This window comes from Seohaeicola zhoushanensis (assembly GCF_014656415.1).
In the GTDB taxonomy this organism is placed as follows: Bacteria; Pseudomonadota; Alphaproteobacteria; order Rhodobacterales; family Rhodobacteraceae; genus Seohaeicola_A; species Seohaeicola_A zhoushanensis.
Window position 1 is genome coordinate 1 of record NZ_BNCJ01000010.1, and the last position, 55,664, is coordinate 55,664.

Annotated in this window: 52 protein-coding genes, 1 tRNA gene and 1 pseudogene (1 of these 54 running past the window's edge); 30 read left to right on the top strand and 24 right to left on the bottom strand. The window is 66.5% G+C overall.

Features of this window, described 5'->3' with window-relative positions:
• Positions 1 to 471: 471 nt before the first annotated feature.
• Positions 472 to 1,128, top strand: coding sequence for a L,D-transpeptidase (locus tag IE266_RS15980; RefSeq protein ID WP_189681115.1), 657 nt, complete (start codon positions 472 to 474; stop codon positions 1,126 to 1,128).
• A 746-nt stretch (positions 1,129 to 1,874) separates the two neighbouring features.
• On the opposite strand, the gene IE266_RS15985 is transcribed toward IE266_RS15980, so the two are convergent.
• A tRNA-Ser gene (locus tag IE266_RS15985) sits at positions 1,875 to 1,962 on the bottom strand.
• Positions 1,963 to 2,204: 242 nt separating this feature from the next.
• Here IE266_RS15985 and IE266_RS15990 point away from each other — a divergent pair.
• The 11 genes from IE266_RS15990 (at position 2,205) to IE266_RS16040 (ending at position 12,301) form a co-directional block, all read left to right on the top strand.
• The gene (locus tag IE266_RS15990) at positions 2,205 to 3,383 is read left to right on the top strand and encodes an SPOR domain-containing protein (RefSeq protein WP_189681116.1); all 1,179 of its coding nucleotides are present in this window, start codon (positions 2,205 to 2,207) and stop codon (positions 3,381 to 3,383) included.
• Between the two features lie 16 nt (positions 3,384 to 3,399).
• Positions 3,400 to 4,563 carry a D-alanyl-D-alanine carboxypeptidase family protein gene (locus IE266_RS15995; protein WP_189681117.1) on the top strand — a complete coding sequence of 388 codons (1,164 nt, stop codon included), beginning with the start codon at positions 3,400 to 3,402 and terminating at the stop codon, positions 4,561 to 4,563.
• Positions 4,560 to 5,201, top strand: coding sequence for a dTMP kinase (gene tmk / locus IE266_RS16000; protein ID WP_189681118.1), 642 nt, complete (start codon positions 4,560 to 4,562; stop codon positions 5,199 to 5,201). Before IE266_RS15995 ends, tmk begins: the two co-directional genes overlap by 4 nt.
• Positions 5,198 to 6,319: a DNA polymerase III subunit delta' gene (locus tag IE266_RS16005; RefSeq protein WP_189681119.1), complete on the top strand. Its 1,122-nt coding sequence runs from the start codon at positions 5,198 to 5,200 to the stop codon at positions 6,317 to 6,319. Before tmk ends, IE266_RS16005 begins: the two co-directional genes overlap by 4 nt.
• A 23-nt stretch (positions 6,320 to 6,342) precedes the next feature.
• Positions 6,343 to 7,146, top strand: coding sequence for a TatD family hydrolase (locus IE266_RS16010; protein WP_189681120.1), 804 nt, complete (start codon positions 6,343 to 6,345; stop codon positions 7,144 to 7,146).
• On the top strand, positions 7,146 to 7,943 hold the full coding sequence (locus tag IE266_RS16015) for an MBL fold metallo-hydrolase (RefSeq protein WP_189681275.1): 798 nt from the start codon (positions 7,146 to 7,148) through the stop codon (positions 7,941 to 7,943). Before IE266_RS16010 ends, IE266_RS16015 begins: the two co-directional genes overlap by 1 nt.
• 55 nt (positions 7,944 to 7,998) lie before the next feature.
• Positions 7,999 to 8,934, top strand: coding sequence for an AEC family transporter (locus tag IE266_RS16020; protein WP_189681121.1), 936 nt, complete (start codon positions 7,999 to 8,001; stop codon positions 8,932 to 8,934).
• A 176-nt stretch (positions 8,935 to 9,110) separates the two neighbouring features.
• The gene (locus tag IE266_RS16025; protein WP_189681122.1) at positions 9,111 to 10,589 is read left to right on the top strand and encodes an FAD-binding oxidoreductase; all 1,479 of its coding nucleotides are present in this window, start codon (positions 9,111 to 9,113) and stop codon (positions 10,587 to 10,589) included.
• Positions 10,586 to 10,990 (top strand): hypothetical protein, encoded by a 405-nt coding sequence (locus IE266_RS16030; protein WP_189681123.1) that lies wholly within the window; start codon positions 10,586 to 10,588, stop codon positions 10,988 to 10,990. The genes IE266_RS16025 and IE266_RS16030 overlap by 4 nt, the downstream gene beginning before the upstream one ends.
• On the top strand, positions 10,987 to 12,033 hold the full coding sequence (locus IE266_RS16035) for a hypothetical protein (RefSeq protein ID WP_189681124.1): 1,047 nt from the start codon (positions 10,987 to 10,989) through the stop codon (positions 12,031 to 12,033). The genes IE266_RS16030 and IE266_RS16035 overlap by 4 nt, the downstream gene beginning before the upstream one ends.
• A 4-nt stretch (positions 12,034 to 12,037) precedes the next feature.
• A complete protein-coding gene (locus IE266_RS16040) occupies positions 12,038 to 12,301 on the top strand; it encodes a hypothetical protein (protein WP_229864184.1) in 264 nt (87 codons plus the stop codon).
• On the opposite strand, the gene IE266_RS16045 is transcribed toward IE266_RS16040, so the two are convergent.
• Complete coding sequence (locus tag IE266_RS16045; protein WP_189681126.1) at positions 12,298 to 12,840, bottom strand: pseudouridine synthase; 543 nt, start codon at positions 12,838 to 12,840, stop codon at positions 12,298 to 12,300. The two genes, IE266_RS16040 and IE266_RS16045, sit on opposite strands and share 4 nt — an antisense overlap.
• Positions 12,841 to 13,070: 230 nt before the next feature.
• Here IE266_RS16045 and IE266_RS16050 point away from each other — a divergent pair, with 230 nt between their 5' ends.
• Positions 13,071 to 13,655, top strand: coding sequence for an HNH endonuclease (locus tag IE266_RS16050; protein ID WP_189681127.1), 585 nt, complete (start codon positions 13,071 to 13,073; stop codon positions 13,653 to 13,655).
• An 84-nt stretch (positions 13,656 to 13,739) separates the two neighbouring features.
• Here the strand turns inward: IE266_RS16050 and IE266_RS16055 are convergent, their stop codons facing one another.
• From IE266_RS16055 to rocF, 3 genes and pseudogenes are all read right to left on the bottom strand, one after another.
• Entirely contained in the window at positions 13,740 to 15,302 is a 1,563-nt protein-coding gene (locus IE266_RS16055; protein ID WP_189681128.1) for a caspase family protein, read from the bottom strand.
• Positions 15,303 to 15,453: 151 nt separating this feature from the next.
• Positions 15,454 to 16,417: pseudogene (locus tag IE266_RS16060) on the bottom strand (ornithine cyclodeaminase).
• Positions 16,418 to 16,428: 11 nt separating this feature from the next.
• The gene (gene rocF / locus IE266_RS16065) at positions 16,429 to 17,355 is read right to left on the bottom strand and encodes an arginase (protein WP_189681129.1); all 927 of its coding nucleotides are present in this window, start codon (positions 17,353 to 17,355) and stop codon (positions 16,429 to 16,431) included.
• Positions 17,356 to 17,460: 105 nt separating this feature from the next.
• Here rocF and IE266_RS16070 point away from each other — a divergent pair, with 105 nt between their 5' ends.
• A complete protein-coding gene (locus IE266_RS16070; protein ID WP_189681130.1) occupies positions 17,461 to 17,892 on the top strand; it encodes an Lrp/AsnC family transcriptional regulator in 432 nt (143 codons plus the stop codon).
• A 2-nt stretch (positions 17,893 to 17,894) separates the two neighbouring features.
• Here the strand turns inward: IE266_RS16070 and hutC are convergent, their stop codons facing one another.
• Positions 17,895 to 18,593 carry a histidine utilization transcriptional repressor HutC gene (gene hutC, locus IE266_RS16075; RefSeq protein ID WP_189681131.1) on the bottom strand — a complete coding sequence of 233 codons (699 nt, stop codon included), beginning with the start codon at positions 18,591 to 18,593 and terminating at the stop codon, positions 17,895 to 17,897.
• Positions 18,590 to 19,945 (bottom strand): formimidoylglutamate deiminase, encoded by a 1,356-nt coding sequence (locus IE266_RS16080; protein WP_189681132.1) that lies wholly within the window; start codon positions 19,943 to 19,945, stop codon positions 18,590 to 18,592. The genes hutC and IE266_RS16080 overlap by 4 nt, the downstream gene beginning before the upstream one ends.
• A gap of 66 nt (positions 19,946 to 20,011) precedes the next feature.
• Here IE266_RS16080 and hutI point away from each other — a divergent pair, with 66 nt between their 5' ends.
• The 6 genes from hutI to IE266_RS16110 all read left to right on the top strand — a co-directional run bounded on the left by hutI (position 20,012) and on the right by IE266_RS16110 (position 27,495).
• Positions 20,012 to 21,202 (top strand): imidazolonepropionase, encoded by a 1,191-nt coding sequence (gene hutI, locus IE266_RS16085; RefSeq protein ID WP_229864186.1) that lies wholly within the window; start codon positions 20,012 to 20,014, stop codon positions 21,200 to 21,202.
• Complete coding sequence (hutH, locus tag IE266_RS16090; protein WP_189681134.1) at positions 21,199 to 22,731, top strand: histidine ammonia-lyase; 1,533 nt, start codon at positions 21,199 to 21,201, stop codon at positions 22,729 to 22,731. The genes hutI and hutH overlap by 4 nt, the downstream gene beginning before the upstream one ends.
• On the top strand, positions 22,728 to 23,528 hold the full coding sequence (hutG, locus tag IE266_RS16095; RefSeq protein ID WP_189681135.1) for an N-formylglutamate deformylase: 801 nt from the start codon (positions 22,728 to 22,730) through the stop codon (positions 23,526 to 23,528). The genes hutH and hutG overlap by 4 nt, the downstream gene beginning before the upstream one ends.
• Positions 23,525 to 25,210, top strand: a complete 1,686-nt coding sequence (gene hutU, locus IE266_RS16100) for a urocanate hydratase (protein WP_189681136.1) — start codon at positions 23,525 to 23,527, stop codon at positions 25,208 to 25,210. The genes hutG and hutU overlap by 4 nt, the downstream gene beginning before the upstream one ends.
• Positions 25,211 to 25,295: 85 nt before the next feature.
• Positions 25,296 to 26,483 carry a trans-sulfuration enzyme family protein gene (locus tag IE266_RS16105; protein WP_189681137.1) on the top strand — a complete coding sequence of 396 codons (1,188 nt, stop codon included), beginning with the start codon at positions 25,296 to 25,298 and terminating at the stop codon, positions 26,481 to 26,483.
• Positions 26,484 to 26,487: 4 nt separating this feature from the next.
• Positions 26,488 to 27,495 (top strand): ATP-binding protein, encoded by a 1,008-nt coding sequence (locus IE266_RS16110; protein WP_189681138.1) that lies wholly within the window; start codon positions 26,488 to 26,490, stop codon positions 27,493 to 27,495.
• Here IE266_RS16110 and IE266_RS16115 read toward each other — a convergent pair.
• Positions 27,492 to 28,403 (bottom strand): LysR family transcriptional regulator, encoded by a 912-nt coding sequence (locus IE266_RS16115; RefSeq protein WP_189681139.1) that lies wholly within the window; start codon positions 28,401 to 28,403, stop codon positions 27,492 to 27,494. The genes IE266_RS16110 and IE266_RS16115 overlap by 4 nt on opposite strands.
• Before the next feature lie 96 nt (positions 28,404 to 28,499).
• Here IE266_RS16115 and IE266_RS16120 point away from each other — a divergent pair, with 96 nt between their 5' ends.
• From IE266_RS16120 to IE266_RS16150, 7 genes are all read left to right on the top strand, one after another.
• Positions 28,500 to 29,732, top strand: a complete 1,233-nt coding sequence (locus IE266_RS16120; protein WP_189681140.1) for an acyl-CoA dehydrogenase — start codon at positions 28,500 to 28,502, stop codon at positions 29,730 to 29,732.
• A gap of 244 nt (positions 29,733 to 29,976) precedes the next feature.
• A complete protein-coding gene (locus tag IE266_RS16125; RefSeq protein ID WP_189681141.1) occupies positions 29,977 to 31,680 on the top strand; it encodes a class I adenylate-forming enzyme family protein in 1,704 nt (567 codons plus the stop codon).
• Complete coding sequence (locus IE266_RS16130; protein WP_189681142.1) at positions 31,677 to 32,975, top strand: 3-hydroxyacyl-CoA dehydrogenase; 1,299 nt, start codon at positions 31,677 to 31,679, stop codon at positions 32,973 to 32,975. The genes IE266_RS16125 and IE266_RS16130 overlap by 4 nt, the downstream gene beginning before the upstream one ends.
• A 3-nt stretch (positions 32,976 to 32,978) precedes the next feature.
• A complete protein-coding gene (locus tag IE266_RS16135; RefSeq protein WP_189681143.1) occupies positions 32,979 to 33,758 on the top strand; it encodes an enoyl-CoA hydratase-related protein in 780 nt (259 codons plus the stop codon).
• A gap of 21 nt (positions 33,759 to 33,779) precedes the next feature.
• The gene (locus IE266_RS16140) at positions 33,780 to 35,084 is read left to right on the top strand and encodes an acyl-CoA dehydrogenase family protein (protein WP_229864188.1); all 1,305 of its coding nucleotides are present in this window, start codon (positions 33,780 to 33,782) and stop codon (positions 35,082 to 35,084) included.
• Positions 35,084 to 35,857 carry an SDR family NAD(P)-dependent oxidoreductase gene (locus IE266_RS16145; protein WP_189681144.1) on the top strand — a complete coding sequence of 258 codons (774 nt, stop codon included), beginning with the start codon at positions 35,084 to 35,086 and terminating at the stop codon, positions 35,855 to 35,857. The genes IE266_RS16140 and IE266_RS16145 overlap by 1 nt, the downstream gene beginning before the upstream one ends.
• 10 nt (positions 35,858 to 35,867) lie before the next feature.
• Positions 35,868 to 36,635, top strand: a complete 768-nt coding sequence (locus IE266_RS16150) for an SDR family oxidoreductase (RefSeq protein WP_189681145.1) — start codon at positions 35,868 to 35,870, stop codon at positions 36,633 to 36,635.
• A 70-nt stretch (positions 36,636 to 36,705) separates the two neighbouring features.
• Here IE266_RS16150 and IE266_RS16155 read toward each other — a convergent pair whose 3' ends face one another.
• From IE266_RS16155 to IE266_RS16175, 5 genes are all read right to left on the bottom strand, one after another.
• Entirely contained in the window at positions 36,706 to 37,752 is a 1,047-nt protein-coding gene (locus IE266_RS16155; RefSeq protein ID WP_189681146.1) for an amidohydrolase family protein, read from the bottom strand.
• The gene (locus IE266_RS16160; protein ID WP_189681147.1) at positions 37,749 to 38,627 is read right to left on the bottom strand and encodes an acyl-CoA thioesterase; all 879 of its coding nucleotides are present in this window, start codon (positions 38,625 to 38,627) and stop codon (positions 37,749 to 37,751) included. The genes IE266_RS16155 and IE266_RS16160 overlap by 4 nt, the downstream gene beginning before the upstream one ends.
• Positions 38,620 to 40,587 carry an acetoacetate--CoA ligase gene (locus IE266_RS16165; RefSeq protein WP_189681148.1) on the bottom strand — a complete coding sequence of 656 codons (1,968 nt, stop codon included), beginning with the start codon at positions 40,585 to 40,587 and terminating at the stop codon, positions 38,620 to 38,622. The genes IE266_RS16160 and IE266_RS16165 overlap by 8 nt, the downstream gene beginning before the upstream one ends.
• Positions 40,584 to 41,819 (bottom strand): serine hydrolase domain-containing protein, encoded by a 1,236-nt coding sequence (locus IE266_RS16170; RefSeq protein ID WP_229864223.1) that lies wholly within the window; start codon positions 41,817 to 41,819, stop codon positions 40,584 to 40,586. Before IE266_RS16170 ends, IE266_RS16165 begins: the two co-directional genes overlap by 4 nt.
• Positions 41,820 to 41,950: 131 nt before the next feature.
• Positions 41,951 to 42,682: an enoyl-CoA hydratase/isomerase family protein gene (locus tag IE266_RS16175; RefSeq protein WP_189681149.1), complete on the bottom strand. Its 732-nt coding sequence runs from the start codon at positions 42,680 to 42,682 to the stop codon at positions 41,951 to 41,953.
• Between the two features lie 141 nt (positions 42,683 to 42,823).
• Here IE266_RS16175 and IE266_RS16180 point away from each other — a divergent pair, with 141 nt between their 5' ends.
• The 3 genes from IE266_RS16180 to IE266_RS16190 are packed head-to-tail and all read left to right on the top strand — an operon-like array spanning position 42,824 to position 44,753.
• Positions 42,824 to 43,429, top strand: coding sequence for a glutathione S-transferase family protein (locus tag IE266_RS16180; protein ID WP_189681150.1), 606 nt, complete (start codon positions 42,824 to 42,826; stop codon positions 43,427 to 43,429).
• Complete coding sequence (locus IE266_RS16185; protein ID WP_189681151.1) at positions 43,426 to 44,160, top strand: SDR family NAD(P)-dependent oxidoreductase; 735 nt, start codon at positions 43,426 to 43,428, stop codon at positions 44,158 to 44,160. Before IE266_RS16180 ends, IE266_RS16185 begins: the two co-directional genes overlap by 4 nt.
• Positions 44,160 to 44,753, top strand: coding sequence for a 2-hydroxychromene-2-carboxylate isomerase (locus IE266_RS16190; RefSeq protein WP_229864190.1), 594 nt, complete (start codon positions 44,160 to 44,162; stop codon positions 44,751 to 44,753). The genes IE266_RS16185 and IE266_RS16190 overlap by 1 nt, the downstream gene beginning before the upstream one ends.
• 44 nt (positions 44,754 to 44,797) lie before the next feature.
• Here the strand turns inward: IE266_RS16190 and IE266_RS16195 are convergent, their stop codons facing one another.
• The 11 genes from IE266_RS16195 to IE266_RS16245 all read right to left on the bottom strand — a co-directional run.
• Positions 44,798 to 45,502 (bottom strand): ABC transporter ATP-binding protein, encoded by a 705-nt coding sequence (locus tag IE266_RS16195; RefSeq protein WP_308434603.1) that lies wholly within the window; start codon positions 45,500 to 45,502, stop codon positions 44,798 to 44,800.
• Positions 45,499 to 46,269, bottom strand: a complete 771-nt coding sequence (locus IE266_RS16200) for an ABC transporter ATP-binding protein (protein ID WP_189681154.1) — start codon at positions 46,267 to 46,269, stop codon at positions 45,499 to 45,501. Before IE266_RS16200 ends, IE266_RS16195 begins: the two co-directional genes overlap by 4 nt.
• 8 nt (positions 46,270 to 46,277) lie before the next feature.
• A complete protein-coding gene (locus IE266_RS16205; protein ID WP_189681155.1) occupies positions 46,278 to 47,570 on the bottom strand; it encodes a branched-chain amino acid ABC transporter permease in 1,293 nt (430 codons plus the stop codon).
• Positions 47,567 to 48,523 carry a branched-chain amino acid ABC transporter permease gene (locus IE266_RS16210; protein ID WP_189681156.1) on the bottom strand — a complete coding sequence of 319 codons (957 nt, stop codon included), beginning with the start codon at positions 48,521 to 48,523 and terminating at the stop codon, positions 47,567 to 47,569. The genes IE266_RS16205 and IE266_RS16210 overlap by 4 nt, the downstream gene beginning before the upstream one ends.
• A gap of 95 nt (positions 48,524 to 48,618) precedes the next feature.
• On the bottom strand, positions 48,619 to 49,863 hold the full coding sequence (locus IE266_RS16215) for a branched-chain amino acid ABC transporter substrate-binding protein (RefSeq protein ID WP_189681157.1): 1,245 nt from the start codon (positions 49,861 to 49,863) through the stop codon (positions 48,619 to 48,621).
• Positions 49,864 to 50,347: 484 nt separating this feature from the next.
• Positions 50,348 to 51,373 (bottom strand): phosphotransferase family protein, encoded by a 1,026-nt coding sequence (locus IE266_RS16220; protein WP_189681158.1) that lies wholly within the window; start codon positions 51,371 to 51,373, stop codon positions 50,348 to 50,350.
• Positions 51,374 to 51,381: 8 nt separating this feature from the next.
• Positions 51,382 to 52,032 (bottom strand): histidine phosphatase family protein, encoded by a 651-nt coding sequence (locus IE266_RS16225; protein ID WP_189681159.1) that lies wholly within the window; start codon positions 52,030 to 52,032, stop codon positions 51,382 to 51,384.
• A 7-nt stretch (positions 52,033 to 52,039) separates the two neighbouring features.
• On the bottom strand, positions 52,040 to 53,236 hold the full coding sequence (locus tag IE266_RS16230) for an acetyl-CoA C-acyltransferase (protein WP_189681160.1): 1,197 nt from the start codon (positions 53,234 to 53,236) through the stop codon (positions 52,040 to 52,042).
• 28 nt (positions 53,237 to 53,264) lie between these two features.
• Positions 53,265 to 54,191: an SDR family NAD(P)-dependent oxidoreductase gene (locus tag IE266_RS16235; RefSeq protein WP_189681161.1), complete on the bottom strand. Its 927-nt coding sequence runs from the start codon at positions 54,189 to 54,191 to the stop codon at positions 53,265 to 53,267.
• 29 nt (positions 54,192 to 54,220) lie between these two features.
• Positions 54,221 to 55,336 carry an acyl-CoA dehydrogenase family protein gene (locus tag IE266_RS16240; protein WP_189681162.1) on the bottom strand — a complete coding sequence of 372 codons (1,116 nt, stop codon included), beginning with the start codon at positions 55,334 to 55,336 and terminating at the stop codon, positions 54,221 to 54,223.
• A gap of 5 nt (positions 55,337 to 55,341) precedes the next feature.
• On the bottom strand, positions 55,342 to 55,664 hold the 3' end of the coding sequence (locus tag IE266_RS16245; RefSeq protein WP_189681163.1) for an acyl-CoA dehydrogenase family protein. Its footprint extends 859 nt past the window's final position; the window shows 323 of its 1,182 coding nt (coding positions 860–1,182); its start codon lies beyond the right edge, outside the window — the gene reads right to left on this strand; its stop codon occupies positions 55,342 to 55,344.

Genomic DNA, 55,664 nt, shown 5'->3' on the forward strand with positions numbered 1-55,664 from the left:
TTCGAGCGGCAGCAGAAACTGAGACACGAAGGCGTCTAAGAAACGCGGGGCTATTCACGTCGCGTTCAGACCCGTCATGCACTAAGACACAAATTGGACCACCACATCGGGGCAGGCCACGCGACTCTTCGATACCTACCTCGCGCCGCAGCCCGATCCAGCGTGGATCGATCCGGTCTGCAAGATGTCAGCTCCTTTTCTCCGGTTCCGGAGCCAGGCGCTGCACGCTCCGTGTTTCTGCTCGCCGCAGTGCGCGCAGGGCTGTGCGCGGTCGCTGCAGACCTATCCGTGAGCTGTGGCCGCCCGAGAATAAGCCATTGCTTGTATATCTGGAGCAGATTTCCGGTTAAGCACCGCGCGTTCCGCAGCATCATTTGAAAACGGCAGCCTGACCGCTAACATATGTCCGTGAGGCAATGAGGGTATTCCGAACTCGTCAGGGCCTCGCGCCAACTGCCAAGGGATTCGTTTATGTTGACCCGGAGACACTTTGTCGTTTCAGCCTCCGCTCTGTTCTCCACGCCGATTGCAGGGGCTTCTTTTGCGAGTACCGCGTCGCAATGGGCGGAATGGGACGCACAGGTGACGCCTGCGAATTTCGATCCTGCAACATCCAATCCTTGGGGCTTGCATCCTCGCTTTTTGGCAACGCGCGTGCAGGCCAACGACGGTCTCGAACCCGGGTCGATCCATGTCGATGCCGTTGCGCGTTATCTTTACCATATCCAGTCTGATGGTTCCGCATTGCGGTTCGGTGTCGCGATCGCGCGGGGGGCCTTGTACGAAGCAGGTCACTACACAATCAAACGCAAGGCGAAATGGCCCAGTTGGACGCCGACACGCGAGATGATCGAACGAGACCCGACACTGTATCGCCAGCATGCCGACGGAATGCCGGGCGGCCCGACTAACCCGCTGGGTTCCCGTTCTTTCTACCTTTACGAAGGCAACCGCGATACGCTCCTGCGCATCCACGGAACGCCCGAACCGCAATCAATCGGTGGCAGGGCGAGTTCAGGCTGCGTCCGGATGGCCATGCCTCATATCATCAGCCTGTATGATGACGTCGCCCTCGGCTCGCCGGCCATTCTCTATCCTGCAGAAAAAATGGTGACTACAGCGAGTTGAATACCATTTTTCACCCGATGACGGGGATCCTACTACATCGGCATTGGTCTGTCAGATCACTGCGGGCGAGTGCAGATCGGCCGCCCATCTCGGGTGCGAAGCGGCAGGTAGGTGGTCTCGACCGGGCCCACGTAGCGATACCAGTAGCATCCATCCTCGGGGAAAACCCGGACGTCTTGCAGGTCCTGACCGGGCGCGGCCATGGTAAGCACGTCGTCCGGGAGCCGCGTCGCGCCAACCGGCCCGTCCGGGTTACTCCCGACAGAGTCAATGCAACCGGTTAGAAGCACACATACAGACAAGATGAAATTGACAGTCGGTTTCACCAGAAAGGCTCCTCGTCCTTTTGGACATGTGATGTTCCCAGGTAGGGATCGATGATGGGTTCAAAGCTCATCTCAGGGCACGACGAGGTCGGCCTAGAACCTAACATGTTCTAATCTCAGGAAGTTCCAACATAACTCAAATTCATTGTCATTTCATGCAGCTTTGGCGTCCCGGATCTCATCTCCTGGTACCCTGTCGAATTGCCAGAGAGGACCGACCCCCGCACTAAGTCAGCCGTTTCGTTCAAGCGTATTCCTTGCGGATATCTTCGCGATGATCTCCAACTACCTCCAACGGTGCGTTGGCGTGTGGCACGGCATGCACGTGGATTGTCGCACGGAGCGCTGCTGCCCCCTCGTAGCGCAATTGTAGCAGGGTTCTTCGAGTGGAACCGGGTGGAGTTAAGTCATTGAAAAAAATGGCGGAAGGGGTGGGATTCGAACCCACGGATGCTTGCACATCGCCGGTTTTCAAGACCGGAGCAATCGACCACTCTGCCACCCTTCCAGCGCGTCCCGGCCAGGCGATATCCTCGCGCGACCCGAACGCCGGCCGGATGTAAGCTTGCGCCAAGGCGCAGGCAAGCGAAAACGAGAAATCTTGCCGATGGCCGGCGACCAGACTTTCCTTGTTTCCCTCGGCGCGCTATGTTCGCGGTCAAAGCGGGCAGGGCCCGTCGGCAGGCATGTCCGGAACCAACCGGCGACAGGGCGGGACAATCGCCCGAACTCAGGCAAGGGACGTCGAAGATGGGCGAAGCTCGTAATTTCAGCGTTCGGACGGTGCGTCTGGCGGGGCTGATCGTGATGACCGGCCTGCTTGCGGCCTGCGAAGAGGGCATCGCCGTTTCCCGACCCGATCCCGCGACGAGCGGCACCGAAACGGGGCAGTCCGAAGCGGTGCCCGCGCGCAAGGGCGAGGCCCGCGATGTCGAGGCGCCCGATGTCTTCTCGGTCTCCGAGGCCGGGCTCTGGGATGGCCGTCCCTCGCTGGGTGGCGTCTGGGTGGCGCATCCCGATGTCAGCAGCCCGGAACGGGTGGTGATCCGCAATACCTCCAACGGCAAATCGGTGACCGGCGCGCTGTTCCGGCGCGAGCGGGACGTGCCGGGGCCGCGCCTTCAGGCATCGTCGGATGCCGCCGCCGAACTCGGGATGCTGGCCGGCGCACCGGTCAAGCTCAGCGTCGTCGCGCTGCGCCGGGAAGAGCCCAAGGTCACCGCTGTGCCGGCCCTCTCGACTGCCGAGACACCGGAACCCGCCGCCAGCCCGGCAGCTGTGGCAACCGCCGCCGTACGTCCTCAGGCCAGGGCCGGGGCGCAAGCCACAGAGCAGGCCGCCGGTTCCGCCACGACTGAAGCTGCCGCGGAACCGGCGGCCAGGGAGCCCTTCTTCAAGCGCGTGTTCGGTGCCAAACCCGACAAGGGCGCGGAGGCCGCCAAGCCCGAGACCACCGCCAAGGCGCTTGAAACCGCCAAGCCGGTGGCCGTGAGCGAACTGCCAGCCGCATCTTCCGCAGCCGCACCTGCGGCCGCCGCTCCGGTCTCCGCCGAAGCGCCCAAGCCGCGCCTCAAGGACCTGTTCAAGCCCAAGGACAAGGCGGTCGGCGAGCCGCTGACTGCCCTCGCGCCGGTCACGGCCCCTGTCGCCGCGGCCGAAACCGCCGCGCCTCCGCCCAAGCCCATGGCATCGAACCTGTCCAAGCCCTTCATCCAGATCGGCACCTTCAGCACCAAGGACAACGCCGATCGCGCCGCCAGCCAGATCCGCCGCGCCGGGATGATCCCCGAGATCAAGACCGAGACGAGCAACTCCAAGCAGCTCTGGCGCGTGCTGGTCGGTCCCGCCACCTCGGCCGACGATCGTGCGACGCTGCTCAAGAAAGTGCGCGGCGCCGGTTTCAACGACGCCTTCGCCGTCACCCGATAAAAGGAGACCGCACCCCGTGACCCTGTTCCGCCGCCTTGCCGCCGTCCTGCTGGTCGTGCTGACCGCGCACCAGGCCGCCGCCTTCGAAACCAAGGCCCGGGCGGCCTATATCGTCGATATCACCACGGGGACGGTGCTGCTCGAGAAGAACGCCCGCGAGGCGCTGCCGCCAGCCTCGATGTCCAAGCTGATGACGCTCTACGTCGCCTTCGAAGCGCTACGCGAAGGCCGTCTGACGCTGGACGAACGCCTGCCGGTCTCGGAACACGCCATGAGCTACGGCGGCTCGACCATGTTCCTCAACACCCAGGACAAGGTCCGGGTCGAGGACCTGCTGCGCGGCATCATCGTGCTTTCCGGAAACGACGCCTGCGCCGTGATCGCCGAGGCGCTGAGCCCCGACGGAACCGAACCGGGATTCGCCCGCTACATGACCAAGCGCGCCCAGGCGCTCGGCATGGAAAACTCGACCTTCATGAACTCGAACGGCTGGCCGCAGGCCGGGCACCTGATGTCGGTGCGCGATCTGGGGATCCTTGCACAGCACATCATCAACGACTTCCCCGAGTTCTATCCGCTCTTCGGTGAAACCTCCTATGACTTCGATGGCCGTGCGCCGGCCAACGTCAACAACCGCAACCCGCTGCTGCGGCTGAACATCGGCGCCGACGGTCTCAAGACCGGTCACACGACCGAGGCCGGCTATGGCCTGGTCGGTTCGGCCAAGCAGGGCGACCGACGCGTGCTTTTCGTCATCACCGGTCTGGACAGCGAGAATGCACGGGCAGAGGAGGCTGCGGCCATCGTTAACTGGTCGTTTCGCCAATTTGCCGAAAGAACCGTCGCGCACGCCGGGCAACCGGTTGCCCAGGCCGATGTCTGGATGGGACGGGAGCAATCGGTAGGCCTGGTGCCGAAAGAGGATCTGAAGATCCTGCTGCCGACGCTCACCGCCAACAAGCTTGACGCTGAAGTGGTCTATCGCGGACCGGTGGAGGCACCCGTCACCCAGGGCCAGGAACTGGGCGCTCTGGTGATCCGTCCGGAAGGTCTCCCCGAGGTTCGGCTTCCGCTGGTGGCCGATCGGTCCGTGCCGGCCGGTGGCTTCGGGGTGCGGCTCAAGACGGCGGTGACTCTTCTGCTGAACCGCGTTGCGGCGACTCCGGCCGACCAGTCGTGAGCCAAGACCAGGCGCGGGCAGGGGGCCTGTTCATCACCTTCGAGGGCATCGACGGCTCGGGCAAGTCGACCCAGTCGCGCCGGCTGGCCGATAGCCTGCGCGCCAAGGGGCGCGACGTGGTGCTGACCCGCGAACCCGGCGGCTCGCCCGGGGCCGAGGAGATTCGTGCGCTGGTGCTCGAAGGCGATCCCGACCGCTGGTCGGCCGAGACCGAGATCCTGCTCTTCACCGCCGCCCGCCGCGATCACCTGGAACGGACCATCCTGCCGGCCCTGGCCGCCGGCAAGGTGGTGATCTGCGACCGCTTCGCCGACAGCACACGGGTCTACCAGGGCGTCTCGCGCGGCGACCTGCGCGGCATGGTCGACCAGCTGCACGCGCTGATGATCGGGCGTGAACCCGACCTCACCCTGCTGATCGACATGGACCCGGACACCGGCCACACAAGGGCACTGGCCCGCAAGGGCCACGAGGAACGCTTCGAGGACTTTGGCCCCGACCTGCAACGCCGGATGCGCGCCGCCTTCCTCGGCCTCGCGCAGGAATTCCCGGCGCGCGTCCGGGTGATCGACGGCAACCGCGGCATCGACGAGGTCGCCGCCGATGTCGGCGCCACCGTGCACGAGGCGTTGGCATGAGTGAAGAGGACGTCGCCCCCGACCAGGTGCCCGGCGCGCCGCACCCGCGTGATACCGCCCGGCTGTTCGGCCAGGAGGACGCCGAGGCGCAGTTCCTTGGCGCCTACGTGCGCGACCGGCTGCACCACGGCTGGTTGCTGACCGGCCCGCGCGGCACCGGCAAGGCGACGCTCGCCTGGCGCATCGCCCGTTTCCTGCTGGCAACGCCGCCGATGGACGACGGCGGCCTCTTCGGCGCGCCGCCGCCGCCCACCACGCTCGACATCGACCCCGACCACCCTGTCTCGCGCCGCATGGCCGCCCGCGCCGAGGGCGGGCTTGCCTCGGTCACGCGCTCGGTCAACGAGGACACTGGGCGCCTGCGCTCCGAGATCGTGGTCGACGACATCCGCCGCCTGCATCGCTTCTTCGGCCTCTCGGCCCCCGACGGCGGCCGCCGCGTGGTGATTGTCGACCCGGCCGACGAGATGAACACCAGCGCGGCTAACGCGCTGCTCAAGATGCTCGAGGAACCGCCCGCCCGCACGATCCTGCTGCTGGTCGCGCACCAGCCGTCGCGCCTGCTGCCGACGATCCGCTCGCGCTGCCGCACCCTTCGTCTGAAGCCGCTCGACACCGGCGCGATGGCGCAGGCGCTGGAGCAATCCGGCACCGCGGTCGAACCGGGCGATGCCGAACCGCTGGCGGTGCTCGCCGCCGGCTCGGTCGGCGCGGCCATCCGGCTGATCGAACTCGAGGGGCTCGCGCTCTATGCAGCGCTGGTGCAGCTGGCCGGCACCTTGCCCCGGCTCGACCGGCCGGCCGCCAATGCGCTGGCCGACAGTCTCGCTGCGCGCAACCGGCCAGAACGGTTCGATCTCTTCCTCGACCTTGCCGACACCCTTCTGGCCCGTCTGGCCATGACCGGGGCCGCCGGCGCGCTGCCCGGCCCCGAGGCCGCACCGGGAGAGGCTGCGGTGCTCGCCCGTCTGGCGCCCGATCCGCAGGCAGGCCGCCGCTGGGCCGAGGCCGCGGCGCAGATATCCTCGCGCGCGCGTCACGGCGCGGCGGTGAACCTTGACCCCGGCGCGCTGGTGCTGGATACGGTCTTGAGAATTCAGGAGACCGCGCGCGGCTGACCACGGCCGCCGGCAAGAGGCCGATGAGCGACACGCCACAGATCACCGACAGTCACTGCCACCTCGATTTTCCCGATTTCGAAGGCCAGCTGGACACCATCGTCGCCAATGCCGCTGCCGCCGGGGTGACCCGGATGGTGACCATATGCACGCGCCTCAGGAACGAGCCGCAGGTGCGCGCCATCGCCGAGGCGCATCCCTCTGTCTTCTATGCCGCCGGCACCCACCCGATGAGCGCCGCCGAAGAACCGCTCGCCACCGTCGACCAGTTGGTCGCCCTGGCGCGGCACCCCAAGTTCGTCGGCATCGGCGAGACCGGGCTCGACTATCACTATAACGCCGAAAGTGCCGAGATTCAGCAGGTCTCGCTGCGCATCCACATCGCGGCGGCGCGCGAGACCGGGCTGCCGCTCATCATCCACGCCCGCGACGCCGATGACGACATGGCCCGCATCCTCGCCGAGGAATACCGCCAGGGCGCCTATTCCTGCGTGATGCATTGTTTCTCCTCCTCCGCGGAACTGGCCCGCGCCGCGCTCGACCTCGGCTTCTACCTCTCGATGTCCGGGATCGCCGCATTCCCCCGCAGCCAAGAGCTGCGCGACATCTTTGCAGCGGCGCCCGTGGACCGCATCCTGGTCGAAACCGACGCGCCCTATCTCGCGCCGCCGCCGCATCGGGGCCGCCGAAACGAGCCGGCGTACGCGGCCCATACCGCGCGTGTCGGGGCAGGGGTCTTCGGCATGGAATACCCTGAGTTCGCCGCCCGGACACAGGCCAATTTCGACCGCCTCTTCACCCGCGCCGCGCTGAGAAAGGCCGCATGATGGACGAATTCGTCTACACGATCCTCGGCTGCGGGTCCTCCGGCGGGGTGCCGCGCCTTGGCGGACACTGGGGCAACTGCGATCCCACCAACCCGAAGAACAACCGCCGCCGCTGCTCGATGCTGGTCGAGCGCATCGGCGCGAATGGCACCACCACGGTGCTGATCGACACCACGCCAGACCTGCGCAGCCAGCTGCTCGACACCAATACCGGGCGGCTCGACGGGGTGGTCTATACCCATTCCCACGCCGATCACGTCCACGGGATCGACGATCTGCGCATGATCGTCTTCAACATCCGCTCGCGCCTGCCGGTCTGGGCCGATGGCGATACCCAGAACGCCCTGATCTCGCGCTTTGGCTATGCCTTCGTGCAGCCCGAAGGCTCGCCCTATCCGCCGATCCTCAACATGAAGGGCATCGACGGCCCCTTCGAAGTGCACGGCCCGGGCGGGGCGATCCCCTTCCGCCCGTTCCGGGTCAACCACGGATCAATCGACTCGCTGGGCTTCCGCATCGGCGGGCTGGCCTATCTGCCGGACGTGGCCGAGATCTACGACGAGGCCTGGGCCGAGCTTGAAGACCTCGACTACTGGGTGGTCGACGCCCTGCGCCGCCAGCCGCATCCGACGCATTCGCACCTCGACCGCACGCTCGGCTGGATCGAACGCGTCCGCCCGAAGACGGCTGTGCTGACCAATATGCATATAGACCTCGACTACGAAACCGTTACCGCCGAGACGCCCGATCACGTGATCTGCGCCTATGACGGGCTGACCCTGAGGCTGCCGGCGTGACCCGCCGGGGCCTGGCACGCCTCGGTTCCGACACACCCGCAGGGAAGGACGCGCCATGTTCCAGACCCTGATCGACGTCATCCTGCCGGTCTTCCTGGTGATCGGCGCGGGCTATGTCACAACGCGTGCCGGCTACTTCAGCGAGGCCCATATCACCGGCCTCATGAAGTTCACCCAGGGCTTCGCGATCCCCTGCCTGCTGTTCCGCGCCATCGCCCATATCGACATCGCGTCGAGCTTTGACCCGCGCCTGCTGGCCTCGTTCTACACGGCGGCGGCGCTCTGCTTCTGCGTCGGCATCCTCGGCGCGCGGCTGCTGTTCCGGCGCGAGTGGGAAGACTGCGTGGTCATCGGTTTCGCCTGTCTGTTCTCGAACTCGATCCTGCTGGGCCTGCCGATCACCGAGCGCGCCTTCGGCCATGACGCGCTCACCGGCAATTACGCGATCATCGCCTTCCACGCGCCCTTCTGCTATGGCCTCGGGATCACCGTGATGGAAATTGTCCGCGCCCGCGGCCAGCCCGGCGGTTTTCTGGTTCCGGTGCTGCGCTCGATGTTCCAGAACGCTCTGATCATCGGGATCGTGCTGGGCTTCCTGTTCAATGTTCTGGGCCTGCCGATCCCGGGCATTGCCGAGGACGCGCTCACCTTGATCGTCCGCGCGGCGCTGCCCTGCGCGCTGTTTGCGCTCGGTGGGGTGCTGGTGCAATACCGCCCCGAGGGCGACCTGCGCGCCATCGCCTTCGTCTGCACGATCTCGCTGGTGCTGCACCCGGCGCTGGTCTGGACCTTCGGCTCTGCGCTTTCGCTCAAGCAGGACCTGTTCCGCTCGGCGATCATGAATTCGTCGATGGCGCCGGGCTTCAACGCCTATATCTTTGCCAACATGTATGGTCGCACCAAGCGCGTGGCCGCTTCCTCGGTGCTGCTGGCGACGGGGGCCTCGATTCTCACGGTCTGGCTCTGGCTGATCGCGCTGGGGGCGCGCTGACCTCGGGGGGCGCGGCGGCCCCGGTGTGGTCAGGTGAGTATTTGGAAAGAGAAGAAGCAGCAGGGGCGGTCTTGCGGGTATGGAATTCCTGCATGGGCAAAGCGCGCGACCGGGGTATTGTCGCGCGACTCTGGAAGGGGGGCGCGAATGATCTCGGATAATGACCCCGGTGCGGCATGGGCGGCCTGACTCGCCGTGCGGCGCTGTTTGGCGCGGGTGCCGTGGTGGGTGGTATCGCCACGGCCCGCTTCGGCGCGAAGAACCCGGTGCTGCCGCCGCAGCTGACCCAGGTGCCGACCGAGGGCGTGCTGAATGACGCGAGCCTGCTCAGCGCCACGCCGATCCATCGCCACAGGGTGTTGACGCAGGACCCAGGCGAGGCGCTTGTCGCCGCGATCCGCGCCGAGATGGCCGAGGCCGCCGCCAGCGGGCGGCCCGTCAACGTCGGTGCCGCGCGCCATTCGATGGGCGGGCAGGCGATCCCGCGGGAAGGCCATGCGCTGACCTATGACAATGGCTTCATCGAGGCCGATACGGCGAACCGGCTCTACCGCGTCCACGCCGGCGCGCGCTGGAGCCAGGTGATCGCCGCGCTCGACCCGCTGGGCCTCTCGCCCAAGGTCATGCAGTCGAACCACGACTTCGGCGTTGCCGCCACCTTCTGCGTCAACGCCCATGGCTGGCCGGTGCCGCAGGGGCCGATGGGCGCCACCGTGCGCGCCTTCGAGATGGTGCTGCCCTCGGGCGATCACATCCGCTGCTCGCGCGAGGAAAACGCCGAGCTCTTCGCGATGACCATGGGCGGCTACGGCCTCACCGGCGCGATCACCGCCATGGAGGTCGGGGCCGCCGAGAACCGCCTGCTGGAGCCGCGCTTCCAGCGGATGGCGGCCGCCGACTTCGGCACTGCTTTCGTGGCGGCGCTTCAGGATAGCTCGGTCGACATGGCCTATGGCCGCCTCAACGTCGAACGCGGCAATTTCTTCGAAGAGGCGCTGCTCATCACCTATCGTCCCGCTGCCGACCAGTCCGCCATTCCCGCGGCCTCGGGCTCGGGCACGATGGCAAAGCTGGCCCGCCACGTCTATCGCGCGCAATTGGGCAACGAGACGATGAAGCGCATCCGCTGGTGGACCGAAACCAGCCTCGGCCCGGCGCTGGCCGGGGCAGCAAGCCGCAACAGCCTTATCAACGAGCCGGTCGTCACGCTCGACGACCGCGACCCGACCCGCACCGACATCCTGCACGAGTATTTCATCGCGCCCGAGGCCTTTGGCGATTTCCTCGCCGTCTGCCGCGAGGTGATCCCGGCCAGCTACCAGGAATTCCTGAACGTCACCCTGCGCTTCATCGACACCGACCCGACCAGCTGGCTCGCCTATGCCCCGGTGCCGCGCATCGCCGCGGTGATGAGCTTCAGCCAGGAGATGACCGCCCGCGCCGAGGCCGACATGGCCCGCATGACCCGCGAGCTGATCGACGGGATCGTGGCGATCGGCGGCACCTATTACCTGCCATACCGTCCCCACGCGACGGTGGACCAGCTGGTGCGGGCCTATCCCCGCGCCCCGGCCTTTGCCGCCGCCAAGCGGCAGCTCGACCCGGGCCTGCTGTTCCGCAACAACCTGTGGGACAGCTACCTGGAGAGCCTATGACCATCCTGCAAAAGATCGCGCTTGGCTATTTTGTCGTCCTGATGGGCGCGGCCTCGCTGAACTACATCCCCGGCCTGACCGATGCGCAGGGGCTCGCCTTCGGCATCTTCGCGCTCGACATCTTCGATGACGCGCTGCACGTCGCCTCGGCGCTCTGGGCCCTGGCGGCGGCGCTGATCTCGCATCGGGCAGCGCGCGCCTTCCTGATCGTCTTCGGCGCGCTCTACCTTGGTGACGGGGTCTTCGGCTTCTTCACCGGCTATGGCTATCTCGACCTCGGGATCTTCACCAATGCCTCCGAGGGGATGTCCTTCACCCTGTTTCGCCTGTTGGCCAACCTGCCGCATGTCGCACTTGGCGGCTTCGCGCTCTGGGCCGGGTTGCGGCTGGGGCGGGCATGATCCGCTGGCTGGTGCGCTGGCTGGGCCGGCTGGTCCTGCTGCTTGTCGTGCTGGTCCTCGGACTGCTGGCGCCGATCGGCTATGTCGAGACCATGTGCCGCCCCGAGGGCGCGCCGGATGGAAATGTATCGCTGCTGCCGCCCGAGCATCGCCGCGCCGAGGCGCGCACGCTTCTGACCTATCCGGAATGGCACATCGTCCATGCCTATGACGATTACGCCAGGGTGATCGCGCAGGACGATCCGCACGATTATGCCTATGGGCGGGCGATCGGGCAGTACTGGTCCTCGCTCTGCACGCTCTCGCGCCGCAGCGGCCCGATGGGTGGCGTCGATACCCCGACCAAGCAACTGGTCTACGTGATCGGCGTCAGCTTCACCGCCGAGCTGGCGATGAAAGCGCTCTACGAGGAGACGCTGGGACGGCTCTTCGCCATGCTGCGCGGGCCCGAGCACAGCCCGCTCGACCGCCTCTCGGCGCAGCAGGCGGCCGAATATGCCGCCTTCCTGGAGCAGACCCCCTGGTATCGCTGGGATTTCGCTGGCGACGTCCGCGCGCTGGAGGCGGCGGCGACCGGCGCCCTGCGCGACCGCGAGCGCCGGCTGGCCCTGGGCGGAGAGTTCTCGGCCAAGGCCGCCTATGCCGGTCTCATCGCCCAGGCCGTGGCGGCCACCGGCCAGGACGAGCTGACGCTGCGGATGGTGGTGAAAGGGCTGCCGGAACAGCAGCTCACCGCGCTGCCGGGCGTCACGGCTATAGGCCCGCTGGGCGAGGGGGTGGAGATCGAGACGCCGCGCTACCGCGCGCTGACCCGCCTGCTTGAACGCATGGCAGCTGCGGGCGGCGATTTCATCGAGATTGCCGGCAACGACGATATCCTCTTCACCGTGACCTCTCCCGATCCCGCCATGCCCGGCGCGCTGGCAAGCCTGCCGCGCCAGGGCTATGGCGACACCCGCCACCTGGTGCTGGTCAAGGTCGCCGAGCTGGCCGAACGGCTGCGCGCCCTGCCGGGTGGGGTGGACCATATCCATGACTACTAAGGCCATGCTCATGCTTGCAGTGCTGCCGGTCGCCTGGATCGCTCTCCTCGCCGGGGTGATGCTGGTCAGCGACGCGGCCCCGGCGGCGCTGGTGGTGCTGCCCTCGGACGATCTTCTGAACCATCTGCCCGAGGGCGTCGCCATCCTCTCGGCCACGCCGGTCTCGGTGACACTCGCCGCCCGGACGCCGGGCCTCGCCGCCGCGCTCTATGCCAGCGGCGCCTGGCTGGTGCTGCCTGCGGGGCTTGCGGGCTGCACGCCGCGCTAACGCACCTCGGCCTTCGTCCACCGCCCGAGCGGCAGACCATCGAGCGTATAGGGCCCGATGGCATAGCGGATCAGCCGCAGCGTCGGGTGCCCCACGGCGGCGGTCATGCGGCGCACCTGCCGGTTGCGCCCCTCGCGCAGGGTCAGCCTAAGCCAACAGTCGGGGATGCTCTTGCGCACCCGGATCGGCGGGTCGCGCTCCCAGACCGGCGGCGGCTCCATCCGTTCGGCCAGGGCGGGCAGGGTGGGCCCGTCCTTGATTACGACGCCGCTGCGCAGCGCCGCCAGCGCCTCCTCCGACGGTATCCCCTCGACCTGCACCCAATAGATCTTGGCCATCTTGTGCCGCGGATCGGCGATCCGGGCCTGCAGCCGGCCGTCGTCGGTCAGCAGCATCAGCCCCTCGCTGTCGCGGTCCAGCCGCCCCGCCGGATAGACCCCCTTGAGGTCGATGAAATCGGCAAGCGTGCGCCGTCCCTCGCCATCGGTGAACTGGGGCAGCACGTCATAGGGCTTATTGAAACGGATCAGCTGGGCCATATCTTTGCCCTAACCAATCCGATCCCCCGTGGGAAGGGTGCTGACCGCAACGATGCGTCATTCCTGCGTTACGTTTAGGCATTATCGCGGGGGGCGAGATGTTGTGGCAACAGAAAGCTTGTCAGCATTCAAACGCGATATATAGTCATTCATGACTCCGGGCCGGGCTGCTGACGGAATCGCCAGAGCCTACCGGCCTCCGGGCTGAAGGAAAGGCGACGGCGACTGCGATGATCGGCGACTTCCGAACAGAATTTGTGCGAGAGCCGGGCGCGCTCAAGCACCACCCTGCGCTGGTGCTGAACGCAGACTATCGCCCGCTCAGCTACTACCCCCTGTCGCTCTGGCCCTGGCAGGAGGCGGTCAAGGCCGCATGGCTCGACCGGGTGGTGATCGTGGCGGAATACGACGAGGTGGTGCACAGCCCCTCGACCACAATCCGCATCCCCTCGGTGGTGGTGCTCAAGGACTATGTCAAACCGCAGAAACGCGCCGCCTTCACCCGCTTCAACCTGTTCCTGCGCGACGAATTCCGCTGCCAGTATTGCGGCGCGCGGGGCGATCTGACCTTTGACCACGTCGTGCCGCGCGCCGCGGGCGGCATCACCAGTTGGCAGAACGTGGTGGCGGCTTGTTCGCCCTGCAACCTCAGGAAGGGCTCCAAGTCGCTGACGCGCGCGGGAATGCACCTGCGCAAACCGCCGCGCCAGCCCTCGGCCGAGGACCTGCGCAACATGGGCCGCAAGTTCCCGCCGAACCACCTGCATGATAGCTGGATGGACTTCCTCTACTGGGATGCGGAGTTGGAGGCCTGAGAGGCAACGATCCGCCGCATGGAAAGGGGGCGCAGCAATCGCTGCGCCCCTTCCATTTCGCGGCCCGGCAAGTCGACGGGAAAGCTACTTCTTGATCGCCAGCCCCGTCACGACACCGCCCAGGAAGGCGCCGATATTGGCATTCGCGTTCGAGTTATTGTTGTTGCCGCCGCTGGAACGCTTGGTCGTGGACCCACCGCCCGAGCTGGCCCCGCGCGGCGGATTCGCGGCCGCCCAGACGGCGTATTGCTGCATCGTCACCGAGGCCAGATAGCTGTACTGCATATGGTTGAAATAGCCCGAAGCAGGCACCCCGATGCTGGCCTGCCATCCCTGGATGGCGGCGCGGGTGCGTGGCCCGAAGGAGCCGTCCGGCGTGCCGACGTTGAACCCGGCGAGGTTGAGTCGCGCCTGGATCTCGCGGCGCAGCACCTGGTTCATGCCCATGGCCTGCTCGGTGAATTCGCTGGCCGGCTGGGTCCGCATTTCCTGCGTCACGACCGGAACCGTCGGATCGACCGCGCGGGTCATCACCGTGCCCTGCGGCGCCGCCGGGTTCGGGAAGACGACCGGAGCGGTGGCCTGCGGCTGCTGGACGTAGGGCACGACCGTCCCGCTTGGCGACAGGGTCGCCACCTGAGTCTGCATCTTCTCCTTTTCCAGCGCCTCGATCGAGTTCTTGGCCATGGTCACGAACAGCCCTTCGGGGAAGGTCGTGATATAGGCTTGGTAATCCTCGATCCGGTTGCTGTCGCGCGCCATCTGGAACAACATCCGCTGCGCGTTCAGGTCGCTGCCACCGCTGGCCGCCGGGGCCTCTTCAGTGCCGAGCGACACCTGCTCGGCCGGTGCGACCTCTGGGGTGCCGACGGCATTCAGCACCACCCGGCCCGTCAGCGACGAGTTCAGCCAGGGCCGTTGCGCCTGGTTGGTGGCGGAATAGACCTGTCCCGTCACCCGGCTCATCACCTCGGTGATATCGCGGTTAGGGGTGCCGATATTGGCCAGCAGCGCCTCGGTGAAAGGCGAATGCTTGCCTTCACCGTCCAACGCGACCTCGCCCGGAGCGGTGGCGAAGGCGACCGCCATGCCGCGCCCGGGGTTAGAGATATCCATCCGGGCAAGGCCCGTCGATACCTCGGCCGAGCGTGACAGCTTGCCCATCGAGCGCGACAGCGTCCGCGCCAGCGGGTTGTTGCGGCAGGCGTCGAGGAAGATAAGGCTCACGCCATCCGAGCGCTGCATCTGCTTTGCAATGAAGTCGACCGAAATCGCCTCCCAGTCGAGCGCGGTGGCGTCCTCCATCCGGGCGTCGACCGGAATCAGGTAGTTGGTGCCGTTCACCGCCATGCCGTGGCCGGCATAGAAGAACAGCGTCAGGTCGGCATCGACGGCCAGCTGGGCGAACTCGCGGATCTTGTCCTGGAAGCTGCGCTGGTCAAGATCGACACCTTCGACTGTGAGGAACCCCAGTTCCTTGAGCTGGCGGGACATTTCCATCGCATCGTTCTTCGGATTGATCAGCGCCTCGACGTTTGTATAGGCGCTGTTGCCGATGACCAGCGCGACGCGCTTTTCATTGACCGAGGCAAGGGCAGAGGAGACGAGGAACAGAGAGAGGGTAGTAACAAGATAGAAAACGCGCATGTGGCACCTCATAAAATGCGGTACGGGCAAATAGCCGGCGCGGAACCTACTCCTTCTGTATTAGCGGTCAAGCTGCGGCCATTACGTATGGCCGCGTTTACAGTCCCTTAGCAAAAATTTAGCATAGTTTGAGGATACGCGGCCCGGCCAGTCACCCGCCGGCGCGTTGCAGCATCCCGAACAGGTCACGCGGGTCGTCCGGATCGGCCAGCAGGTCGAGGTCGTGGTGGAAGGCGGTTCCGACCAATTGGTCGCGCACATAGCGCAGGGCGCTGAAGTCTTCGATGGCGAAACCCACCGAGTCGAACAGCGTGATCTGATCGGCCGAGGTGCGCCCCTTGGCGGTGCCGGAAATCACCTGCCAAAGCTCGGTCACCGGATGATCCGGCGCCAGCTGCTGGATCTCGCCCTCGACCCGCGTCTGCGGCGGATACTCGACGAAGATCTCCGACCGACGCAGGATCGCCGGGGCCAGTATATTGCTTGTCGGCGGTGCAGGTGGTGACGATCTGCGCCCCCTCCATGCTCTCTTCCGGGCTTGCGCATCGCGTGACCTTCAGTCCGGAACCTACGAGATTTGCTGCACATTTCTCGGTTGCCGCGCGGTCGATGTCATACAGCCGCACCGCCTCGATCCCGCAGATCGCCTTGAAGGCCAGACACTGGAACTCGGACTGCGCGCCATTGCCGATCATCGCCATCGTCTTCGCTTCGCGCGGCGCCAGGTGCCTGGCCGCCATGGCCGAGGTCGCGGCGGTGCGCATCGCCGTCAGCATGGTCATCTCGCTCAGCAGCACCGGATAGCCCGTCGCCACATCGGCCAACAGGCCGAAGGCGGTGACGGTCTGCAGGCCCTCCTTGGTGTTCTTCGGATGCCCGTTCACGTATTTGAAGCCATAGACCTCACCGTCCGAGGTCGGCATCAGCTCGATCACCCCCTCGGCCGAATGCGAGGCGATGCGGGGCGTCTTGTCGAACAGCTCCCAGCGGCGGAAATCGGCCTCGATATACTCGGCCAGCCCGCGCAGCATCTCCTCGATCCCGATGTAATGAATCAGCCGCATCATGTCGTCGACCGAAACGAAAGGCACCAGCGCCTTTTCCGAGGGTTGCATTCAGGGCTCCATCAGTTGGCGGCGCGGGTCGGACGGTCAAAGACGCGGCGGCCCAGGCCCGAGGCGGCGAGGTCGACCATGACCTGGGCGGTCCGGCCACGCTCGTCGAGGAAAGGGTTCAGCTCGACCAGGTCGAGCGAGGTCATCAAGCCACTGTCGCTCACCATCTCCATGATGAGATGGCCTTCGCGGATGGTCGCGCCGCCCGGAACCGTGGTGACGACAGCTGGCGCGGCCATCGGGTCAAGGAAATCGACGTCCAGTGAGACATGCAGCAGGCCGTTAGCGGCCTCGACGTCCTTCAGGAAGGCGGAAACCAGCCGGCCTACGCCATTCTCGTCGATCTCGCGCATGTCGTGATAGCGGATATCGGTCTCTTCCAGCGCAGCGCGCTCCGCCGGGTCGACCGAGCGCAGGCCCATGATGCAGATATTGGCGTGCGGCACCCGGTTCTGCACCTTCGGAAAACCGCCGAACCCCTCGCGGCCGGTCACATAACCCAGCGGCGTGCCATGCAGGTTGCCCGAGTCGGTGGTCTCGGCGGTGTGAAAGTCGCTATGCGCATCCAGCCAGAGGACAAAGAGCGGCCGACCGACCGAGGCCGCATGGTTGGCAACTCCGGCCACCGTGCCCAGCGACAGGCTGTGATCGCCGCCCATGAAGATCGGCAGGCCCCGCTGCATCGCCATCTCCGCCGTCCGGGTCAGCCGATGCGTCCAGGCGATGGTCTCGTTCGGTGCGAAAAGCTTGCCATCATTGGTGTCGGGCTGGTGCGAGGCGGGGGTCAGGTTGCCCATGTCCTCGACCTTGTAGCCAAGGTCGCGCAGCGCGCCCGGCAGCCCGGCGGTTCTATAGGCATCCGGCCCCATGAGACATCCGGGGCGGCGCTTGCCACTGTCGACGGGCGCGCCGATGAGGATCACGGTCTTGCGGGTCATGGGGTCTCCTTTCCCTGTCTTGCGAGAGTATCCAACGATTTGAGTTGCATTCCAGTTGCCATTTTGCGCAGATCGGTCAGCATTTTGACAAAGCGGCGGTCAGCAATGGACAAAACGGACGAACGCCTGATCGCCGCGCTGAAACGCGACGCCCGCGCGGCGCTGTCCGACCTGGCGGCGGAACTGGGGCTGTCGCGCACCACTGTCCGCGCCCGGCTTGACCGGCTGCGCCAGCGGGGCGAGATCCTGGGTTTTAGCGTGGTGCTCAAGCAGGACATCCGCTCCGACCCGGTCCGCGGCCTGATGATGATCGGCATCGAAGGCCGCGGGACAGAACGTGTCATCCGCGCGCTCAGCGGCATGGCCGAGGTGCGCGGCGTGCATTCCACGAACGGCCGCTGGGACGTGATTGCCGAGATCGGCGCCGAGACGCTCGAAGCACTCGACGCGGTGCTCGCCCGCATCCGTCTGCTCGACGGGGTGGCGACCAGCGAGACGAGCTTGCTGCTCTCCACCCGCAAATCCTCGGGCGGCTGACCCTACAGCCTGGTGTGCAGCCGGTATCCGGGCGCGAAGAGCAGCCGCACCGAGGTAAGTGTCTTCTCGTTCCGCCAGGTCGCGCGTTCGGTCACGAACAGGGGCGCACCGGCGGGGCACCCCAGCGCCTCGGCCTCGGCGGGCGAGGCCACGGAGGCCGAAAAAGCGATGTCACCTCCCTCGAAGGGCACCGAGAGGACCAGCCATTCGTTCGGGCTGATCTGCGAGAAATCCGTGGTGCCGGCGCCCGGCACCGCCTGCGCGTCGATCCAGCGGTCCTCCAGCGCATGGGGCTTGCCATCGGCCATGTGCAGGCCGACCACATGCAGCAGCCGCGCCTCGGGTGCCGATTTGAACCTGGCCCGGATCGCCGGCGGTGGAACCTCCTCGGCCCGCGAGACCAGCGAGAAATCATAGGCCTCGCCGCGGGTTTCGATCTCCATCCGGATCACCGGAATATCCAGCGTCGCGCGCCGCACCGGGTGCAGGGCAACCCGGCTTCCGGCCCGGCGGCGGCGCTCGATCAGCCCGCTTTCCGCCACCTCGCGCAGCGCCCGGTTGACCGTGGCACGGGCACAGCCCAGCTCCTGCGCGAGGTCCGCCTCATGCGGGATCGGCTGGCCCGGCGCCCATTCGCGGGATCGGATCCGCCGCAGCACCTCGGCCCGCACCGCCTGCCAGGAATTCGCCGCGCCGCTCATGCCGCCAGCCCCGCGACGGCGCGCCTATAGGCGGCGGTGATGGCCTCGCGCCTGACATGCCGGCCCTCGGTGACCAGGTGCCGCCCGGCCGACCAGACCTCGCTTACCATCCGGTCGTCCCCGGCAAAGATCCAGCTGTCGAGCAAGGTATCGCCCTCTCGTCCGTCCAGGTCGACATTGCCGCCATCCAGCGCCACCAGGTCGGCCAGTTGACCCACTGCGATGGTGCCGCAGTCCCGCCCGGCGGCCTTGGCGCCACCCCGGCAGGCCGCATCGAACAGCACCCGCCCGGTCGACTGCTCCGGCGTTGCCAGCGCGGCCCGGCTCAGGTCGCGCAGGCGCTGCGAATAGTCAAGCGTGCGCAGCTCCTCGGCCAGCGCGATACGGATATTGCTGTCCGATCCGATCGCCATCGCACCGCCCGCGCCGAACCAGCGCACCCCGTCGAAGATCCCGTCCCCGAGGCTCGACTCGGTGATCGGGCAAAGCCCCGCCACCGCGCCGGAGCGCGCCAGCCCCTCGATCTCATGCGGCAGCATCTGCGTGCAGTGTATGAAGGTGCAGCGCGCATCAGGTCCGATATGGTCGAGCACCCATTCCACCGGCCGCGCCCCAAGCGCCGCCTGCACCTCGCTCACCTCGGCCACCTGTTCGGCCAGGTGCATGTGGAACGGATTGTCCCCCGCCAAGGCCCGCAGACGCGGCAGGTCATCGGGCGCGACCGCGCGCAGCGAATGCGGCGCGACGCCCAGACGGGCATCACCGGGCAGGGCGCGAAGGGCCGCCTCGGCACCTTCATGCAGTCGCGTAAACCGTTCAAGATCATTGCCAAACCGGATCTGACCGGCCCTGAGCGGACGCCTGTCCAGCCCGCCGAACTGATAGTGGACCGGCAGCAATGTCAGGCCGATCCCGCTGGTTTCGGCCGCCGCCGCGATCCGCGCACTGGTCTCCGCGAGGTCGGCATAGGGCAGGCCGCCCGGCGCATGATGCATGTAGTGGAACTCCACATTGCAGCCATATCCCGCCTCCAGCATCTCCATCTGCACGAAGGCCGCGATCGCCTCGATCTGCTCGGGATCCAGCCGGTCGAGAAAGCGGAACATAAGCTGCCGCCAGGTCCAGAAGCTGTCGCGCGGGTCCGGCCCACGCCTCTCGGTCAACCCGGCCATGGCGCGCTGGAAGGCGTGGGAATGCGCGTTTGCGGGGGCGGCCAGAAGAATATCCGTACGCCGCCCCGAAGACGCGGCCCCCGGCGTGACCGACAGGATCCGGCCGCCTTCGACCGTCACTTCCACATCGCTTGCCCATCCGTCGGGCAGCAGCGCGGTTCGCGCCCAGATCACCGTCATTTTCCGATTGACTCCAAAATATGTTCATACTTATTAGCATAAAGAAAGCACATGACAAGGTGTCTCATGATCCTTCTCAACACGACATTGGCAAGAATGGCGGGCGGGGCCTATGGCCTGGTCCCCGATGGCGCGATCGTTGTGAACGCGGGGAAAATCGCCTGGGTTGGGCCAAAGGGCGCCCTGCCGGCGGACCTGCGCGAAGGCGAGGAGATCGACCTCGGCGGCCGACTCGTCACGCCCGCGCTGATCGACTGTCACACCCATCTCGTCCACGGCGGCAACCGCGCCCGCGAATTCGAGCTGCGCCTCAAGGGCGCCTCATATGAAGAGATCGCTAGGGCAGGGGGCGGCATCCTCTCGACCGTCAACGCCACCCGCGAGGCGGGCGAGGAGGGGCTGCTCGCCGCCGCCCTCCCGCGCGTCGATGCGCTGATCGCCGAAGGCGTCACCACGGTCGAGATCAAGTCGGGCTATGGCCTCGACGTCGAGACCGAACTGGCCATGCTCCGCACCGCCCGCCGGATCGGCAAGCTGCGCCGCATCCGGGTTCTGACCAGCTTCCTCGGTGCTCATGCGGTGCCGCCAGACTACAAGGGCAGGGCGGGCGACTACCTCACCGAGGTCTGCCTGCCCGCCCTGCGCGCGGCGGCCGCCGAAGGGCTGGTTGACGCGGTCGACGGTTTCTGCGAGGGCATCGCCTGCTCGGTCGCCGAGATGGAACGCGTCTTCGACGAGGCCAAACGGCTGGACCTGCCGATAAAGCTCCACGCCGAACAGCTCTCCAACCTCGGCGGCGCGCGGATGGCAGCAGGGCGCGGGGCGCTCTCGGCCGACCACCTGGAATATGCCGGGGCCGCAGAAGCCGCCGCGATGGCGGCGGCGGGCACCGTGGCGGTGCTGCTGCCCGGCGCCTTCTACACCCTGCGCGAGACACAGCTGCCCCCGGTTGCTGACTTCCGCGCTGCCGGGGTGCCGATGGCGGTGGCCACCGACCTCAACCCCGGGTCCTCGCCGATGAACTCGCTGCTGCTGGCGATGAACATGGCCTGCACGCTGTTCCGCATGACCCCGGAAGAGGCGCTGGCCGGGGCGACCTGCCATGCCGCCCGCGCCCTTGGGCTGCATGACGCCGGCACCCTCGAGACCGGCAAGCGCGCCGACCTCGCGGTCTGGAACGTCGAACACCCCGCCGAACTGTCCTACCGCTTCGGCTTCAATCCACTTTTCCGTCGTTACGTCGCAGGTGCCGAATGATCGTCAATCTGGTTCCCGGGCAAACCCGCCTCAGCACCCTGCGCGCGGTCTTCGCCGGCGCCCGCGTGGCGCTCGATGCCTCGGCGCGCGCCCCGGTCGAGGCGGCAGCCGAACTGGTCGCCCGCGCGGCCGCCGGCGATACCGGCGTCTATGGCGTCAACACCGGCTTCGGCAAACTGGCCAGCGTCCGCATCCCGCCGAAGGACACCGAGACGCTGCAGCGCAACCTGATCCTCAGCCATTGCTGCGGCGTGGGCGAGGTGATGGACGTGGCGACCACCCGCCTGATGATGGCGCTCAAGCTGCTCTCGCTCGGCCGTGGTGCCAGCGGCACCCGCTGGCGCACCGTCGCCCTGATCGAGGCGATGCTGAACGCCGGGGTGATCCCGGTGATCCCGGCGCAGGGCTCGGTCGGTGCTTCGGGCGACCTCGCTCCGCTGGCGCATATGGCCGCCGTGATGATCGGCGAGGGCGAGGCCATGTTCGGCGGCAACCGCCTGCACGGCGCCGAGGCCCTGGCCCGCGCCGGGCTGGAGCCGGTGACGCTGGGGCCGAAAGAGGGCCTCGCCCTCATCAACGGCACCCAGTTCTCGACCGCCTGCGCCCTGGTCGGCCTCTGGCGCGCCTGGGACGCGCTGCAGGCGGCGGTGGTCACGGGGGCGCTCTCGACCGACGCCATCATGGGCTCGACCGCGCCACTGAACCCGGTGATCCACCAACTGCGCGGCCACAGGGGCCAGATCGCCTTTGCCGCGGCGCAATCCGCGTTGCTCGACGGCTCCGAAATCCGCGAAAGCCACCGCGAGGGCGACACCCGGGTGCAGGATCCCTACTGCATCCGCTGCCAGCCCCAGGTGATGGGCGCGGCGATGGACCTGCTGCAGACCGCCGCAGCAACCCTGGAGATCGAAGCCAACGCGGTGACCGACAACCCGCTGGTGCTGGTCGCAACCGGCGAAATCGTCTCGGGCGGCAACTTCCACGCCGAACCCGTGGCTTTCGCCGCCGACCAGATCGCCATTGCCCTGGCCGAGATCGGCGCCATCGCGCAGCGCCGCGTCGCGCTGATGGTCGACCCGACGCTGAGCCACGACCTGCCGCCCTTCCTGACGCCCGAGCCGGGGCTCAACTCGGGCTTCATGATCGCCGAGGTGACGACAGCCGCTTTGATGAGCGAAAACAAGCATCTTGCAAACCCTTGTTCAACCGACTCCACGCCGACCAGCGCCAACCAGGAAGACCACGTCAGCATGGCCGCCCATGCTGCGCGCCGGCTGCTGCGCATGGCCGACAACCTCGACGTGATCCTGGGCGTCGAGGCGCTGGCCGCGGCGCAGGGCATCGAATTCCGCGCGCCGCTCCAGACCTCGACCAGCCTGCGCGGCGTGATCGCCCGCATCCGCGAGGAGGTGCCGGTGCTGGGAAGCGACCGCTATCTCGCCCCCGATCTCGCCCGTGCCACCGCGATGGTGCGCGAGGGGAGGCTGGCGCAGGGGCTGGCGCTGCCCGAACTGGAGACCGCGCGATGACCCCCGTGGACATCGTCCGTGGCGACGGTCCCGTGGTGCTCGGGATGCCCCATACCGGCACCTGGCTGCCCCAAGAGATCCGTTCGCGCCTCAACGCCAACGGCCAACTGCTCGCCGATACCGACTGGCATATCGACAAGCTCTACGCCGGCCTACTGCCCAAGGCGACGATCGTCCGGGCGACCTTCCACCGTTACGCGATCGACGCCAACCGCGACCCTTCCGGTGCCTCGCTCTATCCCGGCCAGAACACCACCGGGCTGGTGCCGATGACCGATTTCGACGGCGAACCGCTCTGGCAGACACCCCCGGGCGAGGCCGAGATCGAGGCCCGCCGCTTGGCCTTCCACGCGCCTTACCACGCCGCGCTCACCGCCGAGATGGAGCGAGTCCGGGCGCGTCACGGCGTGGCGGTGCTCTACGACTGTCACTCGATCCGCTCGCGCATTCCCTTCCTCTTCGAAGGCCGTCTGCGCGACTTCAACATTGGCACCAACAACGCCAGCACCTGCGCCCCCGAGATCGAAGCCGCCGCTCAGGATACCTGCGCGAATGCAGAGGGTTACACCAGTATCCTCAACGGCCGATTCAAGGGCGGCTGGACCACCCGTCACTATGGCCGTCCCTCCGAGGGCTGGCACGCCATCCAGATGGAACTGGCCCAGTCCACCCACCTGTCCACCGAAACCCCGCCCTTCGCCTATGACGAGAGCAAGGCCGCGCGCCTGCGTCCCGTCCTGCAACGCGCGCTGGAACGGATCGAGACCCTTGCCCTGACCATGGGAGCCACCAGATGACCAACCCCCGCCACAACCTCCGCGACATCTACCCGGCGACCGGCCCCGAGAAGACCGCCAAGACCTGGGGCGGCGAGGCGGCGATGCGGATGCTGATGAACAACCTGCACCCGGACGTCGCCGAGAACCCGCATGAACTGGTCGTCTACGGCGGCATCGGCCGCGCCGCCCGCACCTGGAACGACTTCGACCGCATCGTCGCCGGGCTGAAGGATCTCGAAGCCGACGAGACGCTGATCGTGCAGTCCGGCAAGCCTGTCGCCATCGTCAGGACGCATACCGATGCGCCGCGCGTGCTGATCGCCAACTCGAACCTGGTGCCGCATTGGGCCACCTGGGACCATTTCAACGCCCTCGATAAGAAGGGCCTCATGATGTACGGCCAGATGACTGCCGGGTCCTGGATCTACATCGGCACCCAGGGCATCGTGCAGGGCACCTACGAGACCTTCGCCGAGGCGGGCCGCCAGCATTATGGCGGATCGCTCAAGGGCAAGTGGATCCTGACCGCCGGTCTCGGCGGCATGGGCGGGGCGCAGCCGCTCGCCGCCGTCATGGCCGGGGCCTGCTGCCTGGCCGTCGAATGCGACGAGACGCGGGCGGATTTCCGTTTGCGCACAAGGTACCTGGACGCCAAGGCTCACACGTTGGACGAGGCGCTGGCGCTGATCGCCGACTGGACGGCGAAAGGCGAGGCCAAGTCGGTCGGCCTGATCGGCAATGCCGCCGAGGTCTTCCCCGAACTGGTGGCCCGCATGAAATCCGGCGGCCCGCGCCCCGATATCGTCACCGACCAGACCAGCGCCCATGACCCGCTGCACGGCTACCTGCCCATCGGCTGGAGCGTCGCAGACTGGCGCGCCAAGCAGGAGAGCGAGCCCAAGGCCGTCGAACAGGCAGCCCGCGCCTCGATGAAGGCCCATGTCGCCGCGATGGTCGATTTCTGGAACGCCGGGGTGCCGACGCTCGACTACGGCAACAACATCCGACAGGTCGCGCTTGAGGAGGGGCTCGAGAACGCCTTTGCCTTCCCCGGCTTCGTCCCGGCCTATATCCGCCCGCTGTTCTGCAAGGGCATCGGCCCGTTCCGCTGGTGCGCGCTCTCGGGTGACCCCGAGGATATCTACAAGACCGACGCCGCGATGAAGAAGCTCTTCCCCGAGAACGCCCATCTGCACCGCTGGCTCGACATGGCGCGCGAGCGTATCGCCTTCCAGGGCCTGCCGGCACGGATCTGTTGGATCGGTCTCGGCGACCGCCACCGCGCCGGTCTGATGTTCAACGAGATGGTCGCAAGCGGCGAACTCAAGGCGCCCGTCGTCATCGGCCGCGACCACCTCGACTCCGGCTCGGTCGCCAGCCCGAACCGCGAGACCGAGGCGATGCGCGACGGCTCTGACGCGGTCAGCGACTGGCCGTTGCTGAATGCCCTGGTCAATACCGCCAGCGGCGCCACTTGGGTCTCGCTGCACCATGGCGGCGGCGTCGGCATGGGGTTCAGCCAACACGCGGGCGTGGTGATCCTCGCCGATGGCACCCCCGAGGCGACCAAGCGGCTGGAACGGGTGCTCTGGAACGACCCGGCCTCGGGTGTCTGGCGCCATGCCGACGCGGGCTATGAAACGGCGATCCAATGTGCGAAGGACCACGGGCTGCGGCTGCCGGGCATCCTCGGCAACTGATCTCGCGGGCGATCACGGCAAGCCTTGTCCTGACGCGGGGCGCAGCCTACACCTCGCGCAATGGATATGTCGTGAGGTTGATCCGATGAAGAATTCGCGCGGCTCTCTGGTCCGCCCGCACCCGCTGCCGGAAAGCGCCAGCCGGCCGGTGGTGACACCGCTGTCGCCCTCGGTGGTCTATGCCAGCGACACCCCCGACGCGCTGGATGCGCAATACGAGGGCAGGGTGCATGGCTATACCTACTCGCGCGAGGGGCACCCCAACGCCGATGTCGTCGCCGCGCGCCTGGACGGGATGGAAGGCGTCGCCGGCGGCGTTGTGACCGGCTCGGGCATGGCCGCCGTTTCGGCGGTGCTGCTGGGGTTGCTGAAGGCCGGTGACCATGTCATCGGCGGCAACCAGCTCTACGGCCGGTCGCTGCGCATGATGAAGGAAGACCTGCCACGCCTCGATATCGCCACCTCGCTGGCCGATCCGGGTGACGTCAAGGCGGTCGAGGCGGCGATCCGCCCCGAAACCAAGCTGATCCTGGTCGAGGCGGTCTCCAACCCGACGCTGCGGGTCGCGGATATCGACGGCCTGGCGAAACTCGCCAAGGACCGCGGCATCCTGCTCGCGGTCGACAATACCTTTACCACGCCGCGCGCCTTCCGGCCCTTCGAGCATGGCGCCGATATTGTCATCCATTCGATCACCAAGCTGCTCGCCGGCCACTCCGACGTGATGCTGGGCTGGGTCGCGGCAAAGGATCCGGCGCTGGCGCAGCGGCTGCGCGTCTTCTCGGTGACCGCCGGCCTGACAGCCAGCCCCTTCGACTGCTGGCTGGCCGAGCGCGGGATGCTCACCTTCGACCTGCGCTTCGAGCGCGCGCAGGCGACCGCCGCGGCGCTGGCCGATCACCTCGCCACGTTGCCGGGCGTCAAGCGCGTGATCTACCCGATGCGCGCCGATCACCCCGACCATACCCGCGCCGCAGCGCTGCTGCAGGGGCAGGGGTGCAACATGGTCAGCTTCGAGCTGAAGGGCGGGCGCGAGGCCGCCAATGCCTTTACCCGCGCCGCCGAGGGGCTGAGCTTTGCCCCGACGCTGGGCGACGTCGGCACCACGCTCTCGCATCCGGCCTCCTCCTCGCACCGGGCGCTGACCCCCGAGGAACGCGCCGCGCTGGGGCTGTCCGAGGGCTTCTTCCGCGTCTCGGTTGGCCTGGAAGAGCCCAAGGCCCTGCTGGCGATCTTCGCCGAGGCGGTGGCCGCCGCCGTGCCGGGGGCCTGAGGCCATGGCGGATTTCGCGGGCGACCTGCTCGAGGCGCTGCCGGTCCCGGCCTTGCTGATCGGCCGGGACGCCCGCATTTCCGCCGCGAACAGCGCCGCCCGGGCGCTGCTGGGCCAGCAGATCACCGGCCGTCACCACGACGCGATCCTGCGCCAGCCTGAAATGGCCCGCACCATCGCCGCCGGAATGGCCGACGGCCAGCCGCGCCAGATCCGCGTGACCCGCACCGAAGGCGCGCAGACAACCCTCTGGGAAGTCTCGGTGCGCCCCGCCGGTTCGGCCGGCGCGCTGCTGGTGACGCTGGTTGATGCGACGCCGCTGGAACAGGCCTCGCAGATGCGCCGCGATTTCGTCGCCAACGTCAGCCACGAGTTGCGCACCCCGCTGACCGCGCTGCTCGGCTTCATCGAAACCCTGCGCGGCGCCGCCGCCCGCGATCCGGCGGCGCGCGAACGCTTTCTCGGGATCATGGCGAACGAGGCCAACCGCATGAACCGCCTGGTCGGCGACCTGCTGTCGCTGAGCCGGGTCGAGTCGCAGGAACGCATCCGCCCCAAGGATCCCGTCGACCTCGGTGCGCTGCTTACCGACGTCCTCAAGGCGCTGAAACCGCTGGCCGACGATTCCAAGGTGCGCTTCGACTTCCAGCCGCCCGAACAGGGCGTCACCATTCCCGGCGATGCCGACCAGCTGCGCCAGGTCTTCACCAACCTGATCGAGAACGCGATCAAATACGGCGGCTCCGGCGGGGTGGTGACCGTCACGCTCGCCGGCGGCGACGAGGCGCGCGTGGTGGTCTCCGACAACGGCCCCGGCATCGACCCGGTGCACCTGCCACGCCTCACCGAACGCTTCTACCGCGCCGATACCCACCGCAGCCGGATGCTCGGCGGCACCGGCCTCGGCCTTGCCATCGTCAAACATATCGTGAACCGCCATCGCGGCCGCCTGAAGGTTGCCAGCGAACCGGGGCAGGGCGCGGCCTTCACCGTCGTGCTGCCCTTCGCCTAGCGCGGCAGCGGGTCTTCCGGCTCGGCCTGTTCCGCCAGCCAGTCGCGGAACGCCACCAGCGAGGGGCTCCGTGCGCGCCCCTGCGGCCAGACCAGCCAATAGGCCCCGCGCGCCTCGATCGCCGGACCGCAAAGCGCCACCAGCTTGCCGGTGGCCAGCTCTTCTTCCACCAGGTAGTCGGGCATAAGCGCGACCCCGAGCCCATGCAGGGCCGCCTGCGTGATGGTTGAAAATTGGTCATACATGGTGCCAGGCAACGCCCGCGCCGGCTGCACGCCCTTGGCCGCGAACCAATCGGCCCAGGCCCTTGGCCGCGTCTGGATGTGCAACAGCGGCAGCTTAAGCAGCGCGGCCGGATCGTCCAAGACTTCGCCCTCGATCAGCGAAGGTGCCGCCACCGGGATCACGGCCTCGTGCTTGAGCAGCATCCGGTCGGTTCCCGGCCAGTCTCCGGTTCCGAAATGCAGTGCTGCATCAAAGGGTTCAGAAGAAAAGTTGAACGTTGTCAGCCGGGTCGACATGTTCAGCGTGACGCTCGGGTTGAGCCGCGCGAACTGGGGCAGGCGGGGCATCAGCCAGCGCATCCCGAAGGTCGGCAGGATCGCCAGGTTCAGCGTCCCGCCCATCGGCGCGACCTGCAACCGCAACGAGGCATTGGCGATCTGCAACAGCGCCGCGCGCACCTCGGCCACGTAATCCTGTGCCTCGGCGGTCAATGTCAGCCGCTTCTGGCTGCGCTCCACCAACTCCAGACCCATCTGCCGTTCCAGCGTCTGGATCTGCCGGCTGACCGCGCTTTGCGTCAGCGAAAGCTCCTCGGCCACCGCCGAGGCGCTGCCCAGCCGGTCGAGCGCCTCAAGCGCGCGGAGCGAAGAAATCGAGGGCAAGAGACGGCGCGGCGCAAGCATGTATGCCACTAACTCATATATGCTTGCAAAAGTCTCGCTGTTTTTTCGCCGCCGCCGCGCATAGACTGCCCGCAACTCGAACAGGAGGAGCACGAGATGAACGCCCCCAGCAACCCGAAACCCGCTCTCAAGGCCAAGGATGCGCCCGATCTGGGCAAATTCGACTGGTCCGACGCCCTGCGGCTCGACGATCAGCTGACCGAGGACGAACGCATGATCGCCGCTTCGGCGCGCGCCTACGCCCAGGAAAAACTCATGCCGCGCGTCGGCAAAGCCTTCGCCGAAGAGGGCGTCGAGCCCGAGATCTTCCGCGAGATGGGCGAGATGGGCCTGCTGGGCGTCACCGTGCCCGAGCAATATGGCGGCATCGGCGCCGGCTATGTCAGCTATGGACTCGTGGCGCGCGAAGTCGAACGCGTCGACTCCGGCTACCGCTCGATGATGTCGGTGCAGTCCAGCCTGGTGATGTATCCGATCTATGCCTATGGTTCGGAAGAGCAGCGGATGAAATATCTGCCCAAGCTCGCCAGCGGCGAATTCATCGGCTGCTTCGGTCTGACCGAACCCGACGCCGGTTCCGACCCGGCCGGCATGAAGACCCGCGCGGTGAAAACCGCCGACGGCTACAAGATCACCGGCTCCAAGATGTGGATCTCGAACGCGCCCATCGCCGATGTCTTCGTGATCTGGGCCAAGTCCGAGGCGCATGGCGGCAAGATCCGCGGCTTCGTACTGGAAAAGGGCATGAAGGGCCTGAGCGCGCCGAAGATCCAGAACAAGATGTCGCTGCGGGCCTCGGTCACCGGCGAAGTCGTGATGGACGGCGTGGAAGTCGGCGAGGACGCGCTGCTGCCGCATGTCGAAGGCCTCAAGGGTCCGTTCGGCTGCCTCAACCGCGCACGCTATGGCATCAGCTGGGGCGCGATGGGAGCGGCCGAGGCCTGCTGGCACGCCGCGCGGCAATACGGCCTCGACCGCAAACAGTTCAACCGGCCGCTGGCGCAGACCCAGCTGTTCCAGAAGAAACTCGCCGACATGATGACCGAGATCTCGCTAGGCCTGCAGGCCAGCCTGCGTGTCGGTCGCCTGATGGACGAGGCGCAGGCCGCGCCCGAGATGATCTCGATCGTCAAGCGCAACAACTGCGGCAAGGCGCTCGACATCGCGCGGATGGCGCGCGACATGCACGGCGGCAACGGCATCAGCCTCGAATTCCAGGTGATCCGCCACATGATGAACCTCGAGACGGTGAACACCTACGAAGGGACTCATGACGTCCACGCACTGATCCTGGGCCGCGCCCAGACCGGTCTGCAGGCGTTTTTCTAAGCAAATCCGGGCGGTTCCTCCATATGGGGGAGCCGCTTTTAGCGACATTCATTTATCTCATAATCAGTATTATGTTAAACTCCGATATGCGGAATAATATTCCGACAAGCATTGGCAGCCCCTGAAATCCATTCTAACATTTTCCCGACGAGAGAGTCGCGGCACTGTACCGCACATCCGAGGGAGGAAAACGGATGTCTTCAGGGTTTGACCCGCACTGCGGGTTGGGTTTGGGTATTGCCTGATGACGGCAATGACCCTGGACGAAGCGGTCGCGCGTATCACGACGACGAACCCGATCTTCGCGGTCACCACTGCCGACATCCGCGGACAAAGCTACAAGGTCTTCGCCAACATCCCCGCGACCACGCGCGAGCTGCTGCAGCAGTCTGCCGCGGCCCAGAACGCACATGGTGGCGACTACCTGGTATTCCACGGCGAGCGCTGGAACTACGAGGAATTCTGCCGCGATATCCGCCAGATGGCCAACGCGCTGAGCCGCATGGGCATGGTCAAGGGCCAGCCCGTGGCCATCGCGATGCGCAACTGTCCCGAGCTGCTCATCCTTTTCATGGCGATCACCGCCGCCGGTGGCGTCGCGGTCTTCCTGAACAGCTGGTGGACCACCGAGGAACTCGACTACGCGCTGCGCGACAGCGCCGCGAAACTGGTCTTTGCCGACGGCGAACGCGTGAGACGCATCGCGCCGCTGACCGAGGCGCTTGACCTGACGCTGATCGGCACGCGCGACGGCGAAGACCTTGCGGTGCGCCGTTTCTCGCAGGTCAAGGCATTGGGATATCACCTTAACTGGCCATCGCAAGATGTTGAAACTGATGATGATATGGCCATCATGTATTCCTCGGGCACCACGGGTCATCCCAAGGGCGTGGTGCTCACCCATCGTGGCGCGATGAACGCGGTATTCACTTGGCTGATGCAAGGCGAGATCGCGATTCTGACCACACCGCCGCCTGTGGACGCACCCCCTGCCCCCAGGCCCTCCTATCTCATCGTCACGCCGCTCTTCCACGTTACCGCCTCGCACCCGATGTTCCTGCTGAGCATTCCCGCCGGCGGCAAGCTGACGGTCATGGACAAGTGGAACGCCGACCTGGCGGTCGAACTGATCGACCGCGAGCAGGTCACGCGCTTTGTCGGCGTTCCGACGCAATCCGCCGACCTGCTGAGCGCCGCCGAACGCGCCGGATCCAGCTTGAAGTCGCTGAGCTTCCTCGGCGCCGGCGGCGCCAAACGCCCGGCGGCGCAGGTCGAGGGCCTCGCCCGCGCCTTCCCGCAGGCGCAGGTCGCCACCGGCTGGGGCATGACCGAGACCAACGCCAACGGCATCGGCTTCGCCGGCCCCGATTACATTGCCCATCCCGGCGCCTGCGGTCGGCTTTATCCGCCGATTCAGGAGCTCCGTTTCCTCGGTGACGACGGCCAGGATGTCGCCACCGGAGAAGTTGGTGAAATTACAGTAAGAAGCCCCTGCAACATGCGCTGCTACCTCAATAAACCTGAGGCGACGGCCGAAGCGATGCAGGACGGTTGGCTGCGCACCGGCGACATGGGCCGGATCGACGCCGACGGGATCGTCACCATCGTCGACCGCAAGAAGAACATCATCATTCGCGGCGGCGAGAATATCGCCTGCCTCGACGTCGAAGGCGCGCTGCACCGCCATGTCGCGGTGGCCGAGGCCTGCGCCTTTGCCATCCCCGACGACCGCTTGGGCGAGGTGGTCGGCGCCGCCGTCATGCTCGCGCCCGGCGCCGCGACCACCGAGGCCGAGCTGCGCGCCTTTCTCGAAGCCCATATCGCCCGTTTCAAGGTGCCCGAGCGGATCTGGCTGCAAACCGCGCCCCTGCCCCGTGGCACCACCGACAAACTCGACCGGCGCGGCATCCGCGCCACCTGCCTGGACTTGATGAAGGAGAAGACATGACCGCCCCGACCGTGGAGGAAACCGCCAATTACATCGCAGAAGCCGGCAAGGCCGCCTGGGAGGTTCCCGGCCTCGACGCCTCGACCCCGCGCCGCGAGATCAGGACCATCGGCATCATCGGCGCCGGCACCATGGGCGGCGGCATCTCGATGAATTTCGCCACCGCCGGCTTTCCGGTGACCATCGTCGAGACCAAGGCCGAGGCGCTGGAACGCGGCCTCAGCATCGTACGGCAGAATTACCAGAACAGCGCCGACAAGGGCCGCTTTCCGCAGGAAGAGGTCGAGGCCCGAATGGCCCGCTACACCGGCAAGCTCGCGCTGTCTGATCTGGCTCAATGCGACCTGGTGATCGAGGCAGTATTCGAGGACATGGGCCTCAAGAAGCAGATCTTCACCGAGCTTGACCGCGTCATGAAACCCGGCGCGATCTTGGCGACGAACACCTCGGCGCTGGACATCGACGAAATCGCCAGCATGACCAAGCGGCCGCAGTATGTCATCGGGCTGCACTTCTTCTCGCCTGCCAACGTCATGAAATTGCTGGAAATCGTCCGCGCCCGCGAAACCGCCGACGACGTGGTCGCAAGCTGCATGGATCTCGCCCGCAAGATCAACAAGATTGCCGTTCTGGTCGGCGTCTGCCCCGGCTTCGTCGGCAACCGCATCCTGTTTGCGCGCCAGAAGCAGGCCAACAAGCTCGTCTACAAGGGGGTCATGCCCTGGGATGTCGACGCCGCGCTCAACACCTTCGGCTTCAAGATGGGCCCGTTCCAGATGTCCGACCTCGCCGGCCTGGATATCGGCTGGTCCAAGGGCGCCAAAACCGAGAACCCCATCCGCGACGCCCTCTGCGAGATCGACCGCCGCGGCCAGAAGACCCGCGCGGGCTACTACGACTACGACGAGACCCGCCGCCCGATCCCCTCGGATGTCACCGCGAAGATCATCGCCGACATCACCGGCGCCGAACCGCGCAGCATGTCGCCCGACGAGATCACCGAGTTCTGCATCTACCCGATGATCAACGAGGCGCTGAAGATCCTCGAAGAGAACAAGGCGCAGCGCCCCTCCGATATCGATGTGGTCTGGCTCAACGGCTATGGCTGGCCCGCCGACAAGGGCGGCCCGATGTGGTATGCCGACACCGTGGGCGCCCCTGCGATCCTCGCCCGGATGGAGGCCCTGGCCGCCGAAGACCCCGAGTTCGCGCCGGCGGAACTGCTCAAGGATCTCGCCGCAACTGGCGGAAAGTTCACGGAAATCGACACCGGTGGCTTGAAGACGAAAGGATAAGGCATGGCTTACGAATTCATCAAGACAGAGACCCGCGGCCATATCCTGGTGGTCACCATGAACCGGCCCGAGGTCTACAACGCCGTGCACCTGCCGATGCACGAGGAGATGGCCGCCTGCTGGGATGCCTTCGCCGCGGACGAGACCCTCTGGGTCGCGGTGCTGACCGGCGCGGGCGACAAGGCCTTCACCGCCGGCAACGACCTCAAGGCCACCGCCACCGGCGGCATCAAGAAGGGCCTGCCGCCCAGCGGTTTCGCGGGCCTCTCGTCGCGCTTCGATCTCGAAAAGCCGATCATCGCCGCCGTCAACGGCTTTGCCATGGGCGGCGGTTTCGAGACGGCGCTCAGCTGCGACATCATCCTGGCATCGGATCAGGCGAAATTCGCCCTGCCCGAGGTCAAGGTCGGCTTCTTCGCCTCTGCCTCGGGCGTGCAGCGGCTCAGCCGCTACATCGGCCGCCTCGCCGCGCAGGAGATGATGATCACCGGCCGCACCATCCTCGCCGACGAGGCGCTGCGCCTCGGCTGTGTGAACGAGGTGGTGCCCCATGCCGAGCTGATGACCCGCGCCATGGCCCTGGCCGAGCAGATCTGCACCGTCTCGCCCTCCTCGGTGAAGGCGACCAAGCGGATCCTGAACAGCATGGCGGTGGCCGACGGCCTGCCCGAGAGCCTCCAGTACAGCCGCGAGGTGCAGGCCGACCTGGCCCAGACAGAAGACTTCAAGGAAGGCGTCCAGGCCTTTGTTGAGAAACGCAAACCCGAATGGAAGAACCGTTGAAAGGAAGACGCTGAGATGTCGATGGCGAAACACCCCCCCGAACTGAACGATCTCAGGATGTCCGAAAAGGCCCGGCCCCTGCTGGATGCCGTGGTCAAGCACATCACCGAGAATGTCGATCCGATCACCGAGGAATATTACCGCCTGGGCGAAGGCCGGGCTGACCGCTGGTCGCACGCGCCGGGCCAGCTCGAACTGCTGCAGACCGCCAAGGACAAGGCCCGCGCCAATGGCCTGTGGAACTTCTTCCTGCCCAACGCCGAAACCGGCGAGGGGTTGTCGAACCTCGACTACGCCTATATCGCAGCCGAGCTGGGCAAGAACCCGCTGGCCTCCGAGACGCTGAACTGCTCGGCGCCCGACACCGGCAACATGGAAGTGCTCGAACGTGTCGGCACCCCCGAGCAGAAAGAGAAGTGGCTCAAGCCCCTGCTGAACGGCGAGATCCGCTCCGCCTACGCCATGACCGAGCCGAACGTCGCCTCGTCGGATGCCAAGAACATCTCGACCTCGGCGGTGCTCGAAGGCGACGAATGGGTGATCAATGGCGAGAAGTTCTACATCTCCGGCGCCGGAGATCCGCGCTGCAAGATCATGATCACAATGGTGAAAACCTCACCCGAGGCAGAAACCTTCAAGCAGCAGAGCCAGATCCTCGTGCCGATCGATGCCGAGGGTGTGAAGATCCTCGGCCCGATGCGCGTCTTCGGCCATGACGACGCGCCGCACGGCCACATGCACATCAAGTTCGACAACGTGCGCGTGCCCAAGGAGAACATCCTGCTGGGCGAAGGCCGTGGCTTCGAGATCAGCCAGTTGCGCCTCGGGCCGGGCCGCATCCACCACTGCATGAGGTCCATCGGGGCCGCCGACAAGGCTCTCGACATGCTGATCGACCGCGCCATCAGCCGCAAGGCCTTCGGCAAGCGCATCGTCGACCTCGGCAAGAACATGGAGACGATCAGCCGCGCGCGCATCGACATCGAGGCGATGCGGATGATGGTCCTCAAGGCCGCCCGCGCGATGGATGTGCTGGGCAACAAGGAGGCCCGCATCTGGGTCTCGGCGATCAAGGCGATGGTGCCCGAGCGGGCCGCGCAGATCATCGACCAGGCGATGCAGGTGCATGGCGCTGCCGGCCTGTCGCAATGGTTCCCGCTGGCCGAGATGTATGTCGGCCAGCGAACCCTGCGCTTCGCCGACGGTCCCGACGAGGTGCACCACAACGTGGTCGCCCGCGCCGAGGTCAAGTCCTACGAGGACTCCAACGACCGCAAGTCGCGGGTCCGCACATCGACCGGCGGCCGCATGTTCGAGGGGCCGTGATGAGCAAGCTGTTCGACCTGACGGGACGCGTCGCGCTGTTGACCGGCGCGTCCAAGGGCATGGGCCTGGCAATGGCGACAGCCCTCGCCAGCCACGGCGCCAAGGTGGTGATCTCCGCCCGCAAGCAGGACCAGCTCGACCTGGCGGCGGCGGCGATCAACGACGAGGTCGGGGCCGAACTGGCCACCGGCATCGCCTGCAATGTCGGCTACAAGGACCAGCTCGAGGCGCTTGTCGCCAAGACCCGCGCCGACATTGGCCCCATCGACATCGTGGTCGGCAATGCCGGGGTTAACCCCTATTACGGCAAGACCTCGCAGATCCCCGATGACGCCTACGAGAAGACCATGAAGGCCAACGTCCAGGCCAACCTCTGGCTCGCGCAGTTTGCCGTGCCGGACATGGTCGCCAAGGGCAACGGCTCGATGTTGTTCACCTCCTCCATAGGCGCGTTCAAGCCATCCGAGATGCTCGGCACATACGGCATGTCGAAGCTGGCGCTGATCGGGCTGGTGCGCAACCTCGCGGCCGAGTTCGGCCCGTCGGGCGTGCGCTTCAACGCGATTTGCCCGGGGCTCATCAAGACCGACTTCGCGCGGGAACTCTGGGACAACCCCGAGGTCGAGACCCGCATCAAGAAGGACATCCCGATGCGCCGCCTGGGCGAGCCGGACGACTTCGCCGGCATCGCGGTCTACCTGGCCTCGGACGCCAGCCGTTACATGACCGGCCAGGCGCTGACCGTCTGCGGCGGCTCGAACATGTGGACCTGAGGAGAGCGGCATGGAACTCAAGGACAAGATCATCGTCGTGACCGGTGCCGCCAGCGGCATCGGCAAGGCGATGGCGGTACGCTTCGCCGCCGAGGGCGCCCGCAAGGTGGTCTGCGCCGACATGAACCTCGCCGGGGCCGAGGCGACGGCGCGTTCCATCGGTGGCGTCGCCGCCGAGGTCAACGTGGCGCGCGAGAGCGAGATCACCGGCCTGATCGACTGGGTCGAATCCGAACTCGGCCCGATCGACCTCTTCTGCTCCAACGCCGGCATCCTGACGCTCGGCGGGATGGAGGTCGAGAACGGCGACTGGCAGCGAATCTGGGAGGTCAACGTGATGTCCCACGTCTGGGCCGCCCGCCACCTGATCCCGCGCATGATCGCCCGGGGCGGCGGCTATCTGCTGAACACCGCCTCGGCGGCGGGCCTGCTGAACCAGGTCGGCTCGGCGCCCTATGGCGTGACCAAGCACGCCGCCGTCGGGCTGGCCGAATGGCTGGCGATGACCCACGGCGACGACGGCATCAAGGTCTCGGTGCTCTGCCCGCAGGCGGTGCGTTCCGAGATGACGCGCGGCCACGAGGACGGGGTTGCCTCGATCAACGGGATGCTCGAACCCGAGTCCGTGGCCGAGGCCTGCGTGCAGACCATCCGCGCCGAGACCTTTCTCGTACTGCCCCACCCCGAGGTGCTCGGCTACATGAAGAACAAGGCCGAGAACTACGACAAGTGGATCGGCGGGATGCGGAAGCTCAACCGCGTCTTCGGCAAGCAATGACCGATTGGTGCGCAATGAATGCGCACCCTACTCCGGCCCGTAGGGTGCGCATTCATTGCGCACCCACACCTCACACCCCGTAAACCCGCCGCACCGTACCGGCAAACAGCGCGTCCTTCTCGGCCTCGGAAAACCCCGCAGCCATCTTCTTGAAGGCGTTCCAGATCACCGGATAGCTGACCGAGATACGGTCCACCGGGAAATTGCTCTCGAACATGCAGCGCTCGGGACCGAAGACGTCGAGCATGTGCGCATACCACTTGCCCTGCAGCGCCACGACCTCGTCCGAGGTTGCCGGCCGCGCCGCCTGGTGGAACCCCCAGCCATTGTCCGGCATAAGGAAGCCGCCCAGCTTGGCGTGAACGTTCGGACAGGCGGCAATCGCCTCCATGTCGCGCTGCCAGTCCGCAAAATACTCATCGCGCCTGCCGGTGAACCGTCCCACCCCAAGCGGGCCGCCGAAATGGTCGAGGATCATGGTGACCTCGGGCAGCGCCCGCGCGAGATCCAGGTATTCGCCGTTCTGCGGGTGATAATGCCAGGTGTCGAAGGTCAGCCCGCGCTCGGCGAACCGCTGCAGCCCGCGCCGGAAGGCCGTGTCGGCATATTGCCCCTCGGCACCGCGCCCCGGGATCACCAGCTTCTCCGGCTCGCTGTCGCGCGCCCCGGCAAAGCGGACGCCCTGGACCAGCCCCTGCCCGGCCTCCAGATGCGCGTCGATGGCCTCGTCCAGCAGGCCCGGCTCCAGCCGCGGGTCGATGTTGCAGATGATCCCGGCGATCTTCGACTGGCCGGGACCGGCGCTGGCCGCCATCTCCGCCACCCGCCGCGACTCGCCCACCGATTGCAGGTGCGCGGGCGCGTCCATGTCCCAATACGACCGGCACTCCATGAACATTGTCGCCACGACATTGTGCCCCGACCCGGTGTCGCGCCACAGCGCCTCCATCTCGTAGACCGCCGGTGCCTCGGGCGTGCCATGCACCCAGAGATGGTGATGGGGGTCGATGATCTCGCGCGCGGGGTCGATGATCTCTTCCTGCACCTGCGCCAGCCAGTCGTCGCGCAGTTCCATCCCCGCGACCCATCCCTGGTATCGTCCCCCGCTTGCGTTCATCCCCGCTCCTCCTTCGGTTTGTATCGCCGCACCAGCCCCTCCTGCGCCACCGAGGCGACAAGCCGCCCGTCCTCGGTATAGATCGCGCCCCGGTTGAAGCCGCGCCCGCCACCGGTGAAGGGGCTGTCGAGCGAGTAGAGATGCCAGTCCTCGAAGCGGATCGGCGCATGGAACCACATGGCGTGATCGAGGCTCGCGGTGACCACCCCCCCGACCATCCAGCTCAGCCCATGCGGGCGCAGCGACGAGCCGAGCAACATCATGTCGCTGGCATAGGCCAGCAGGCAATGCTGCATCATCTCTGACTGGCCCCGCGCCGCCTCCATCCGGAACCAGAGGTTGTTGCGGTCATCCAGCGGTTTGGGGGTGAAATACTCCTGCGGGTCGATCTCGCGGATCTCGATGGGACGCGGACGCAGGAAGTCGGGCCGCAGGCTGGCCTTGATCTTGTCGGCATGTGGCGCGCGCAGGTCTGCCTGGCTGGGCAGCCCCTCGGGGCCGACCACCTTCGGCATGGGATGCTGGTGGCTCCAGCTCTCCTCGGCGTCGTGGAACGAGGCCGAAAGGTTCAGGATCTGCTTGCCATGCTGGATCGCGACCACCCGCCGGGTGGCAAAGCTGCCGCCATCGCGGGCCCGGTCGACCGCGTAGATCACCGGGATCTTCGGGTCGCCCGGCCGGATGAAATAGGCGTGCAGCGAATGGCAGGCCCGGTCCGGCACGGTGCGATAAGCCGCCATCAGCGCCTGCGCGATGACCTGCCCGCCGAAAATTCGCGTCGGCGTCTCGCCGCCCGCGCCCGTGCCCCGGAACAGATCGACCTCAAGCTGTTCGATATCCAGAATGCCCAGAAGTTCCTCTGCAACATCAACCATTTATTCTGTCTTTCTCACGTTCCTCGGCATAGGCGACAAAGGTGTCGAAACTGCCGGGGTTGCTCATGCTGTCGCGGTTCACCACCTTGGCCGGATCCCCGCCCAGCAGCAGTTTCTTCACCGGCACTTCCAGCTTCTTGCCCGACAGCGTGCGCGGCACCTCGGCGATCTGCACGATCTCGTTGGGGATGAACCGGGCCGAGACGGCGGTGCGGATGGCATCGTTGATCTTCGCCTTCAGCGCATCGTCCAGCACTACCCCGGCGGCCAGGACGACGAACAGCGGCATAAAGCTCTCGCGGCCCAGGAACTCCAGGTCGATCACCAGCGAGTCCATCACCTCCTCCAGCCCCTCGACCGCCTGGTAGATCTCGGCCGAGCCCATGCGCAGCCCCTTGCGGTTGATGGTGGCATCAGAGCGGCCATAGATCACCGAGCCGCCCTCGGGGGTGAACTCGATCCAGTCGCCATGCCGCCAGATGCCGGGATAGGTGTCGAAATAGCTCTCGTGCAGCCGCCGCCCGTCGGTATCGCCCCAGAAATAGAGCGGCATCGACGGCAGCGGTTCGGTGCAGACCAGCTCGCCCACCTTGTCGATCAGCTCGTGGCCCTCCTCGTCATAGGCCCGCACCGCATTGCCAAGGAACCGGCACTGCATCTCGCCCATGCGCACCGGCATCAACGGGTTGCCCCCGACAAAGGCCCCCGCCAGATCGGTCCCGCCCGAGATCGGCGCCAGCCAGACATCCGGCTTCACGGCGTCATAGATCCAGCGATAGGCGTCCTCGGACAGCGGCGACCCGGTCGCCGCGATCGACCGCAGCGCCGTGAGGTCGACCGCATCGCGCGGCCGGATCCCCGCCTTCAGACAGGTGGCATAAAAGGCCGCCCCCGCACCGAGATAGGTTACGCGCCGTTCGGCCGCGAAGCGCCACAGCGCCAGCAGGTCGGGTTGGTTCGGCGCAGAGTCGAACAGCGCAACCGTCGCCCCCCGCGCCAGCGCGGTGAACTGCGAGTTCCACATGATCCAGCCCGAGGAGGTCATCCAGCAATAGGTATCCGCCGCGGTGAAATCCTGGTGCAACGACTGCTTGGCCGATTCCACCACGATCCCGCCCTGCCCATGCACGATGGGCTTGGGGTTGCCGGTGGTGCCCGACGAATAGACGATCCACAGCGGTTGGTCGAAGGCCACCTTCACCGGCTGGAACTCTTCGCTCCCCGCGATCATCTCCTCCCAGACCACCGCGCCCTCGGGCAGAGCGCCGGCTACCGGGATCCAGACCCGGTGCTCGACCGTCGGCAGCCCGGCGAGGATGGTCTCCAGCACCGCGCGCCGGTCGATGTCCTTGCCGGCGTGGACATAGCCGTCCTGCGCAATCAGCACCTTCGGCTCGATCTGGCGGAAACGGTCGATGATGGCGACATGGCCCATGTCCGGCGCGCAAAGCGACCAGATCGCGCCAAGGCTCGCCGTAGCGAGGCAGGCAATGATCGCCGCCTCGGTATTGGGCAGGATGGCGACCACCCGGTCGCCCTGCCCCACGCCCATCGCCTTCAGCCGCGCGGCGACGTTGGCCACCTGCTGGCGCAGCTGCGCCCAGGTCAGGTCCTTGTCACCGAAGGTCTCCGACCGCACGCTCAGCGCCACACGGTCCGGGGTTTTCGCCCCCTCGCGCAGCACGACCTCGGCGAAGTTCAGCGAAACGCCCGGGAACCAGACCGCCCCCGGCATCTTCCGCTCGGCCAGCACGGTGCCGACCTCCTCGGGCGCGCCGATCCCGAAATACTCCCAGATCGACCGCCAGAAAGCATCCAGGTCGGTCACGCTCCAGTCCCAGAGGGCCTGGTAGCTGTCAAACGGCAGCCCCCGCTCGGCCAGCCAGCGCATGTAGGCGCTCAGGGTCGAGGCGGCGGCGCGCTCGGGCGACGGGGTCCAGAGGATCTGCCGCCCGCTCATCCGACCAGCGCCCCATGCACCAGCGCCTTCAGCTCGGCCCGGCAGGGATAGGAACTCGACGGCGACAACTGGGTGAAGAAGACCACCGAGAGGTCAAGCTTCCGGTCGACCCAGAACATGGTCGAGGCCATGCCGCCCCAGCTGAAATCGCCGACGCTGCCCGGCACGCCCACGCGGCCCGGATCCAGCACCACCGAGCCTCCCAGGCCAAAGCCCATGCCCTCCATCGGCTGCTCGGCAAAGCTCCTCGGCCCCATGCTGGCGATATCGCCGGGCAGGTGGTTGCGCATCATGAAATCCAGCGTGCGCGGGCTCAGCAACCGACCCCCCGCCGCCATGCCGCCATTGCGCAGCATCTCGACGAACTTGATGTAATCGTCGATCGTCCCGACCAGCCCGCCGCCGCCCGACTCGCAGGCCGGGCGTTCAAATCCCGAACTGCCCGCCTCATCGGCCAGCCGCAGCGTGTCGCCCGCCTCGCGCGGCGCGTTCAGCTCCATCGGCTCGCCCGAGAGCGGCGTGTATAGCGAGGCAAATCGGTCCCCCGTCCCCTCCGGCACCACAAAGGCCGTCTCGGTCATCCCCAGCGGCCCAAGGATATGGTTCTGCAGGAAGGCGCCCAGGCTCTGCCCCGAAACCACCTCGACCACCCGGCCGAGCACGTCGATGGCAACCGAATATTCCCAGTGCCGGCCCGGCTGGAACGCCAGAGGCAGCGCCGCCACCCGGTTGCTCATCTCTTCCAGCGAGGCCGTGGGCGAACGGAAGTCGATCTTGGCCTCCGCCATGATCTTGCCGACCAGGCCGGGGTTGAACGCATAGCTGAGCCCCGAGGTATGGGTCAGCAGCTGTCGCAGCGTCGGGGCCGGTGCCGTCTCGGTCTGTTCGAAACGGATCGCACCCGGCACCAGCGCCTGCATCTTGCCAAAGGCCGGGATGAACTCGCTGACCGGCGCGTCCAGGTGGAACAGCCCCAGTTCGGCCAGCATCATGATCGCCACCGAGGTGATCGGCTTGGTCATCGAGTAGATGCGTACGACCGTATCCCGCTCGAAGGGCAGATCCCGCTCGACGCTGCGCTGCCCGGTCGCGTTGAACCAGACCTCTTCGCCGCCGCGCGCCACCAGGACCGAGCTTCCGGCAAATTTCCGTTCTTCCACATAGCGTTCCATCCAGGAGTTGATTCTGGACAGGCGGTCCCGGTCGAAACCCTTGCTCTCGGGAGAGGCCATTTTCATCTCTGCTCCTGTATTCCTGTCAGTCCTGCCTGCCTCGTGATCCGTGCGCAGGCCATGACGACCCGGCCGCGTCATGCCCCGCCGCAAGGGTTTTCGAACATGGCGTTCCTTGACGCTGTCTTCCATCATCCACCCACCATCTTCCGCATCGCAGGACGGGTCTCCTCGGTGAACCAATGCGCTGGCTGCTGCGCCAGGCCAGCCGCGATCCGCTCCACTGCGCCCGCCCGCACCTGCCGCTTCACGGCGGCATAGGCCTGCGGCGGGATGGCCGCCAGTTCGCGCGCCTTGGCCAGCGCGCTGGCCTGCACATCATCGGAGATCTCGTCGATGAACCCCTGGGCCAGAGCCGCCTCGGCGCGCACCGGCTGACCGGTCAGCATCAGCCGGCGCAGGCTGTCGGGTGACAGCGCGTCGCGCGCGATCTCCATCGGGCCAATCGGAAAATCGACCCCCACCCGCACCTCGGCCAGACCGAACTGCGCGCGCGGCGCGGCGACCCGCCAGTCCGCCCCCAACAGGAAGAAGAACCCGCCGGCAATCGCCGCCCCGTTGAGCGCCACGACCACGGGCTTGGGAAAGGTGTAGAGCGCCAGCAGATCCTCGTTCAGCGCCCGCACGATCTCGCGCTCGCCAATATCGTCGAAGGCCTGCGCTTCCTTGAGGTCCAGCCCCGCCGAGAACACCTTGAACGGGCTCTTCAGGATCACCGCCCGCACCGCGTCATCGGCGGCCAGTTCCTCCAGCCGGGCGGCAATTCGGTCTAGAAAGCCCGCGCTCAGCGCATTCACCGGCGCCCGGCTCAGGACCAGCGCCACGACACCATCGCCCAGGTCCTCGCGAACCACAGTTTCCATTGTTTTTCCCCTCCGCCCCTCGGTTCCGACGCAGGATTGACAGCTTCCGCACCCTGCCCCTAGGCTCGCGCATACAATACCACGCGACGCAAAACCTGCCACGCAAGCAGCGGCTGCGAAAGCGAAAAACGGAGAATTTCCATGAAACTCTACTTTGCGCCGAACACCCGCGCGGTGCGCATCGCCTGGCTGCTGGAAGAGCTGGGCCTGCCCTACGATCTCGAACGCATGACGCTCGGGGACAAGGCCATGCGCGCGCCCGAATATCTCGCGGTGAACCCGATGGGCCGGGTGCCGGTGCTGGTGGACGGCGACGTCACCATCTCGGAATCCGGCGCTATCGTCGAATACCTGCTCGCGCGCCACGGCAACGGCCGGCTGGTGCCCCCGGCCGACAGCCCAGACTTCGCCACCTACCTGCAATGGCTGCATTTCGCCGAGGGCATGATCATGCCCCAGATCAACGTCATCATGGTCGAAACCGTCTTCCTGCCGCCCGAACGGCGCAACGAGGTCAACGTCAAGCGGGCGCTCAAGCTGCTGAACCAGATGCTGGGCGCGGTCGACAGGCATATGGAGGGGCGCGACTACCTCGCCGGCGATTTCTCCGGGGCCGACATCATGTGCGGCCACGCGGTCAGCGTCTCGGAACACCTCGGCGCCGATCTCTCCGACAAGCCGAACCTTCCGCCCTACATCGCACGCCTGTCGGAACGTCCTGCGCTCAAGAAGGCCCGCGCGCTATGAGCGCGCCCGTCGCGCTGATCGTCGGGGCCGGCGACTACATCGGCGCGGCGATCGCCCGGCGCTTCGCCCGGGGCGGCTTCACCGTCTGCCTCGCGCGCCGCAACGGCGACAAGCTGGCCCCTCTGGTGGCCGAGATCGAGACCGAGGGCGGCACCGCCTACGCCTTCACCATGGACGCCCGCAGCGAAGAGAGCACCACCGAGGTCTTCGCCCGCATCGAGGCCGACATCGGCCCGCTCGACCTGGTCATCTTCAACGTCGGCGGCAACGTCCGCTTCCCGGTGCCCGAGACCACCGAGCGTGTTTTCCGCAAGGTCTGGGAAATGGCCTGTTTCGCCGGCTTCCTCACCGGCCGCGAGGCCGCGCGCTACATGGCCCCGCGCCGGCGCGGCTGTATCTTCTTCACCGGCGCCTCGGCCTCGATGCGCGGCAATCCCGGCTACGCCGCCTTTGGCGCGGCCAAGGCGGGCCTGAGATCCTTTGCGCAGAGCCTCGCAAAGGAGATGGGCCCGCAGAACATCCACGTCGCGCATCTGGTGATCGACGCCGGCGTAGACACCGCTTTCGTGCGCGAAAGGATCGCGGCCTCGGGCGCCGATCCGGGCAGCCTGCCGCCCGATACGCTGATGAACCCTGACTCGGTCGCCGAAGCCTATTGGGCGCTCCATAAACAGACCCGCGACGGCTGGACCTTCGAACTCGACCTGCGGCCCTACGCGGAGAAATGGTGATGATCGACTTCTACTACGACTTCGGCAGCCCCAACGCCTATTTGGTCCACAAGGTCCTTCCCGATATCGCCGCGCGCCACGGTGCAGAACTGGCCTACAGGCCGGTCCTGCTCGGCGGCGTCTTCAAGGCGACCAACAACCAGAGCCCGATCACCGCCTTCGCCGGCGTCAAGGGCAAGAACGCCTACCAGGCCCTTGAACTGAAACGGTTTGTCGAACGTCACGGCCTGGCCTACCGGATGAATCCGCATTTCCCGGTCAACACGCTGATAATGATGCGCGGCGCTATCTTCGCCGAGGGTCAGCCCTGGGAAACCACCTACCGCGAGGCGATGTTCGACGCAATGTGGCGCGACGGCGAGAAGATGGACGACCCCGCCACCCTCATGGGTGTCCTCGCGGCCGCCGGCCTGCCCGCGGACGAGATCGCTGACGGCGTGCAGCAGGACATCGTCAAACAGGGGCTGATCGCGGCCACCGAGGCCGCCGTCGCCCGCGGCGTCTTCGGCGCGCCCACCATGTTCCTCGGCGACGAGATGTTCTTCGGAAAGGATGCCCTCGGCGACCTCGACTGGCGCCTCTCCACGCGCTGACCCCGGACGCCGCCTGTCACAGCAGCGCCCGAGGCCGCCCTGCCTCACACTTCGAGCCACTCCTTGCGCACGTCCTCGCGCGCCTTCAGCTCCTGCGGCGTCCCTTCGAACACCACCCGCCCGTGGCCCATCACGTAGACCCGATGCGCGATGTCCAGCGCGATCGAGAGTTTCTGCTCGACCAGCAGCGTCGCAATCCCGCGCCGGGCGATCTCCTGCAACAGGCTCGCCACCCGCTGCACCATCTGCGGGCTGAGGCCCTCGGTCGGCTCGTCGATCATGACCAGATCCGGGTCGCCCATCAGCGTGCGGCACATGGTCAGCATCTGCTGCTCGCCCCCCGACAGAACCGAGGCCTCGACATCGGCCCGGTTCTTCAGGTTCTCGAACAGCTCGAACATGTCCTGCATCGACCAGCGCCCCTGCCCGTCCTTCTGGCGCGGCTTCAGCCCCAAGATCAGGTTCTGCCGCGTCGTCAGGCCCGGAAAGATATCGCGGTTCTCCGGCACATAGCCGATCCCCAGGTTCGCCACCTCAAAGGCCTTCTTGCCGGCGATCTCGGTCCCCTTGAACCGGATCGAGCCCTGCGGCGGCACCTCGCCCATGATGGCCTTGCAGGTGGTCGACCGCCCGACCCCGTTGCGCCCCAGCAGCGCGACGATCTCGCCCTCCTGGATCGACAGGTTCACGCCCTGGAGAATATGCGACTTGCCGTAATAGGCGTGCAGGTCCGTAACTTCGAGCATCAGTGTTCCGCCTCCAGCGCAGCGCCGAGATAGGCCTCCTGGACCTTGGGATTGGCGCGCACGTCCTCCGGGCGCCCCGTCGCGATGATCTCGCCATAGACCAGGACCGAAATCCTGTCGGCCAGGCCAAAGACCACCCCCATGTCGTGTTCCACCATGACCAGCGTCTTGTTCTCCGTCACCTTGCGGATCAGCTCGACGATATAGTCGGTCTCCGAATGGCTCATCCCCGCCGTCGGCTCGTCCAGCATGATGACATCCGCACCGCCCGCGATGGTGATGCCGATCTCCAGCGCCCGCTGTTCCGCATAGGACAGCACTCCCGCCGGCAGGTCCCGGCGCGCAGTCAGGTTGATCTGCTCCAGGATCTCATCCGCCCCCTCGTTCAGCTCGCGCGAACGGCTGACCAGGTTCCAGAACGAATACCTGTATCCCTGCGACCACAGCAGCGAACAGCGCACGTTCTCGAACACGGTCATCTTCGGAAAGATGTTGGTGATCTGAAACGACCGCGACAGGCCCATCCGGTTGATCTGGAACGGCGCCATCCCGGCCAGGTCGGTGCCATGCAGCCGCACGGTCCCGCTGGTCGGCGCAAAGCGGCCGGTGATCAGGTTGAACAGCGTCGACTTGCCGGCGCCATTGGGTCCGATCACCGCGTGCAACTCGCCCCGCTGGATCGACAGGTCGACCCCGCGGATGATCTCGGTGCGGCCAAAGCTCTTGCGCAGGCCTTCAAGCTGCAGCGCCGGAACCGCGGTCTTGCTCATCGGGGCATTCATGCGCGGCCTCCATCCGGTGTGTTCGCGGCGTGCCAGGCGTTGCGCAGCTCACCCGAATTGCGCTTCGCCACCCAGAACCCGGCGGCCGCCACCACGAAGGCTATCAGCATCGCCAGCAGATTGTGGCTGTCGAAGGTCACCCAGAACAGCGTCATCTCCTCGTCGCCCGGCGGGGCGTGGCGATAGTGGAAGATGATCTCCATCAGCGCCGAAACCCCGATCACGCTGACCAACGCCGGCAGCAGCGTCTTGATATAGGGCATGACCAGCAGCCCGAACTTGCCAAGCCGGGCCACCGGCACATGCATCATCAGCACGCCCGCCAGGCCACCCGGGAAGAACATCACCGTCGCCAGGAACAGCGCGCCAAGATACAGCTGCCAGATCTCGGTATAAAGGCTCAACACCGACTGCAGCAGAGTGAAGACGATGGCGCCGATGATCGGGCCAAAGAAGAAGCCGACCCCGCCCAGGAAGGCCACCAGAAGGATCACCCCCGACTGCGTCGCGCTCATGCTCTGCTCGGTCAGGATCTCGTAGTTGATCGCGACCATCGCCCCGGCCACCCCGGCGAAGAAGCCCGAGGCGCAGAAGGAATAGAACCGCACCCAGCGCGCCGAATAGCCAAGGAACTCGGCCCGCTCGGGGTTGTCGCGCACGGCATTGGCCATGCGCCCCACCGGCGTGCGCGAGAACAGGTACATCAGCAGCGCCGACAGCACCGTCCAGAAGCCGAGCACGTAATAGACCTCGATCTGCTGCAGGAACTCGTAGCCGAAGACCGGCAGGCCATAGGTGCGGTCGCCGCTGATCCCCTCCTCGCCGCCGAAGAGCACGACGATGATCACGGTGCAGGCGGCGATCAGCTCGCCGATCCCGAGCGAGATCATCGCAAACACCGTGCCAGCCCGCCGGGTCGAGAACGACCCGATGATCGTCGCCAGCCCCAGCCCGAACAGCCCGCCGAAGATCGGCAGCAGCGGCAGGGGCAGCGGCAGGCCGTTGTCCTCGACGGCGTTCATGATGTGCATGCACATGAAGCCGCCGAAGCCGAGATAGACGGCATGGCCAAAGCTCAGCATCCCGCCCTGCCCCAGCAGCATGTTGTAGGCCAGCGCAAAGACGATGGTGATCATCATCTGGTTCATGATCGTCAGCGCCGCGTTCGACTTGAAGACGAACGGCAGCAGGACAAGGAAGGCAATGGCAAAAAGCCAGGGCGCGACCTGTCCCAGTGTCAGGCGTGATGCCGGCGTGCTGACGGCGGACTTGTGAGTGGTGTCGGTCATACGTCACGCTTCCCGAACAGGCCGAAGGGGCGGAACACGAGGATCAACACCATCAGGATGTAAGGCAGGATCGGGCCAATCTGCGGCAGGCTCAGGGTCCAGAGATCGCGGATATAGCTCTCGCTCAGGTCCTCGGGGCGCTCCAGGCCGATCGCGGTGAGAAGGCTTGCAAACTCGAAGGTCGAGGTCGCGGCGAATGTGGTCAGCCAGCCGATCAGCAGCGAGGCCACCAAGGCCCCCCAGAGCGACCCCAGGCCGCCGATCACGATGGTCACGAAGACGATCGAGCCCAGCAGGAAGGCCATGCCCGGGAAGGTTCCCAGCACAGGCCCGGCGATCACGCCCGCCACCCCGGCCAGCGCGGTGCCGACGCCGAAGACGCCCATGAAGACCAGCGGCACATTGTGCCCCAGCGCCTCGACCGTGCGCGGATACGACAGCGCCGCCTGGATCACCATGCCCACGCGGGTCCGGGTCAGCACGTAGAGCAAAGCCAGGAAGATCCCGATCGAGATGAAGATCATGAAGACCTTGTAGGCCGGGATGGCATTGCCGCCGATGCTGAACAGCGCGAAGTTCAGCAGTTCGGGTTCGTCGAAGGGCACGATGTTCTTGCCCCAGATGAACTGCACCACTTCTTCGATCAGCAGCGCCAGGCCAAAGGTGAAGATCAGCTCGGGCACGTGCCCGTATTGGTGGACCCGCCGCAGGCCATAACGTTCGACCAGCGCGCCCAGCACGCCGACAATCAGCGGAGCGATCAGCAACCCCGGCCAGAAGCCGACGTAAAGGCTGATCTGATAGGCGAAATATGCCCCCAGCATGTAGAAACTGGCGTGTGCGAAATTCAGCACGCCCATCATCGAGAAGATCAGGGTCAGTCCGCTCGAGAGCATGAAGAGCAGAAGCCCCGTCACCAGCCCATCGATCAGATTAATGACAACCAGGTCCATCGGCCAGCACTCCTTGGTCGAAAGTCGGGTCTTGTCAGGTCAGGATGTGACGGCTGCCCGAACCGCGATGCGGACAGCCGTTCATGATCAGCCGCTTACGGGCGATCCATCTTGCAGGTGGTCGGGCTGTCCATGCCGGCCATCTCCACCGTCGATTCCACGACAACGCCGAAGCCCGAGTTGTCATAGTCGTAGGTCACGCCCTCGTTGGTATGCTGGAGGATGTGCATGTTCTGGATCAGCTGGTGGTCCTGCGGGCGCATGAACAGTTTGGTGCCCCAGATGCTGTCCAGTTCCATGCCTTCCAGCGCCTTGCCGACCGCAACCACGTCATCCGCGGTGCCGGCCTTCTCGATCGCCGCCGCCAGCATGGCGATGGTGTTGGTGATGCGGGTCTGGTCGACGTTGCCGTCGGCATACTTGGCCTTGTAGGCGTCGTAATAGGCCGAGGCGACATCGCTCACCGGCGGGTTGGTCTGGCCTTCGCTGACCAGCCGGATCACGCCCTTGCCGGCCTCGCCGAAGGCCGCGGTGATGCCGCTGCCTGCCGCGTAGTAGGTATAGACCGGGCCGGTATAGCCGTTGGCCACCAGCGCCTTGCCAAGGCCGAGCATGTCAGCGCCCCAGTTGCCGGTGATGACCGCATCCGCGCCAGCCGCGGTGATCTTGCGGGCGTATGGGGTGAAGTCCTTCACCTTGCCGATCGGGTGCAGTTCATCCCCGACGATCTCGATGTCCGGACGCTTGGCCTTCAGCATCGCATTGGCCGCGGCCGAAACCGCCTTGCCGAAGGAGTAGTCCTGGCCGATGATATAGACCTTGTGGATGTCCTTGTTGCCCGCGATCACGTCGGTCAGCACGTCCATCTTGATGTCGGCGTTGGCGTCGAAGCGGAAGTGCCAGAAGTTGCACTTGTCGTTGGTCAGCGCCGGGTCCACAGCCGAGTAGTTCAGGAACAGAACGCGGCTGTCGGGATTGCGCTTGTTGTGCTTCTCGATGGCCTCGGTCAGCGCGTTCGCCACGCCCGAGCTGTTGCCCTGGATGATGTAGCGATAGCCCTGGTCGATGGCGACCTGCAGCTGGATCAGCGATTCCTGAGGGCTGGTCTTGTTGTCGAAGCCATCGACAACCAGCTTGCGCCCGCCCAGCAGGCCGCCCTTCTCGTTCACGAGACGGTCGGCGGCGAACTGGAACTGGTGCAGACCGTTCGACCCGGTGGCCGCGAAGGGGCCGGACAGCGGGTCGATGAAGGCTGCCTTGATATCCTGGGCAAGGGCGGCAGTTGCGCTTACGGACAAGGCAAGCGCCGCGGCTACGCCGAAGCGGGTAATTTTGAGCATTAGATTTCCTCCCAAAGGTGAGCCCGGCGCGCTTTCCACGCGAATTTCTCGGACTTGCCCCGAGACTTGCATATCAGCCACCAAAGTCAAGCTTCGCGATCCCCTCCATTTCCGGATTCCGGTAACGCCGCTCGGGCCGGCGGCTCGCCGGGATCGGGACACGAGAAGGAGCGCGAGATATTCAAGGGATGGACGTGCCGGGAAGTCCTCCAAAGAAACTTTAATTACGGCCATGATAATTTTGATATTAAATGATAAATTTCAATACTGTTCGGCAAGAAACTCCAGCGGAGCAACCAAATGATGACTCCAAAACCACCCCGCACAGCGGCCGCGTGAAGCCATGAAAGACCCCCGAACCCGGGCGCTTTTGCGCCGCCACCGCCGGTCATTTTCCGGTGCCGAAACTAAGGTGCAGGACGCACAAAACTTTTCGCACAGCAAAAATCCGTTCCACGGATTCGCTGATTCTGGCGAAACCGCCCTAGCGCCGCAGCGCCTCGAGCCCATGCTCCGCGAAGATCGGAACGTAAGCCCCGACCTTCATGGCCCTTTCCGGGTTCGAGGCATTGCCATCGAGCGCCCGCTTCAGCACGCCCTGGATGATCCCGGCCATGCGGAAGAAGCAGAAGGCGAGGTAGAAGCCGAAGTTGTCGATGCCCGCCAGCCCCCGCCGCGCGCAATAGGCGGCGATGAACTCCTCGTCGCTCGGCAACCCCTGCGCCACCCGGTCGATACCGGCCAGCCCGCGCCCCTCCGGCCCCAGCGGCATCTGCCATTGCATGATGACCGAGGCGAGGTCGGCATAGGGGTGCCCGATGGTGCTCAGCTCCCAGTCCAGCACCGCGAGGCAGTTGGTGCCCTGCTTGGCAAAGATCATGTTGTCGATGCGGTAATCGCCGTGCACCAGCGTGCGCTGGCCATCGTCCGGCGGCATCCGCTCGACCAGTTCCGCCATCAGCCGGTCCATCGCCTCGACCGTCACCGTCTCCGAGGCGCGGTACTGCTTCGACCAGCGGCCCACCTGCCGCTCGAAGTAATTCCCCGGCGGCCCGTAATCCGACAGGCCCACCGCGTCGATATCGACCATGTGCAACTCGGCCAGCACCCGGTTCATCTCGTCGATGACCTTACCCCGGTCGGCCTTCTCAAGCTCGTCCAGCGAGGGCAGCCGCAGGTTGCGCCCGTCCACATGCTCCATCACGTAGAACGACGATCCGATGACCGCGTCGTCTTCGCAAAGCAGGTACATCTTCGCCACCGGCACCTTGCTGCCGGCCAGCGCGCTCTGCACCCGGAATTCGCGGTCGACCGCATGGGCCGACTTCAGCAAGACCCCCGGCGGCTTGCGCCGCAGCACGTAATTCTGCCCCGGCGTCTTCAGCAGGAAGGTCGGGTTCGACTGGCCGATATCGAACTTGACCGCCTCGATCGGCCCCTCGAAGCCCGGCAGGTGCTCGGACAGATAAGCCGCGACGGCCGCTGTATCGAGTGTCTGGGTATCGGCCATGCGTCACCTCAGCTGTAGGTCAGCAGCCCGGCCCGATCCTTCGGCGCCAGGTGCGGGGTTGCATTGAATTCGTTCAGGAAAAACCGCGGCCCTGAAAAGACGAACCGCGTCATCGAGCTGTTCTTCACCTGCAGGTTCAGCTCCATCATCATCGGCTTGGGCGCCGCCAGCGCCTGGGCGACCAGCTGCCCGATCACCCCGCCGGACGAGATCACCAGCACGCGCCGCGCGCTGGTGTCGGTGGCAAAGGCCAGCGCGGCCGCGACCCGCGCCTCGAACTCGGACCAGCTCTCCTTCGCCCCGGCGCATCCGCCCTTCTGCCAGTCGAGGATCGTCTCGCGCAGGGTGCGAAAGTGGGTCTTGCGCTCCCCCTTCACCGCCTCGGGCACCTGCCCGGCAAAGCGCACGTGCAGCAGGTCGTGGAAGTCGTATTCGTTGAACCCGGGGTGCTGCTCCGGCTCGGCGTCAAAGCCCATCGAGCGCAGCGTTTCCTTCTGCCGCTCCAGCGTGCCGGTCACCAGCCGGTCGGGCACCCAGCCCGCCTCGCGCAGCGCTTCGCCGGCGAGACGCGACTGTTCGTGCCCGACTTCGGACAGCCGGTCGTAATTGTCCGCCCCGAACGAGGCCTGACCGTGACGGACAACAAGAAGTTCAGCCATGCCCGGCTCAGAACACTTCGAACAGGCCGGCCGCGCCCATGCCGCCGCCGACGCACATGGTGCAGACCACGTATTTCGCGCCGCGCCGCTTGCCCTCGATCAGCGCATGGCCCACCATCCGCGCGCCCGACATGCCATAGGGGTGGCCGATCGAGATGGCGCCGCCGTCGACGTTCAGCAATTCGTCAGGGATTCCAAGCTTGTCGCGGCTGTAGATCACCTGGCAGGCAAAGGCCTCGTTCAGCTCCCACAGGCCGATGTCGTCCATCTTCAGCCCATGCGCCTTCAGCAGCTTCGGCACCGCGAAGACCGGGCCAATGCCCATCTCGTCGGGCTCGCAGCCTGCGGCCATCACGCCGACATAGCGGCCCAGCGGCTCCAGCCCCTTCTTCTCGGCGAGCTTCGCCTCCATCACCACCGCGGCCGAGGCCCCGTCGGACAGCTGCGAGGCGTTCCCGGCGGTGATGTATTTGCCTTCCTTGATGACCTGGCCGTTCTTGAACACCGGCTGCAGCCCGGCCAGGCTCTCGGCGGTGGTGCCGGGGCGGTTGCCCTCGTCCTTGGACAGCGTCACCTCATGCTCGCTGATCGCGCCGCTGGCCTTGTCCTGCATCTGCATGGTGGTGGTCATCGCCACGATCTCGTCGTCGAACTTGCCGGCCTGTTGCGCCAGATGCGTTCGCTCCTGGCTGCGCGCCGAATAGGCGTCCTGCGCCTCGCGGCTGATTCCATAGCGTTCCGACACCGTCTCGGCGGTCTCCAGCATCGACATGTAGATTGCCAGCTTGTGCTGTTTCAGCCAGGGGTCCGCCGCCATCCGCATCTCGGGCGTCTGCACCAGCGAGATGCTCTCGACCCCGCCGCCCACGACCACGTCCATGCCGTCCATCACCACCTGCTTGGCAGCGGTGGCAATCGCCATCATCCCGCTCGCGCACTGCCGGTCAAGCGACATGCCCGCCACCGTCACCGGCAGCCCGGCCCGGATCGCGGCCTGGCGGGCGACGTTGCCGCCCTGGTGGCCCTGCTGGATCGCCGAGCCAAGGATGCAATCGGCGACCTCGCCGCCCTCGATCCCCGCCCGCGCCACGGCGTGCGAGATGGCATGCGCCGCCAGCGCCTGCGGCGTGGTGGCATTGAAGGCGCCGCGATAGGCCTTGCCAATCGGGGTACGGGCGGTCGATACGATAACTGCGTCGCGCATGGTCTTGTTTTCCTTCTGGAAACGGGCCTCAGCCCCAGTTCAGTTTTAAGCCGCGCGCTTCGGCGGCATTGCGGGCGTATTTCTGCGTCTGGGCAAAGGCCTGGGTAAGTTCCTCCTGCCCCTCGGGGTCCGAGATCCGGCCAAAGGCGGCCGCGACCCCCTCTGCCGTCAGTTCCTCGCCGGTCAGCGTCGCGCCCAGCGTCTCATAGACCTTCGTGACCGCAAAGGCGCCCGCCCCGGCCCCAAGGATCACCCGGCTCGGCGCATCCTCGGACACCAGGTACAGCAGCCCCGGCGTGATCGTCTCGGGCTGCAACAGCGCCAGCGCGTCCTCGGGCATCAGGCTCTCGGTCATCCGCGTGGCGGCGGTCGGCGCCAGCGTGTTCACCCGGATATTGTCCCGCGCGCCTTCCAGGTGCAGCACGTTCATCAGACCCATCATCGCCGCCTTGGCCGCGCCATAGTTCGCCTGCCCGAAGTTCCCGTACAGCCCCGAGGACGACGAGGTCAGCACGATCCGCCCGTATTGCTGTTCGCGCATCAGCGGCCAGCAGGCATGGGTCACCGTGGCGCTGCCGATCAGGTGCACGTCCACCACCTTGCGGAAATCGGCCATCGTCATCTTGCCGAAGGACTTGTCACGCAGGATGCCGGCGTTGTTCACCACGATGTCGACGCGGCCCCACGTGTCCCTGGCACGGGCGACCATGTCGGCCACCTGTTCCTCGTTCGAGACATCGGCGCCATGCGCCATCGCCTCGCCGCCCGCCGCGCGGATCTCCTCGACCACCCGCTCCGCCGCGCTCTCCGAGGCGCCCGAGCCGTCGACCGAGGCGCCCAGGTCGTTCACCACCACCTTCGCCCCGCGCGCGGCCAGACCCAGCGCATGGCTGCGCCCCAGGCCAGCACCGCCGCCGGTGACAATGGCGACACGGTTGTCGAAACGGATGCTCATACCTTCACTTCCTCTTGCAAGTCATTGATTCAGAAACCGCGCAGCCGAGCGACCTGTTCGGCGTGCCAGCCGTAATCGCCCAGCCATTCGGCCCCGACCCGCGCGCGCTTCATGTAGAAGCCCATGTCGAAGGCGTCGGTCATCCCGATCCCGCCATGCATCTGCACCCCCTCGATCACGGCCGCCTTGGCCGTCTCGGTTGCGCGCGCCTTGGCCAGCGATACCGCCAGAGTGGCGTTTTCCGGGTCCTCGTCAAGCTTGCGCCCGGCGTGCAGGATCGCCGAGGCCGTCACCTCGGTCTGGCACCACAGGTCCGCCGCCCGGTGCTGCAATGCCTGGAACTGGCCGATCAGCACCCCAAACTGCTTGCGCTCCTTCAGGTAGCCGACCGTCATGCCAAAGGCCCCGGCCGCCAGCCCAGACAGCTCTGCCGCCAGCGCCGCCTGCCCGGCCTCCAGCGCCGGGCGCAGCACGCGCATCGCGTCGTCGACCTGCCCCAGCACGTCCTCGCCGGTGGCCTCGACCGCGTCGAAGTCGATCCGCGCCGCATCGCGGCTGTCGATCATCGCGCGCCCCTCGCGGCTCACCCCGGCGCGGTCGGCGGGAATGTCGAATAGCGTCAGCCCCTCGCCGGTCCGCGCCAGCACCAGCAGCCGGTCGGCAAAGCCGCCGTCCACCACGAAGGTCTTGCGGCCCGTCAGGCGGAACCCGTTGCCCTCGCGCCGCGCCTCCATCCGGGTGGCCTCAGGCGCGAACTTCGGCCCCTCGTCGATCGCCAGCGCATAGGTCACCTCGCCCGAGGCGATCCCCGCCAGCGCATCCGCCGCCCGCCTGTCCGACACCTGCCGCAGCGCCGTCGCAGCAATCACCGCGCTCGACAGGAAAGGCGAGGCCACCAGCGTCTTGCCCATCTCGCCCGCCAACAGGCCCGCTGCCGCATGGCCCATGTCGGCCCCGCCGGCGCTCTCGGGCACCAGGATCCCGGCCCAGCCCATCTCGGCCATGGCCTTCCACAGCGCCGGATCATGCGTCCTGCCGGCATCGCGCAGCTCGCGCAGGTGCTTCACCGGGGCCGCATCGTCCAGAAAGGCGCGCGCCGAATCCGCGAGCATCCGCTCTTCTTCGTTCAGAACCAGTTTTGCCATCTGTGTTACCCCGGAAGTCCAAGCACGCGCCGCGAGACGATGCCCAGCATCACCTCCGACGTGCCGCCCTCGATGGAATTGGCCTTGGTGCGCAGCCAATCCGCCGGCCGCGTGCCATGCGGGCCGTCCCACTCCAGCGCCTCCGACCCGCCGGTCGCCATCATCAGCTCGTGCCGGTCCTTGTTCAGCTCGGTCCCGACGTATTTCAGCATGGCCGAGGCATCGCCCACGCCCTGCCCGCTTTCCGCCATGTCCTTGTAGCGTTCCAGCGTCAGCCCGATCGCCAGCGCGTCGACCTCGGCCTTGACCGCCGCCGCCCGGAGGCTGG

What these genes read in the sequence shown, in the direction of transcription:
- IE266_RS15980 (WP_189681115.1), top strand. Translation starts at nt 472, where the DNA reads ATGTTGACCCGGAGACACTTTGTCGTTTCAGCCTCCGCTCTGTTCTCC.
- IE266_RS15990 (WP_189681116.1), top strand. Translation starts at nt 2,205, where the DNA reads ATGGGCGAAGCTCGTAATTTCAGCGTTCGGACGGTGCGTCTGGCGGGG.
- IE266_RS16005 (WP_189681119.1), top strand. Translation starts at nt 5,198, where the DNA reads ATGAGTGAAGAGGACGTCGCCCCCGACCAGGTGCCCGGCGCGCCGCAC.
- IE266_RS16010 (WP_189681120.1), top strand. Translation starts at nt 6,343, where the DNA reads ATGAGCGACACGCCACAGATCACCGACAGTCACTGCCACCTCGATTTT.
- IE266_RS16015 (WP_189681275.1), top strand. Translation starts at nt 7,146, where the DNA reads ATGGACGAATTCGTCTACACGATCCTCGGCTGCGGGTCCTCCGGCGGG.
- IE266_RS16020 (WP_189681121.1), top strand. Translation starts at nt 7,999, where the DNA reads ATGTTCCAGACCCTGATCGACGTCATCCTGCCGGTCTTCCTGGTGATC.
- IE266_RS16025 (WP_189681122.1), top strand. Translation starts at nt 9,111, where the DNA reads ATGGGCGGCCTGACTCGCCGTGCGGCGCTGTTTGGCGCGGGTGCCGTG.
- IE266_RS16030 (WP_189681123.1), top strand. Translation starts at nt 10,586, where the DNA reads ATGACCATCCTGCAAAAGATCGCGCTTGGCTATTTTGTCGTCCTGATG.
- IE266_RS16035 (WP_189681124.1), top strand. Translation starts at nt 10,987, where the DNA reads ATGATCCGCTGGCTGGTGCGCTGGCTGGGCCGGCTGGTCCTGCTGCTT.
- IE266_RS16040 (WP_229864184.1), top strand. Translation starts at nt 12,038, where the DNA reads ATGCTCATGCTTGCAGTGCTGCCGGTCGCCTGGATCGCTCTCCTCGCC.
- IE266_RS16045 (WP_189681126.1), bottom strand. Translation starts at nt 12,840, where the DNA reads ATGGCCCAGCTGATCCGTTTCAATAAGCCCTATGACGTGCTGCCCCAG.
- IE266_RS16050 (WP_189681127.1), top strand. Translation starts at nt 13,071, where the DNA reads ATGATCGGCGACTTCCGAACAGAATTTGTGCGAGAGCCGGGCGCGCTC.
- IE266_RS16055 (WP_189681128.1), bottom strand. Translation starts at nt 15,302, where the DNA reads ATGCGCGTTTTCTATCTTGTTACTACCCTCTCTCTGTTCCTCGTCTCC.
- rocF (WP_189681129.1), bottom strand. Translation starts at nt 17,355, where the DNA reads ATGACCCGCAAGACCGTGATCCTCATCGGCGCGCCCGTCGACAGTGGC.
- IE266_RS16070 (WP_189681130.1), top strand. Translation starts at nt 17,461, where the DNA reads ATGGACAAAACGGACGAACGCCTGATCGCCGCGCTGAAACGCGACGCC.
- hutC (WP_189681131.1), bottom strand. Translation starts at nt 18,593, where the DNA reads ATGAGCGGCGCGGCGAATTCCTGGCAGGCGGTGCGGGCCGAGGTGCTG.
- IE266_RS16080 (WP_189681132.1), bottom strand. Translation starts at nt 19,945, where the DNA reads ATGACGGTGATCTGGGCGCGAACCGCGCTGCTGCCCGACGGATGGGCA.
- hutI (WP_229864186.1), top strand. Translation starts at nt 20,012, where the DNA reads ATGATCCTTCTCAACACGACATTGGCAAGAATGGCGGGCGGGGCCTAT.
- hutH (WP_189681134.1), top strand. Translation starts at nt 21,199, where the DNA reads ATGATCGTCAATCTGGTTCCCGGGCAAACCCGCCTCAGCACCCTGCGC.
- hutG (WP_189681135.1), top strand. Translation starts at nt 22,728, where the DNA reads ATGACCCCCGTGGACATCGTCCGTGGCGACGGTCCCGTGGTGCTCGGG.
- hutU (WP_189681136.1), top strand. Translation starts at nt 23,525, where the DNA reads ATGACCAACCCCCGCCACAACCTCCGCGACATCTACCCGGCGACCGGC.
- IE266_RS16105 (WP_189681137.1), top strand. Translation starts at nt 25,296, where the DNA reads ATGAAGAATTCGCGCGGCTCTCTGGTCCGCCCGCACCCGCTGCCGGAA.
- IE266_RS16110 (WP_189681138.1), top strand. Translation starts at nt 26,488, where the DNA reads ATGGCGGATTTCGCGGGCGACCTGCTCGAGGCGCTGCCGGTCCCGGCC.
- IE266_RS16115 (WP_189681139.1), bottom strand. Translation starts at nt 28,403, where the DNA reads ATGCTTGCGCCGCGCCGTCTCTTGCCCTCGATTTCTTCGCTCCGCGCG.
- IE266_RS16120 (WP_189681140.1), top strand. Translation starts at nt 28,500, where the DNA reads ATGAACGCCCCCAGCAACCCGAAACCCGCTCTCAAGGCCAAGGATGCG.
- IE266_RS16125 (WP_189681141.1), top strand. Translation starts at nt 29,977, where the DNA reads ATGACGGCAATGACCCTGGACGAAGCGGTCGCGCGTATCACGACGACG.
- IE266_RS16130 (WP_189681142.1), top strand. Translation starts at nt 31,677, where the DNA reads ATGACCGCCCCGACCGTGGAGGAAACCGCCAATTACATCGCAGAAGCC.
- IE266_RS16135 (WP_189681143.1), top strand. Translation starts at nt 32,979, where the DNA reads ATGGCTTACGAATTCATCAAGACAGAGACCCGCGGCCATATCCTGGTG.
- IE266_RS16140 (WP_229864188.1), top strand. Translation starts at nt 33,780, where the DNA reads ATGGCGAAACACCCCCCCGAACTGAACGATCTCAGGATGTCCGAAAAG.
- IE266_RS16145 (WP_189681144.1), top strand. Translation starts at nt 35,084, where the DNA reads ATGAGCAAGCTGTTCGACCTGACGGGACGCGTCGCGCTGTTGACCGGC.
- IE266_RS16150 (WP_189681145.1), top strand. Translation starts at nt 35,868, where the DNA reads ATGGAACTCAAGGACAAGATCATCGTCGTGACCGGTGCCGCCAGCGGC.
- IE266_RS16155 (WP_189681146.1), bottom strand. Translation starts at nt 37,752, where the DNA reads ATGAACGCAAGCGGGGGACGATACCAGGGATGGGTCGCGGGGATGGAA.
- IE266_RS16160 (WP_189681147.1), bottom strand. Translation starts at nt 38,627, where the DNA reads ATGGTTGATGTTGCAGAGGAACTTCTGGGCATTCTGGATATCGAACAG.
- IE266_RS16165 (WP_189681148.1), bottom strand. Translation starts at nt 40,587, where the DNA reads ATGAGCGGGCGGCAGATCCTCTGGACCCCGTCGCCCGAGCGCGCCGCC.
- IE266_RS16170 (WP_229864223.1), bottom strand. Translation starts at nt 41,819, where the DNA reads ATGGCCTCTCCCGAGAGCAAGGGTTTCGACCGGGACCGCCTGTCCAGA.
- IE266_RS16175 (WP_189681149.1), bottom strand. Translation starts at nt 42,682, where the DNA reads ATGGAAACTGTGGTTCGCGAGGACCTGGGCGATGGTGTCGTGGCGCTG.
- IE266_RS16180 (WP_189681150.1), top strand. Translation starts at nt 42,824, where the DNA reads ATGAAACTCTACTTTGCGCCGAACACCCGCGCGGTGCGCATCGCCTGG.
- IE266_RS16185 (WP_189681151.1), top strand. Translation starts at nt 43,426, where the DNA reads ATGAGCGCGCCCGTCGCGCTGATCGTCGGGGCCGGCGACTACATCGGC.
- IE266_RS16190 (WP_229864190.1), top strand. Translation starts at nt 44,160, where the DNA reads ATGATCGACTTCTACTACGACTTCGGCAGCCCCAACGCCTATTTGGTC.
- IE266_RS16200 (WP_189681154.1), bottom strand. Translation starts at nt 46,269, where the DNA reads ATGAGCAAGACCGCGGTTCCGGCGCTGCAGCTTGAAGGCCTGCGCAAG.
- IE266_RS16205 (WP_189681155.1), bottom strand. Translation starts at nt 47,570, where the DNA reads ATGACCGACACCACTCACAAGTCCGCCGTCAGCACGCCGGCATCACGC.
- IE266_RS16210 (WP_189681156.1), bottom strand. Translation starts at nt 48,523, where the DNA reads ATGGACCTGGTTGTCATTAATCTGATCGATGGGCTGGTGACGGGGCTT.
- IE266_RS16215 (WP_189681157.1), bottom strand. Translation starts at nt 49,863, where the DNA reads ATGCTCAAAATTACCCGCTTCGGCGTAGCCGCGGCGCTTGCCTTGTCC.
- IE266_RS16220 (WP_189681158.1), bottom strand. Translation starts at nt 51,373, where the DNA reads ATGGCCGATACCCAGACACTCGATACAGCGGCCGTCGCGGCTTATCTG.
- IE266_RS16225 (WP_189681159.1), bottom strand. Translation starts at nt 52,032, where the DNA reads ATGGCTGAACTTCTTGTTGTCCGTCACGGTCAGGCCTCGTTCGGGGCG.
- IE266_RS16230 (WP_189681160.1), bottom strand. Translation starts at nt 53,236, where the DNA reads ATGCGCGACGCAGTTATCGTATCGACCGCCCGTACCCCGATTGGCAAG.
- IE266_RS16235 (WP_189681161.1), bottom strand. Translation starts at nt 54,191, where the DNA reads ATGAGCATCCGTTTCGACAACCGTGTCGCCATTGTCACCGGCGGCGGT.
- IE266_RS16240 (WP_189681162.1), bottom strand. Translation starts at nt 55,336, where the DNA reads ATGGCAAAACTGGTTCTGAACGAAGAAGAGCGGATGCTCGCGGATTCG.